53 protein-coding genes and 1 tRNA gene (2 of these 54 only partly in view) are annotated in these 57,671 nt (G+C 53.2%); 12 read left to right on the top strand and 42 right to left on the bottom strand.

Annotated features, from left to right (window positions below; all coding sequences use genetic code 11):
- From sufC to ppnN, 3 genes are all read right to left on the bottom strand, one after another.
- Positions 1-201, bottom strand: partial view of a Fe-S cluster assembly ATPase SufC gene (gene sufC / locus PS2015_RS06270; RefSeq protein ID WP_058021414.1) — the 5' end (the start) only. 549 nt of this gene lie to the left of the window's left edge; 201 of the gene's 750 nt are visible here — the first part of the coding sequence; the start codon lies at positions 199-201; its stop codon lies beyond the left edge, outside the window.
- A gap of 34 nt (positions 202-235) precedes the next feature.
- Positions 236-1,672 (bottom strand): Fe-S cluster assembly protein SufB, encoded by a 1,437-nt coding sequence (gene sufB, locus PS2015_RS06265; RefSeq protein ID WP_058021413.1) that lies wholly within the window; start codon positions 1,670-1,672, stop codon positions 236-238.
- Positions 1,673-1,774: 102 nt separating this feature from the next.
- Positions 1,775-3,205 carry a nucleotide 5'-monophosphate nucleosidase PpnN gene (gene ppnN / locus PS2015_RS06260; RefSeq protein WP_058023178.1) on the bottom strand — a complete coding sequence of 477 codons (1,431 nt, stop codon included), beginning with the start codon at positions 3,203-3,205 and terminating at the stop codon, positions 1,775-1,777.
- Between the two features lie 79 nt (positions 3,206-3,284).
- On the opposite strand from ppnN, the gene PS2015_RS06255 reads away from it, so the two are divergent.
- The gene (locus PS2015_RS06255; RefSeq protein ID WP_058021412.1) at positions 3,285-3,653 is read left to right on the top strand and encodes a DUF2750 domain-containing protein; all 369 of its coding nucleotides are present in this window, start codon (positions 3,285-3,287) and stop codon (positions 3,651-3,653) included.
- A gap of 37 nt (positions 3,654-3,690) precedes the next feature.
- On the opposite strand, the gene PS2015_RS06250 is transcribed toward PS2015_RS06255, so the two are convergent.
- Positions 3,691-4,563 carry a 3-hydroxyacyl-CoA dehydrogenase family protein gene (locus tag PS2015_RS06250; protein WP_058021411.1) on the bottom strand — a complete coding sequence of 291 codons (873 nt, stop codon included), beginning with the start codon at positions 4,561-4,563 and terminating at the stop codon, positions 3,691-3,693.
- Positions 4,564-4,647: 84 nt separating this feature from the next.
- A complete protein-coding gene (locus tag PS2015_RS06245; protein WP_058021410.1) occupies positions 4,648-6,924 on the bottom strand; it encodes a DUF6351 family protein in 2,277 nt (758 codons plus the stop codon).
- 310 nt (positions 6,925-7,234) lie between these two features.
- Here PS2015_RS06245 and PS2015_RS06240 point away from each other — a divergent pair, with 310 nt between their 5' ends.
- Complete coding sequence (locus tag PS2015_RS06240; protein ID WP_058021409.1) at positions 7,235-7,609, top strand: energy transducer TonB; 375 nt, start codon at positions 7,235-7,237, stop codon at positions 7,607-7,609.
- Between the two features lie 163 nt (positions 7,610-7,772).
- On the opposite strand, the gene PS2015_RS15440 is transcribed toward PS2015_RS06240, so the two are convergent.
- The 17 genes from PS2015_RS15440 to ffh form a co-directional block, all read right to left on the bottom strand.
- Positions 7,773-7,934: a DUF2256 domain-containing protein gene (locus PS2015_RS15440; protein WP_335338266.1), complete on the bottom strand. Its 162-nt coding sequence runs from the start codon at positions 7,932-7,934 to the stop codon at positions 7,773-7,775.
- Positions 7,934-8,653 (bottom strand): SDR family NAD(P)-dependent oxidoreductase, encoded by a 720-nt coding sequence (locus PS2015_RS06235; protein ID WP_058021408.1) that lies wholly within the window; start codon positions 8,651-8,653, stop codon positions 7,934-7,936. The genes PS2015_RS15440 and PS2015_RS06235 overlap by 1 nt, the downstream gene beginning before the upstream one ends.
- A 735-nt stretch (positions 8,654-9,388) precedes the next feature.
- Positions 9,389-9,478 (bottom strand) — tRNA-Ser (locus tag PS2015_RS06230).
- 60 nt (positions 9,479-9,538) lie between these two features.
- Complete coding sequence (csrA, locus tag PS2015_RS06225; protein WP_058021407.1) at positions 9,539-9,742, bottom strand: carbon storage regulator CsrA; 204 nt, start codon at positions 9,740-9,742, stop codon at positions 9,539-9,541.
- Positions 9,743-9,910: 168 nt separating this feature from the next.
- Positions 9,911-11,128, bottom strand: coding sequence for an aspartate kinase (locus PS2015_RS06220; protein ID WP_058021406.1), 1,218 nt, complete (start codon positions 11,126-11,128; stop codon positions 9,911-9,913).
- Between the two features lie 76 nt (positions 11,129-11,204).
- Positions 11,205-13,814: an alanine--tRNA ligase gene (gene alaS, locus PS2015_RS06215; RefSeq protein ID WP_058023177.1), complete on the bottom strand. Its 2,610-nt coding sequence runs from the start codon at positions 13,812-13,814 to the stop codon at positions 11,205-11,207.
- 93 nt (positions 13,815-13,907) lie between these two features.
- Positions 13,908-14,972: an AI-2E family transporter gene (locus PS2015_RS06210; protein WP_058021405.1), complete on the bottom strand. Its 1,065-nt coding sequence runs from the start codon at positions 14,970-14,972 to the stop codon at positions 13,908-13,910.
- 29 nt (positions 14,973-15,001) lie between these two features.
- Positions 15,002-17,155, bottom strand: a complete 2,154-nt coding sequence (locus PS2015_RS06205) for a protein-disulfide reductase DsbD family protein (protein WP_058021404.1) — start codon at positions 17,153-17,155, stop codon at positions 15,002-15,004.
- 142 nt (positions 17,156-17,297) lie between these two features.
- Positions 17,298-19,040 carry a single-stranded-DNA-specific exonuclease RecJ gene (gene recJ, locus PS2015_RS06200; protein ID WP_058021403.1) on the bottom strand — a complete coding sequence of 581 codons (1,743 nt, stop codon included), beginning with the start codon at positions 19,038-19,040 and terminating at the stop codon, positions 17,298-17,300.
- Positions 19,034-20,425, bottom strand: coding sequence for a threonine synthase (gene thrC / locus PS2015_RS06195; protein ID WP_058021402.1), 1,392 nt, complete (start codon positions 20,423-20,425; stop codon positions 19,034-19,036). The genes recJ and thrC overlap by 7 nt, the downstream gene beginning before the upstream one ends.
- Positions 20,426-20,432: 7 nt before the next feature.
- Positions 20,433-21,749: a homoserine dehydrogenase gene (locus PS2015_RS06190; protein ID WP_156412780.1), complete on the bottom strand. Its 1,317-nt coding sequence runs from the start codon at positions 21,747-21,749 to the stop codon at positions 20,433-20,435.
- 51 nt (positions 21,750-21,800) lie between these two features.
- Positions 21,801-22,574 carry a DsbC family protein gene (locus tag PS2015_RS06185; protein ID WP_058021400.1) on the bottom strand — a complete coding sequence of 258 codons (774 nt, stop codon included), beginning with the start codon at positions 22,572-22,574 and terminating at the stop codon, positions 21,801-21,803.
- A gap of 144 nt (positions 22,575-22,718) precedes the next feature.
- A complete protein-coding gene (gene rplS / locus PS2015_RS06180; RefSeq protein WP_058021399.1) occupies positions 22,719-23,084 on the bottom strand; it encodes a 50S ribosomal protein L19 in 366 nt (121 codons plus the stop codon).
- Between the two features lie 41 nt (positions 23,085-23,125).
- Positions 23,126-23,881, bottom strand: coding sequence for a tRNA (guanosine(37)-N1)-methyltransferase TrmD (trmD, locus tag PS2015_RS06175; protein ID WP_058021398.1), 756 nt, complete (start codon positions 23,879-23,881; stop codon positions 23,126-23,128).
- 22 nt (positions 23,882-23,903) lie between these two features.
- Entirely contained in the window at positions 23,904-24,431 is a 528-nt protein-coding gene (rimM, locus tag PS2015_RS06170; RefSeq protein WP_058021397.1) for a ribosome maturation factor RimM, read from the bottom strand.
- 25 nt (positions 24,432-24,456) lie between these two features.
- On the bottom strand, positions 24,457-24,717 hold the full coding sequence (gene rpsP, locus PS2015_RS06165) for a 30S ribosomal protein S16 (protein WP_058021396.1): 261 nt from the start codon (positions 24,715-24,717) through the stop codon (positions 24,457-24,459).
- Positions 24,718-24,861: 144 nt separating this feature from the next.
- A complete protein-coding gene (ffh, locus tag PS2015_RS06160; RefSeq protein ID WP_058021395.1) occupies positions 24,862-26,244 on the bottom strand; it encodes a signal recognition particle protein in 1,383 nt (460 codons plus the stop codon).
- Between the two features lie 188 nt (positions 26,245-26,432).
- Here ffh and PS2015_RS06155 point away from each other — a divergent pair, with 188 nt between their 5' ends.
- Together PS2015_RS06155 and PS2015_RS06150 are read left to right on the top strand one after the other, a co-directional pair.
- A complete protein-coding gene (locus PS2015_RS06155) occupies positions 26,433-27,239 on the top strand; it encodes a cytochrome C assembly family protein (RefSeq protein WP_058021394.1) in 807 nt (268 codons plus the stop codon).
- Between the two features lie 7 nt (positions 27,240-27,246).
- On the top strand, positions 27,247-28,536 hold the full coding sequence (locus PS2015_RS06150) for an HlyC/CorC family transporter (protein ID WP_058021393.1): 1,290 nt from the start codon (positions 27,247-27,249) through the stop codon (positions 28,534-28,536).
- 5 nt (positions 28,537-28,541) lie between these two features.
- On the opposite strand, the gene PS2015_RS06145 is transcribed toward PS2015_RS06150, so the two are convergent.
- From PS2015_RS06145 to pspF, 3 genes are read right to left on the bottom strand one after another with little or no spacing between them, the layout of a single operon-like run.
- Complete coding sequence (locus PS2015_RS06145) at positions 28,542-29,318, bottom strand: 4'-phosphopantetheinyl transferase family protein (RefSeq protein ID WP_058021392.1); 777 nt, start codon at positions 29,316-29,318, stop codon at positions 28,542-28,544.
- On the bottom strand, positions 29,315-30,448 hold the full coding sequence (locus tag PS2015_RS06140; RefSeq protein ID WP_058021391.1) for a histidine kinase N-terminal 7TM domain-containing protein: 1,134 nt from the start codon (positions 30,446-30,448) through the stop codon (positions 29,315-29,317). Before PS2015_RS06140 ends, PS2015_RS06145 begins: the two co-directional genes overlap by 4 nt.
- Positions 30,449-30,458: 10 nt before the next feature.
- Positions 30,459-31,502, bottom strand: coding sequence for a phage shock protein operon transcriptional activator (pspF, locus tag PS2015_RS06135; RefSeq protein ID WP_058021390.1), 1,044 nt, complete (start codon positions 31,500-31,502; stop codon positions 30,459-30,461).
- Positions 31,503-31,721: 219 nt separating this feature from the next.
- Between pspF and pspA the strand changes: the two genes are divergently transcribed.
- From pspA to PS2015_RS06110, 5 genes are read left to right on the top strand one after another with little or no spacing between them, the layout of a single operon-like run.
- On the top strand, positions 31,722-32,381 hold the full coding sequence (pspA, locus tag PS2015_RS06130) for a phage shock protein PspA (RefSeq protein ID WP_058021389.1): 660 nt from the start codon (positions 31,722-31,724) through the stop codon (positions 32,379-32,381).
- A 12-nt stretch (positions 32,382-32,393) separates the two neighbouring features.
- The gene (gene pspB, locus PS2015_RS06125; RefSeq protein ID WP_058021388.1) at positions 32,394-32,630 is read left to right on the top strand and encodes an envelope stress response membrane protein PspB; all 237 of its coding nucleotides are present in this window, start codon (positions 32,394-32,396) and stop codon (positions 32,628-32,630) included.
- Positions 32,614-33,324: a PspC domain-containing protein gene (locus tag PS2015_RS06120; RefSeq protein ID WP_058021387.1), complete on the top strand. Its 711-nt coding sequence runs from the start codon at positions 32,614-32,616 to the stop codon at positions 33,322-33,324. Before pspB ends, PS2015_RS06120 begins: the two co-directional genes overlap by 17 nt.
- Before the next feature lie 6 nt (positions 33,325-33,330).
- Positions 33,331-33,705: a DUF3135 domain-containing protein gene (locus PS2015_RS06115; RefSeq protein ID WP_058021386.1), complete on the top strand. Its 375-nt coding sequence runs from the start codon at positions 33,331-33,333 to the stop codon at positions 33,703-33,705.
- A gap of 37 nt (positions 33,706-33,742) precedes the next feature.
- On the top strand, positions 33,743-34,330 hold the full coding sequence (locus PS2015_RS06110; RefSeq protein WP_058021385.1) for an NUDIX hydrolase: 588 nt from the start codon (positions 33,743-33,745) through the stop codon (positions 34,328-34,330).
- 233 nt (positions 34,331-34,563) lie between these two features.
- On the opposite strand, the gene PS2015_RS06105 is transcribed toward PS2015_RS06110, so the two are convergent.
- From PS2015_RS06105 to guaB, 5 genes are all read right to left on the bottom strand, one after another.
- Positions 34,564-34,875: a YqfO family protein gene (locus PS2015_RS06105; RefSeq protein ID WP_058023176.1), complete on the bottom strand. Its 312-nt coding sequence runs from the start codon at positions 34,873-34,875 to the stop codon at positions 34,564-34,566.
- Positions 34,876-34,879: 4 nt separating this feature from the next.
- Positions 34,880-38,791, bottom strand: a complete 3,912-nt coding sequence (purL, locus tag PS2015_RS06100) for a phosphoribosylformylglycinamidine synthase (RefSeq protein WP_058021384.1) — start codon at positions 38,789-38,791, stop codon at positions 34,880-34,882.
- A gap of 43 nt (positions 38,792-38,834) precedes the next feature.
- A complete protein-coding gene (tadA, locus tag PS2015_RS06095) occupies positions 38,835-39,293 on the bottom strand; it encodes a tRNA adenosine(34) deaminase TadA (RefSeq protein ID WP_237113396.1) in 459 nt (152 codons plus the stop codon).
- A gap of 30 nt (positions 39,294-39,323) precedes the next feature.
- Complete coding sequence (gene guaA / locus PS2015_RS06090) at positions 39,324-40,904, bottom strand: glutamine-hydrolyzing GMP synthase (RefSeq protein ID WP_058021382.1); 1,581 nt, start codon at positions 40,902-40,904, stop codon at positions 39,324-39,326.
- A gap of 91 nt (positions 40,905-40,995) precedes the next feature.
- Positions 40,996-42,465: an IMP dehydrogenase gene (guaB, locus tag PS2015_RS06085; RefSeq protein WP_058021381.1), complete on the bottom strand. Its 1,470-nt coding sequence runs from the start codon at positions 42,463-42,465 to the stop codon at positions 40,996-40,998.
- A 65-nt stretch (positions 42,466-42,530) separates the two neighbouring features.
- Here guaB and xseA point away from each other — a divergent pair, with 65 nt between their 5' ends.
- Positions 42,531-43,772: an exodeoxyribonuclease VII large subunit gene (gene xseA / locus PS2015_RS06080; protein WP_058021380.1), complete on the top strand. Its 1,242-nt coding sequence runs from the start codon at positions 42,531-42,533 to the stop codon at positions 43,770-43,772.
- Entirely contained in the window at positions 43,765-44,463 is a 699-nt protein-coding gene (locus PS2015_RS06075; protein WP_058021379.1) for a DsbA family protein, read from the top strand. The genes xseA and PS2015_RS06075 overlap by 8 nt, the downstream gene beginning before the upstream one ends.
- On the opposite strand, the gene PS2015_RS06070 is transcribed toward PS2015_RS06075, so the two are convergent.
- Positions 44,458-46,122: a methyl-accepting chemotaxis protein gene (locus PS2015_RS06070; protein WP_058021378.1), complete on the bottom strand. Its 1,665-nt coding sequence runs from the start codon at positions 46,120-46,122 to the stop codon at positions 44,458-44,460. The two genes, PS2015_RS06075 and PS2015_RS06070, sit on opposite strands and share 6 nt — an antisense overlap.
- 92 nt (positions 46,123-46,214) lie before the next feature.
- A complete protein-coding gene (rodA, locus tag PS2015_RS06065) occupies positions 46,215-47,360 on the bottom strand; it encodes a rod shape-determining protein RodA (protein ID WP_082627993.1) in 1,146 nt (381 codons plus the stop codon).
- A 104-nt stretch (positions 47,361-47,464) separates the two neighbouring features.
- Between rodA and PS2015_RS06060 the strand changes: the two genes are divergently transcribed.
- Positions 47,465-47,905 (top strand): DoxX family protein, encoded by a 441-nt coding sequence (locus PS2015_RS06060; protein ID WP_058021377.1) that lies wholly within the window; start codon positions 47,465-47,467, stop codon positions 47,903-47,905.
- On the opposite strand, the gene PS2015_RS06055 is transcribed toward PS2015_RS06060, so the two are convergent.
- From PS2015_RS06055 to PS2015_RS06010, 10 genes are all read right to left on the bottom strand, one after another.
- Entirely contained in the window at positions 47,894-48,874 is a 981-nt protein-coding gene (locus PS2015_RS06055; protein ID WP_058021376.1) for an MBL fold metallo-hydrolase, read from the bottom strand. The genes PS2015_RS06060 and PS2015_RS06055 overlap by 12 nt on opposite strands.
- A 10-nt stretch (positions 48,875-48,884) precedes the next feature.
- Positions 48,885-50,288 (bottom strand): ribosome biogenesis GTPase Der, encoded by a 1,404-nt coding sequence (gene der, locus PS2015_RS06050; RefSeq protein ID WP_058021375.1) that lies wholly within the window; start codon positions 50,286-50,288, stop codon positions 48,885-48,887.
- 49 nt (positions 50,289-50,337) lie between these two features.
- Complete coding sequence (gene bamB, locus PS2015_RS06045; protein WP_169792276.1) at positions 50,338-51,453, bottom strand: outer membrane protein assembly factor BamB; 1,116 nt, start codon at positions 51,451-51,453, stop codon at positions 50,338-50,340.
- Positions 51,454-51,506: 53 nt separating this feature from the next.
- Entirely contained in the window at positions 51,507-52,175 is a 669-nt protein-coding gene (locus PS2015_RS06040; protein WP_058021373.1) for a YfgM family protein, read from the bottom strand.
- An 82-nt stretch (positions 52,176-52,257) separates the two neighbouring features.
- Positions 52,258-53,550 carry a histidine--tRNA ligase gene (hisS, locus tag PS2015_RS06035; protein WP_058023174.1) on the bottom strand — a complete coding sequence of 431 codons (1,293 nt, stop codon included), beginning with the start codon at positions 53,548-53,550 and terminating at the stop codon, positions 52,258-52,260.
- A 38-nt stretch (positions 53,551-53,588) separates the two neighbouring features.
- Positions 53,589-54,716 (bottom strand): flavodoxin-dependent (E)-4-hydroxy-3-methylbut-2-enyl-diphosphate synthase, encoded by a 1,128-nt coding sequence (gene ispG / locus PS2015_RS06030; RefSeq protein WP_058021372.1) that lies wholly within the window; start codon positions 54,714-54,716, stop codon positions 53,589-53,591.
- A gap of 3 nt (positions 54,717-54,719) precedes the next feature.
- Positions 54,720-55,559: a helix-turn-helix domain-containing protein gene (locus PS2015_RS06025; protein ID WP_058021371.1), complete on the bottom strand. Its 840-nt coding sequence runs from the start codon at positions 55,557-55,559 to the stop codon at positions 54,720-54,722.
- 11 nt (positions 55,560-55,570) lie between these two features.
- Positions 55,571-56,728, bottom strand: a complete 1,158-nt coding sequence (gene rlmN / locus PS2015_RS06020) for a dual-specificity RNA methyltransferase RlmN (protein WP_058023173.1) — start codon at positions 56,726-56,728, stop codon at positions 55,571-55,573.
- Between the two features lie 5 nt (positions 56,729-56,733).
- Positions 56,734-57,162: a nucleoside-diphosphate kinase gene (gene ndk / locus PS2015_RS06015; RefSeq protein ID WP_058021370.1), complete on the bottom strand. Its 429-nt coding sequence runs from the start codon at positions 57,160-57,162 to the stop codon at positions 56,734-56,736.
- Positions 57,163-57,213: 51 nt separating this feature from the next.
- Positions 57,214-57,671, bottom strand: the 3' portion of a protein-coding gene (locus PS2015_RS06010) for an IscS subfamily cysteine desulfurase (protein WP_058021369.1). The gene runs 709 nt beyond the window's last position; the window shows 458 of its 1,167 coding nt (coding positions 710-1,167); the start codon falls outside the window, past its right edge; the stop codon is at positions 57,214-57,216.

Genomic DNA, 57,671 nt, shown 5'->3' with positions numbered 1-57,671 from the left:
CAGGTCTTTACCGTTAAACAGCACCTGACCACTGGTCACGTCATAACCATCACGTCCGGTCAGCACATTGCCCAGCGTACTCTTGCCCGCTCCGTTGGGCCCCATGATGGCATGTACTTCGCCAGGGCCAATCGTCAGATTCAGGCCGTTGAGAATCTGTTTGCCCGCAACTTCAGCAACCAGGTCTTTGATCTGTAACATAGTCATTTTCCGTCAGATAAAATGTAAATCAGTATCAGCCGACTGAACCTTCCAGACTGACTTCCAGCAATTTGCCCGCTTCCACAGCAAACTCCATGGGCAGTTCTTTGAAAACCTCACGGCAGAATCCGTTGACGATCATGGATACGGCTTTCTCGGCGTCCAGGCCGCGCTGCTGGCACAGGAACATCTGGTCATCACTGACCTTGGAGGTGGTCGCCTCGTGTTCTATGACAGCCGAAGCGTTGCGGTTTTCAATATAGGGGAAGGTGTGCGCGCCACAGCGATCACCGATCAGCAGCGAGTCACACTGGGTGAAGTTGCGGGCACCCTCGGCTGCCGGGTTAATACGCACCAGCCCGCGGTAGGCGCTGTTGCTGCGGCCGGCTGAGATGCCTTTGGCAATGATGGTAGATCGGGTGTTTTTGCCCAGATGAATCATCTTGGTGCCAGTGTCGGCCTGCTGAAAGTTATTGGTCAGCGCCACCGAGTAAAATTCACCGACGCTGTTATCGCCCTTCAGAATGCAGCTGGGATACTTCCAGGTCACCGCGGAACCGGTCTCTACCTGTGTCCAGGAGATGTGCGCATTGGTATGTGCCACTCCACGCTTGGTCACAAAGTTGTAAATGCCACCCTTGCCGTCTTTATCGCCGGGATACCAGTTTTGCACCGTTGAATACTTGATTTTGGCGTTATCCAGTGCAACCAGCTCCACGACGGCGGCATGCAGCTGGTTCTCATCGCGCATGGGCGCTGTACAACCTTCCAAATAGCTGACATGAGAGCCTTCGTCGGCCACGATCAGGGTGCGCTCAAACTGTCCTGTATTCAGTTCGTTAATACGGAAATAGGTCGACAGCTCCATGGGGCAGCGCACACCCTTGGGGATATAGACGAACGAACCGTCGGAAAACACGGCTGAGTTCAGTGCCGCGTAAAAATTGTCTTTTTGTGGCACCACGGAGCCCAGGTATTTTTGTACCAGTTCCGGATACTCGCGGATGGCTTCACTGATGGGGCAAAAAATGACGCCCGCCTCATGCAGTTTTTCACGGAACGTGGTTACCACAGAAACGGAATCAAACACAGCATCAACCGCCACGCCCGCCAGAGCTTCCTGCTCATGCAATGGAATACCCAGCTTTTCATAGGTGGCCAGCAGTTCCGGATCAACCTCATCCAGACTCTTGGGGCGGTTTTTCATGCTTTTGGGTGAGCTGTAATAGGAAATCGACTCAAAATCGATCTTCGGGTAGTGCACGTGAGCCCAGGTTGGCTCAGTCATTTCGCGCCAGGCATGGTAGGCTTTCAGGCGCCATTCCAGCATCCACTGCGGCTCTTCTTTCTGCGCAGAGATAAAGCGCACCACATCTTCATCAAGACCCGGTGCCAGCGTATCCGACTCAATTGCCGAGTGAAATCCGGCCGCATAGTCCTTGCGGATCAGACTTTCGACTTGTTCACTCATAGTACAACCTCTGTATTGGCATCTTGGCGTCTGTCTGGGAGCGGCAAATTATCAATTATCCGAGTATTTTAGTCAACTATTACGCCGCCAGCCTGATTCGGATCATAAAGGGTGCATAGTATAACAGGGGTTGTACTGCTCTCTGAGCAACTTCATGCGCCCATCGGCGACAAAATCGCGCAATAAGGCATCCATCGCCGCCATAACCGGCCCCTCGCCGCGGATCTGAAACGGCCCGTGCTCACGCACCAGGCGGACACCGTGATCCTTGACGTTACCGGCCACAATGCCCGAAAACACCCGACGCAGATTCACAGCCAGTTCCGCAGCTGGCAGGCGGGTACTCAACTGCAGTGCTGCCATCGAATCATGGCTGACTTCAAAGGGGTACTTCATGGCTTCCGGAATACTCAGCAGCCAGTTGTAGTAATAGGCATCACGGGTCTGACGGCGGTTACGGGCCACACGATTAACACCGTCGCGCATGATGTGGGCCACTTTGGTCGGGTCATCAGTCACGATTTGATAGTACTGACGAACCTGTACACCCAATGTAGCCACCAGAAACGCATCAATTTTCTCGAAATAGCCCCGGCTGGAGGCCGGCTCGGTGAAGATCAGTGGCAGGTAAACATCCTGATTGGCAGGATCCATCAGGGTCCCCAGTAAAAAAAGAATTTCTTCCAGCGTCCCCACCCCGCCGGGGAACACAATGATGCCATGGCCAAGGCGTACAAAGGCCTCCAGTCGCTTCTCGATATCCGGCATGACAACCAGATGATTAACAATCGGGTTGGGTGATTCGGCGGCAATGATGCCGGGCTCGCTGATACCAATGTAGCGGCCGTTTTTCAGGCGTTGCTTGGCATGGCCGATGGTGGCCCCCTTCATGGGACCTTTCATGGCTCCGGGACCACAGCCAGTGCAGATATCCAGCCCCCGCAGCCCCAGCTGGTAACCCACTGCCTTGCTGTAGTCATACTCCTCGCGGCTGATTGCATGCCCGCCCCAGCAGACCACCAGGCTGGGCAGCTGTCGCGCCTGCAGCAGTCCAGCATTACGCAGCACGTGAAACACCAGATTTTTGATTAAGGCCGAAGTCTGTGGACTGTGTTCATCAAAGCGGATGGCTTCAAAACCGCCTGACACTGGCGCTGACTGCGGGTGATAGAACTCGCTGGAGACAAACACAATATCGCGCAGCACCGCAAACAGGTGCTCACGGACGCCGCTGATGATCTTGCCGTCCACGAAGGCGCAGGCCGGTGCTCCGGTCAGTTTCAGTTTAATACCGCGGGTGCGCTGCACTATCTCAATCTGAAAATCAGGATATCGTTTATAAACTTCCTCGGCACTGTCAGAGGTATCGTCACAGTTCAGCACTGCCAGCGCACAGCGACGGAACAGTTCGTAAATCTCACCGTGCCCCAGGTCTCTCAGGCGCTCGACCTCCTGCTGAGAGAGCAGCTCCAGACTGCCTGTGGGACTGACGGAGGTATTAATAGTCTGCAGCGGACAATTATTTTGTGCCATGGTATTCAATCCTTTATTCTGACCGGGTTTCCAGTACAATACGCGCCCACGCAATTGACCCGGCACCGGAGTGACCATTATGACATCTCAGTCAGCGCTGTCCGACAACGAAGAACAAAATTATGAATTGTTTCTGCAACAGGTCCAGGCCAGTGGCCAGGTCTGGGGACTGCACGGCAAGGAAGGCTGGGCACTGTGTGAGTCAATTGAGTTTGAAGATACTGAAGTCTTCCCGTTCTGGTCTCAGGAAGACTTTGCGGCGGCCATGTGCACGGAAGAATGGTCCATCTATGAACCCAAGGCCATCAGCCTTGAGGACTTTCTGACCGAATGGCTGCCCGGCATCCACGAAGATGACGCCCTGGTGGGCCCCAACTGGGATACCGAGCTGACCGGTCTGGAGATAGAGCCTGCCGATCTGGCCAAGGCTCTGGCGCCGGACGCCTGACTCAGACAAACCTGGTCAGGCTACAGTCTTCCGCGACTTACTTTTTGCTGTAGTCGTACCAGCCCTTACCGGTTTTTTCGCCATACTCGCCTTTCATGTAGTGCTCAACCAGACGAGGGTTGGGCAGATCGGCCGGGTTACCGGTCTCACGGAACTTCTCCATGCGCATTATGTAGCTCAGATCCAGTCCGGTCAGATCATTCAGGCGGAATGGCCCCATCGGATGACCCGCACCATACACGCAGGCATTATCGATATCTTCCACTTCTGCCACGCCCATTTCCAGCAGCCATGTGGCTTCTCTGGAAATCGCCGCAAAAATCCGGTTGAGCAGAAAACCGTCGACTTCCTTCTTGAGCAGTACGGGTACTTTCTGCAGTGTCTTGCTCAATTGCATGGTCAGATCAGCTGTTTCATCAGACACGTGCGGACCTTTAACCACCTCCACCAGCTTCATGACCAGCGCCGGATTAAAGAAGTGCATGTTGACCACTTTATCCTGCCGCTGTGTCGCGTCTGCTATTTTGGAGCTGACAATGGCTGAACTGTTGGTGGCAAGAATTGCATGCCTGGGCGCAATGCGATCGAGATCGGCATATATTTTACGCTTCAGCTCCAGAATTTCAGTTGCCGCTTCAATCACAAAGTCTGCGTCACCAGCCGCCAGCTCGAGATCGTTAACAAACTGAATATTGTTGCGCGCAGCCTCAGCCTGCTCTGCTGTCAGACGGCCTTTTTCAACTCGGCCGGGCAGGTAGCTGTCGACAAAAGCATCAGCCTTCTTCAGCGTCTCTTCATTGATATCAAAACACTTGACCTTGAATCCGCAGATCGCTGACTGCAGAGCAATCTGATGCCCCATGTTGCCAGCACCTACTACGCAGATATTTTTAATGTCTTCAAATTTCATTACATCATCCCGTTTATGATTGAAAAAACCAGTTCAATACGCCTGAGCGATTTTAACCTTAACATGATGCTCTTCAACATCGAATCAGGGTCTGCCCTGGTCACCCTGCTGATAATCGCACACCCCCTGCGGGAACACCGCCTGCAGTTGTGCTATTTGAGTCGGATCCGGACGCCAGTTGCCATAGGTGCCATCACTGAGCGCCACATCCAGTGGTTTCAGTGTGCACTTGAAAATACTGCCCTCAATGGGCCCGCCGGCCTGAATGCGTGAGGTCTTGTACAACGGGAGGGCCTGAGTGCAGGCGCCTGGCGCGTTATCATCCAGCACACCATCCCAGACATCAGCGCCGCTGGCAATCAGACTGCCATCGGTGGCAAAGCAGGCATCCTGAGCACTGGCCGGTCGATTGCCTGCCACACCCGCCGCCGGATTGGCCTTGATGTTCATCACCCAGTCATGCAGCACATCAAGAGCCTGCATGGTCTGGTCAAAAGCTGGCTCAGGGCGGGCATCGGTAAACCAGACCAGCTGATTTTCGCTGTGCCCCATACGATTGCGTATACGCTGACGGGCAGAAAATGACTGATGCGAGTTGTGCATATCAAGGACATGTTCCAGATAATGTCGCCAGTCGACGATCGGAATATTCAGCTGACCGTCAAATACCATGCCTGACTGGTACAACGCGCTGATGGCCTGTACATCGCCTTCGGTTCTGGGTGCCGGTTCATCGTTCTGCCCCAGATTCATATTGCGGCGACTCCATGGATCAAAGTTCTCAGGGGTCGGTTCGCCCAGATAAGGGAAACCTTCCTGCACCATTTCCGACGGATGCTTCCAGCCGCCCACCCGGGTATTGATATCCAGGAATTCTTCGGGGGTGATGGCGCCGGCTTTCATCGCTTCCAGACCGTACTGCACACCCACGTTATCCCAGGGTGTTCTGGCCCAGCCATTATCATCAACACCGTAGATGTTTTTCAGGTCGTCGTAGTGTGTCCAGACCACATCATCCATGATACCCGGCGGATGCATTTTGTCCTGCTCACGCACCTGCCCGTAGTGCGGATTCATGCTCAGCGGTGTCAGTCCGCGCCAGGCCGGAATACATTCATTGGACCCGTCAGCTGAGGCATAGCCCAGCGCGCGCTTGGCCTCGGCCAACGGATCGGGCACCGCATCTGTTGAATTAAATCCCAGCAGCAAACTGCGGTTGGCGGTCACCTGCCATTTCGGGTTGTCCCGATCAGTCACATCCATGTAGTGCTCAAGCAATTCGCAGTCACCCACATGAATCGTTTGAGTCACCATGTCCGGGTAGGAATACTGGGGCACGCCTGCATCAATCAGACCCGGATAATTCTGCTGATACACATACTGCTGAATGGCGCCGCCAGAGCCACCAATGGCCACTGTGTAGTCAGGCACGCCAAAGCGTTTGATAAACTGCTCTTTGACCATCAGTGCCGTTTCGCCACCCACCTGAAGGTTGTAGTGCTCACCGGTCCTGTTACCCGAGGAATAGGCCACGGCGTAACCCTTGCCCAGCGCCTCCGGCATCCGTGCGCGCGTTGTATTCACTCGCCCCTGGAAATGACCAACACCCACACCGCCCTCAAAATGGTACAACAGACGCCCATTCCAGTTGATATCACCGGCTTCATGGACGTCACTGACCTGATTGTCAGGATCTGCCAGAACTGCCAGGCTATACAGGAAGCGATTAATGGTGCCGCGCTCCCAGCGCACCACAAAGTCAACTTCGCGGCCATCAGTAAGCACTGTGCGCGCCAGATCGGCTGGACGCGCCCCATCCTCCGGCCAGGGTTTATACTGGCCATCCGTACTCATATAGTGGTATTCAACAAACGGTTCAATCGAGCAGTCTTTACTGTAACCAGTGACATTGCCTGCGGCATCGTAGACCGGGAACCCCCAGTCTTCGTCATGGTCGACCAGTGGCTGCACACCCCACTCCAGAACGCTGCTGCAGACAAATGGATATTGCTGTGGTCCGGATAATAAAGGCCCGCTGATCGGATGGTTGGTGACATCCAGAGTGGCCAGCACCTGATTGCCGGAACGAATCACCTCGATACTGTTTGCGCCGGGACTCAGACCCTCAACCAGCACCTGAAGCGGCGAATGCTGCTCAGCGCGGATGACATCAAGTGGCTGGCCATTGGCCCTGAAACTGACCCCGTCCAATGACTCCAGCCCCTCAAGCGACAGCAGTATACTGCCACCACTGACTTGCTCGGGCGCACTGGAGAGACTGGACATTGAAACATTCAGAGGCGGCTCGGAACACGCTCCGACACCAGCGATGGCGGCAATCAATAAGACCCTGCGCAGCATAACAAGCTCCTGTCAGCTATGGTTTTTGTGAGTTTTTATTGCGGGCAAAGCTGACATTATCATGAATGGATTCAGGATTGGAATGTCATCAACACTTCATATCATTGACACTATATTGTCATTCTTTAGTGGCAACATGCTGTCAACTTTGATGCTTAATGGTGCATGGTGCATTAATACAGCGCACCAGATTGGTCATCAAAGTGTTATCAAAACTCTATCCCATTGTATTTATTGATATTTAAATATTGGCACGACGCTTGCTTTTTCCATATTGCCAATTCACTTAACTCTCTCAAGAGGTCTTAACATGAAAGTTTCAGCCAAAATCAAATCCGCTCTTATCCTTGGTGTTGTCGGCTCAGCGATGGCTACTGGTGCCAGTGCACAGACTCCGGAAATGTCATTCAGCAGCAAAGAGCTGCGCGTTGTTGAGCAGTCTCTGCCAGAGTATCCGCGTCGTGCAGAACTGTCAGGTATCGAAGGTTACACTGTTGTAGAGTTCACTGTACTGCCAGACGGTTCAGTTGCTGCCCCGACTATCGCTGAGTCCAACTCACGTCTGTTCACTCGCGCTGCACTGGCTGCCATCGAGTCCTGGAAGTTTGAGCCTGTTGTTGCCGAAGCTGGCGAGCCGGTTCCTGTTCGCACTTCAATGAAGTTCAGCTTCGTCGGTCGCGATTAATTAAGATCGTAATCTGATAAATGTTAAAGCGTTTATTGTTTCAGACCCGTAAACAGTAAAGCGCCTATCGGCCAAAAGCCGTTGCAAGACCAATAATCAAAACAAGTAATACGGGATTTTTATGAAAACAATCAAAATAGCCACAAAAAATTGAGCCGGATCATTATTGACGATCCGGCTCATTTTCCTTCGCTCTGCCCCTGCCACGACGACACCTTTCAGAACAATATTTCACATCTTTCCAGGCCGTTTTCCATTTCTTTCGCCAACTGAATGGTCTCTGGCAGACCGGACACCTTTTGGCAGGCAGATCCGATTTTTTGATCAAGGCTCCACTTCCTTTCCATCCCAGGCGAAGATCCTGCCGCTGTGTTCACTAGTCAGCGACTCAACAACCTGCAGCATTTGCTCTACTGAATACGAGGCAGTGAATAATTTGCCATCCGGCACGTTTTTCTGGAACGGTTCTGACAAATGACTGTCTACGGTGCCCGGATGCAGGGCACAGACAATTGCATTTTTGTTACTGCGTCGCGTTTCAATGCCCAGATTCCTGATGATCATGTTCAGAGCCGCCTTTGAGGCCCGGTATGAATACCAGCCGCCTAGCCTGTTATCAGAAATACTGCCAACCCGGGCCGACAAAACTGCAAAAACAGAACGCTGCCGTTTATTCAGGATCGGGATAAAGTATTTGGCTATCAATGCAGGCACAATCGTATTCGCCTGAAACAGTTCTGCGAGTTTGTACGCTGATATGTCCCGCAGCGACTTTTCCGGCATGATGTCAGCGGTATGTAATATACCTGTCGCCACAATGACAAGATCCAGAGGCGCTGCCTGTGATACCTGCACGGCGGCATTCTTCAGTGAAGATTCGTCCAGATAGTCGATCTGCTGACAGAGCACATTGTCGGCGGGCGAGGACAGCGGATTCCGCGAAAATGCATGGATGCTCGCCTCGGGAAATTGTGAGGATAAAGTCCTCACAAATGCGCTGCCAATGGCGCCGCCACTGCCGAATATGGCGATGTTTTTGGGCATATGAGTGAGCTCCCTGGTGACAGTTGTGTCAGGTATACGCTCAGCGAGGCTGATCGGAGCTATAGGAGCAGCATGCTGCCATTCGAATGGTACTGCCAACTCTACAGACAAACCAAACGGGGTATATTATGGGTCGCGTCACAACTGATGGCGAACATATTGAGACATTGAGAGAGGGATGAATCAAAACAGCTCTGGGCTGTTTTGCCCCTGCGGGCTTCGCGCTGACGCGCTCGTTTTTGATTGCTGCGCAATCAATCGACCCTCTGATCGGGTTCGCCTCCCTCTCTCGTGTTTGAGTTTGGATATATTTCTGAGGGGAGTGGCGCGAATGAGGGCGGGAATATTATAAATGGCGGAGAGAGAGGGATGAATCAAAACAGCTCTGGGCTGTTTTGACCCTTCGGGCTTCGCGCTGACGCGCTCGTTTTTGATTGCTGCGCAATCAATCGACCCTCTGATCGGGTTCGTCTCCCTCTCTCGTGTTTGAGGCTGGGTATATTTTTTAGGGGAGTGGCGCGAACAACGGCGGGAATATTTTAAATGGCGGAGAGAGAGGGATGAATCAAAACAGCTTTGGGCTGTTTTGACCCTTCGGGCTTCGCGCTGACGCGCTCGTTTTTGATTGCTGCGCAATCAATCGACCCTCTGATCGGGTTCGTCTCCCTCTCTCGTGTTTGAGGCTGGGTATATTTTTTAGGGGAGTGGCGCGAACAACGGCGGGAATATTATAAATGGCGGAGAGAGAGGGATTCGAACCCTCGATAGGGATTAACCTATACGCCCTTAGCAGGGGCGCGCCTTCAGCCACTCGGCCATCTCTCCAAAATCGGGCGCAATCATAGCATAACTTTGAAGAAATGGCAGGGTTGACTTGCAATAAAGTTACTGATTACCGGCATCGCCATCATTACCAGCGCCGCCTTTCTCTTTCTGGATGCGCTGATAGATTTCTTCCCGGTGCACGGCCACATCTTTGGGGGCATTGACACCAATCCGTACCTGGTTGCCTTTCACCCCAAGAACGGTGACTGTCACATCATCGCCTACCATCAGCGTCTCACCAATCCGGCGAGTTAAGATCAACATGATGTATCTCCTTTCCCATTCATGATATCCATGCAACATCCCTTTCAGCGGCCTGAAAAGTATCCACGGAATTGTTTAAGCTGTCAGTACTCCTCTCCGGATGAGACCGGCTCAGGAGACATTTACAGTCATTTGCCCCAAACAAATCACTTCGGAACCGAAGTTCCTTTATCCCTCTAACCCAAAGGCAGCGTGCAAGGATCTTACAGCCAGCTCCAGGTACTTTTCTTCGATCACTACCGATATTTTTATCTCAGACGTGGTGATAATCTGAATATTAATGGACTCATCGACCAGAGTCCTGAACATCTGACTGGCGATTCCGGCGTGTGATTTCATTCCCACACCCACCAGTGACACCTTCGCGATCCTGTCATCCACTGACACCTGGCGTGCGCCCACCGAATCAGCAATTCTGGTGACAATATCACGTGTCTTCTGACTATCCTGACGCTTCACCGTAAAGGTAATGTCGGTTGTACCATCTGCAGAAACGTTCTGCACGATGACATCGACCTCAATACCTGCATCGCTGACTGGCCCCAGCACCTTGTAGGCCACTCCCGGCACGTCAGGCACGCCGGAAACAGTCACTTTTGCCTCGTCGCGTGTAAATGCGATCCCGGAAATAATCGGCGCTTCCATTTCCTTGTCATCCTCAAGCGTAATCAGTGTGCCTGGATCATCCTCAAAACTGGACAGGACCCTGAGCGGCACTTTGTACTTGCCGGCAAATTCAACTGACCGTATTTGTAGTACTTTCGCCCCCAGGCTTGCAAGCTCCAGCATTTCCTCGAATGTAATTGTTCGTAACAGCCTGGCATCATCAACCACGCGAGGATCCGTGGTATATACGCCTTTAACGTCTGTATAGATCTGACACTCATCCGCTTTTAGTGCAGCCGCCAGAGCGACCGCCGAGGTGTCGGAACCACCCCGCCCCAACGTAGTGATATTGCCGTGCTCATCGACGCCCTGAAAACCAGCGACTACAACTACTCGCCCCTGATCCAGCTCGTCGTGAATGCGCTGCGAGTCGATCTCGCGAATTCGGGCCTTGGTATGTACGCTATCGGTCAGGATGCGCACCTGAGAACCGGTAAATGATCGGGCCTCACAACCACGCTTGTGCAGGGCCATGGCCAGCAACGCTATGGTCACCTGCTCACCCGTTGACACCAGCACATCCAGCTCACGTGGTGTCGGATGGGCCTGAATTTGCTCTGCCAGGCCAATCAGCCGGTTAGTTTCCCCGCTCATGGCCGACAAAACCACCACAATGGAATCGCCTCTGGCCTGACTGGCAACGATACGATCTGCAACGGCCTCAATACGCTCCACACTACCGACTGAGGTACCACCAAACTTCTGAACTAACAGTGCCATAAATACTATTCACCACAAGGGGAGCTGATTAAAACAAATATGCCAATACCTTGGCAAGTGCAGAACCAACCTTTTGTCAAGTGATCTTCGTCACAATTTCAGAAACAGCCGCCAAGGCCCCAGGCAGCGATTCAACGTCGGTGCCCCCGGCCATGGCCATGTCAGGACGTCCGCCCCCTTTACCACCCACCATGGCGGCTATCTGATTGACGACATCACCCGCCTTTATGCGATCCGTCAGGTCCTGAGTCACACCGACAACCAGGGCCACTTTACCCCCCTCAGCGCTGCCCAGCACAACGACAGCCGATCCCAATTTGTTCTTCAGCTTGTCGACAGTCTCGCGCAAGGCCTTGTTGTCGAAACCTTCCACCTGCTCAGCCAGTACCTTGATGCCGTTGACTTCAATAGCCCTGGAAGCGATATCGCTGCCTGCCGCACTGGCCAATTTGCCTTTCATCTGACCCAGCTCTTTTTCCAGTGAACGGGCATGACCGACCAGCTGTTTAACCCGCTCCGCCACGCTGTCAGCACCCGTTTTCAGAGATTCGCAGATCTGTCGCAGAACGGCTTCTTCACGTTCCACATAAGCCAGCGCGCCGGCACCGGTGACTGCTTCGACACGCCGCACACCCGCCGCGATGCCGGTCTCAGCCACCAATTTGAACAAGCCGATATCGCCTGTACGCTCCACGTGAGTTCCACCACACAGTTCAGTTGAAAACTCTCCCATGCTGACCACTCGCACACGGTCACCGTATTTTTCACCAAACAACGCCATTGCGCCCTGATTCATCGCTTCATCCATGCTCATGACTTCCTTGCGGACCGCCACATTGCGCATGATTTCCCGATTCACCAGAGCTTCGATCCGTTTCACCTCATCCGCTGTCACCGGCGTATTATGGGAGAAATCAAAGCGCAGACGATCCGCCGTGACCAGTGATCCCTTCTGGGTGACATGCTCCCCAAGGACCTCCCGCAAGGCCGCATGCAACAAATGAGTTGCTGAGTGATTCAGCATTGTGGCACGTCGATTTTTCTCCTCGACGCTGGCTGTCAGGTTCTCTCCAACAGACAGGCGGCCCTGTCGCAGGACACCTTTATGGAGAACGTGCTCTCCCTGCTTCTGGGTATCGACCACCTCAAACAGGGCTGTCAGCTTACCGCCCCGCATGACCTTCAGCACCCCGCAATCACCCGCCTGGCCACCCGACTCGCCATAGAACGGACTGATATCCAGCAAAACCACAGCCTCGCTGTTGCCTATCAGATCTTTGACAGACTGGCCCTGCTGATAAATAGCCAGAACGGTCGCGTCCTTATTCAAAGTGTCGTATCCGACGAACTCCGTGCCATCCGCCACATCAATCGCAAGCTTTTCAACCGCGTTAAACTGACTGGCTGCTCTGGCCTGTTCGCGCTGAACATTCATGGCACGCTCAAAACCATCCATATCCAATGTCAGATGGTGTTCACGTGCCACATCAGCAGTCAGATCGACCGGAAATCCGTAAGTATCATACAGGCGGAACACTGTGTCCCCTGACAGGACATGACCGTTTAATTGTTTGATAGCCTGTTCCAGTATCTGCATACCGTTTTCGAGGGTACGGGCAAACTGCTGCTCTTCTTCTTTCAACACTTTTTCTACGCGCGACTGATCCTTTTTCAGATCCGCATAGGCGTCCCCCATCTCTTTGACCAGGGCATCCACCAGGCGATAGAAGAACAGATCCGTCACTCCCAACTGATAACCGTGGCGCACGGCACGGCGGATGATGCGACGCAGCACATAACCCCGACCTTCATTCGAAGGCGTCACGCCATCCAGCACCAGGAATGCGCAAGAGCGGATATGGTCAGCGATCACCCGCAACGAGGTATTGGCCGTATCGCTAACACCGGTAATCGTGGCAGCTGCATTCAACAAATTCTGAAACAGATCAATCTCGTAGTTGCTGTGCACGTGCTGCAAGACCGCGGCCAGGCGCTCCAGTCCCATGCCCGTGTCTACGGAAGGTTTGGGCAAAGGAACCAGTTCCCCACTGGTCTGGCGATCAAATTGCATGAAAACCAGGTTCCAGATTTCAATATACCGGTCACCATCTTCATCGGGGCTGCCCGGCGGTCCACCGGCAACTTCCGGACCGTGATCGTAAAAAATTTCTGAACAAGGGCCACATGGCCCCGTATCACCCATCTGCCAGAAGTTTGATGACTCTCCCAGCCTCACTACGCGATCGACAGGCACACCAATCTGATCGGTCCAGATAGCCGCCGCCTCATCGTCATCCCGGTAAACGGTAACCCAGAGCTTGTCCTTTGGCAGCCTCAGGACCTCAGTCAAAAACTCCCAGGCATAGCTTATAGCGTCCTCTTTGAAGTAGTCGCCGAAACTGAAATTACCCAGCATCTCGAAAAAGGTGTGATGACGGGCGGTATAACCGACATTTTCCAGATCGTTATGCTTGCCACCGGCTCGCACACAACGCTGAGAGCTAACCGCCCTCTGATAAGAACGGACCTCTGATCCAAGAAAAAGGTCTTTGAACTGCACCATGCCCGCGTTGGTAAACAACAACGTCGGATCGTTGCCCGGCACCAGTGAACTGCTGGGCACAACCTCATGCCCCCTGGACTTGAAATAGTTCAGAAATGACTGGCGAATCTCGTTACTTTTCATCAAACCTTCCATAATCAACCGGACGCTCAGGTCCGTCAGTATCATTTATGGCCGCAGATTATACTCTTCTGCCGGTATTTGTGCAGAACTGTCTCAGTCCTCAGGCAGGTCAACCTGCCCGTTACTTGACAGCAGAATAGCAACTGGCCGGGTTTTCGGGAAATGCGATAATACTATCGTGGTGATAATCAAAAATGGCACGCAGAGGAACATGCCGGCGACGCCCCAGATATATCCCCACAGGGCAAGATTAAACAGGATCACAACCGGACTCAGATTGAGAGACGTACCCATCAGACGAGGCTCAATAATGTTGCCAATTGTCACCTGCAGAGCACCGATCAGAATCAGCACTGTCAGAGATAAATAGATACCATCGGTTGACTGTGCCAGGGCGATCAATGCCGGAAATATTGTCGCAATAATTGACCCGACTGTCGGAATGAAATTCAGCAAAAATATCAATACGCCCCATACTTCCGGAAAATTGACGCCCAGCAGACGCAGAATCAGGTAACTCAGCGTACCTGTGAGTGCGCTGGTGAAAAGCTTGATGGTGATATACTTCTGAATGTCCGCTCGGACTTTTTCAATGATCCGCCTGACCCGCTTCTCGCGTTCAGGATTGCCAACCAGAGCCGATAATTTTTGATTGAAATTACCCTGTTCAAACAACAGAAATCCGACATAAATGGTGATCAGCACCCCATCAGCCGCCAAACCTGTAAAGGTCAACGCAAGCGCCGTAATCATGGCAGAAATATCCAGCCACTCAGTCAACACCTGGGAGAATCCGCCAGCCGGGAATTCCGCAGTAAACGGTAGCGACTGCCAGAAACTGCGCAGATTAGCCTCGTAAACGCGAGCCACACTGCCCAGGTCATTCAGGCTGCCACTGACAAACTGCACGATGATGCCAACAACTGCGAATAGCACCAGAACAGCGGCCAGAAAACAAAGAGGTCGCGGGATAGTCACCGAACCCAGCCTGAGGCGGACAATCAGACTGGCCAGCACATTGATCAAAAACCAGAAAACGATGGCGATAACCAGTGGTAAGAAAAGTTGCTGCCCTACCACCAGCAAATAGACACTGAGTGCCACTAATGCAGCTGTCGCAGCAAAATTAACCAGCGGAGTGTTTGACCTGATATTCAAGGGCTCACTCTCCTTTTTGGCCGGTTGACTCAGAGGCTGGCCAGCGCATCAATAACAATGCCTGGTGTCAGCAGTTGCGGCAATATGATCGGCTCATCGCTGGTATTGCCGGGATACAAGATATACAAAGGAACGCTGGGCCGGTTAAAAGCATCCAGCACGCGAGTGATCTCAGGATCCTGATTGGTCCAGTCGCCCTTCATATAGGTGATCCCATAATCCACCATGGCCTGCTGTACACGCCGTGTACTCAGCGTTGTCTGCTCGTTAGCCAGGCAGGTAATACACCAGGCAGCGGTCATATTAACCAGTACTGGCTGACCATTGGCGCGCAATTCTTCGACACGGGCACTGGAAAATGGTTCAAACTCTGCGCTGTAAGCTTCGCCGGTCATATCCACACCACCCCCCGAAGGCAACAGCAACGGGGTACGAAGCACTGAGAGTGCAGCGATAATCAATGCCAGGCTGGTAAGACGACCGGCCCATTGCAGGGCGACACTGCGTCCGTTACTTTTCTGCAACAACCACAGCGCCAGTGCCATCGCCAGCGCACCGGAAGCAACCGCTACCATGCCGTTAACGCCGACCTGCGTACCCAGCACCCACAGCAACCAGAGAGCGGCCGCGTACATCGGGAAGGCCATAAACTCCTTGAATGTCTCCATCCATGGGCCTGGCTTCGGCATATGGCGCATCAGAGCCGGACTGAATGACAGAATCAGGAACGGCAGAGCCATACCAAGTCCCAGGAAGGCAAACACAATCATGGCCACCGCCCACGACTGCGACAGGGCAAAACCAAGAGCCGCACCCATGAAAGGCGCTGTACAGGGGCTGGCAACCACCGTCGCCAGCACTCCCGTAAAGAATGAAGCCCGGTAACCATTACCGGTTGTCAGATTGCTGCCAACCCCCATAAATGAGGTTCCGAATTCGTAAATACCTGACAGACTCAAGCCAATCACAAAAAACAGGAATACCAAGGCCGCCACAAACCAGGGAGACTGCAGCTGAAATGCCCAGCCGACTGCCTCACCACCCGCCCGCAGGGCCAGCAGGATTGAGGCCAACAGCATAAACGACAAAACAATACCCAACGTGTACGCGATGCCATGAATGCGATATTGCGCGACCGACGAGCCACTTTTGGATGTCAGGTTAAGCACTTTCAAAGACAAGACGGGAAACACACACGGCATCAGGTTCAGGATCAAACCGCCGGCCAGCGCAAATACCATGATCATCAGCAGGCCGGGCGCATCGCTGGCGCCACTGCCGGTATTGCTGCTGCTTTGCTCAGCGGCAACAGTTGCCAGTGCGGCCAGCCCTTCCGGTGTTGCTGCTGTGGCGTTAATGACAAAACCGTCGAATTCACCATTGCGACGTTCAACGGCCAGCAAGCCGGCAATTTCAGTCAGATCTGTCAACTGACGACGAGCCTGACCATGGGTGATCTGAATCAATCCGGGGTAGAGAGTGACATCGCGCAGTGGGCCTGGCGAGAGAACCCGACGCCGTTCAGGGAAAAACCAGGCCTGTTCCACATCAGCAAATTCGCGGTCATTGGAGGAAACTGAAAAGCTGATGCGATCACCGGCGATGGCAAACAGTCCGTCAAGTGTGTGATCGTCCGTCGGCCAGGTATCCCGCGTCGCTGCGAAGGCATCGGCCCATTGAGGATTGGGCTCCAGCGTCCCACCAGTAGCCGGCACTGAGAGACTGATTTCCGCATCCTCAATCAGACAAATCAGGTCGCACACCTGCCATTCAACATGTGCCGTCATATCAAAGGTGTCGCCACGGAAATCCGCCGGAACCTCAATTGGCACCATCAACAAAACTTCCTCTTTGTACGAGAAAGTCACCAGATCGGTACCCGGGAACGGCAGCCAGGTGGGAACAGGCCATTGAATCTCGCCTGCTGTTGCGCCTTGTGGCAGACGCCATTCATGGATCATGGTGGCATCGCCACTGTCACCGGGCCATTTAGAATAGGTATGCCAGCCTTCAGTCGGAGTCAGCCGAATCGCGGTCCAGAGTGTTTCACCGGGCACGGCATTGGTGGTCTCGGCAATCAGCTCGACCTCAATCTCATCGCCATAATAAACCTCTGCCCTGGCTGTCAGCGACAGCAGAACCAGAAACAGGCTTGAGGCAATCAGAACCAGACTCTTAGGCATCAGGACTCTCCACAATAATCCGTAACTCTTTGTTGTATACCTGATTAATTTATTGTTTTTTTCAGATGAATATCTGCCCGATTGTAGCGCTTCATATCCAGCTTTGTCAGCGCTTATTGTGATAAAAAGTAACAACTTTCGATCAAAGAAGGTGTTCGACCAGTAGTTGAAGCTGCTGCTGACCACGAAACTCATTCACATCCAGCCGATAAACCAGCGTTACCTTGCGCTTTGATGGGTCGGGCCACACATTGGAGTCGATATTAAATGCAATTGCATCAAGCATAGTCTGCCCGCCATCCGGACTGACGATCATCTTGAGATGAAACCCACCAACCAGCCTCTGATCGATCAATGAGAATTCACCGTCAAATAATGGTGCTGGAAAGCCCTGCCCCCATGGCCCGGCCTGACGCAGCAGCTCGGCCGTTTGCAGCGAAAACGCATCGATATCAAGCTCTCCATCACTCAATACTTTCTGCTGCAGGGCAGCGTCATCAAGTTGCCCGGCTGCCGCCTGCTGAAACGCTTCTATAAAAGCCGACAAATTAGATTCAGGCAAACTCAGTCCAGCAGCCATGGCGTGGCCGCCAAACTTGCTGATGAGCCCCGGATGCCTGCTGGCGACGCTGTCCAGCAGATCCCGTATATGAAGTCCGGGAATGGATCTGGCCGACCCTTTTAATTCCCCGTTACCATCGGCATCAGCACCCGCATTCGCAAAAATGATAACCGGTCGATGGAATTGTTCCTTAACTCGCGAAGCCAGTATACCTGCCACACCCTGATGCCAATCCGGGTTGTACAGACACAGCGCGGCTGGTAACGCAGCTTGGCCGCTGAGCATTTCTGCCTGCAGGTCATTCATCGTCTGCAGAGCCTGCTCACGCATATCGGCCTCTATGCGTTTGCGTTCCGTATTGATAGTATCCAGTTGCCGGGCTACGCGGCGCGCAGAATCAGGGTCATCGGTTAGCAGACAGGCAATACCCAGCGACATGTCCTCGAGTCGTCCAGCGGCATTTAGCCTGGGAGCGACGGCAAATCCCAGATCGGATGCCTGCAGATTCGAACGATTGCGCCCGGACAACTCCAGTAGTGCCAGAATGCCTGCGCAGGCATGGCCCGCGCGTATTCGGCGCAGCCCTTCATGAACCAGAATGCGATTATTCTGATCCAGAGCCACCACGTCGGCAACTGTTCCAAGCGCTACCAGGTCAAGCAAATCGGCCAGGCGCGGTTCAGCCAATCCATTTTTCTCAAACCAACCTGTCTCACGCAAGCGCGCACGTAATGCCAGCATCAAATAAAACGCCACGCCCACCCCGGCCAGAGCCTTGCTGGCAAACTCACAATCACGCTGATTCGGGTTAACAATGGCGTCAGCGGCGGGCAAGTCTTCGGGAGGCAGATGATGATCAGTAATCAGAACTTTAATACCGGCAAGTCGGGCACGATCAACACCGTCTATGCTGGAAATACCATTATCAACAGTGATGATGAGATCAGGATGACGCTCAACCGCAAGGTCAACGATCTCAGGACTGAGACCATAACCGTAGGTAAATCTATCCGGTACGATGTAGTCCAGATGCTGAAAACCCATCTGGCTCAAAGCACGAATGACAACGGCACAACTGGTGGCTCCATCGACATCAAAGTCTGATACCACAAGCACACGCCCCTGCTGCTCCAGCATCTGGCATAACAGCTCGACGGCCTGCGATAGCCCCAATAGATCACCGGGCGGCAGTAAACGCCCAGCACTCAGCTCCAGCTCCGTCGGATCAGTGATATTCCTGGCACCGTAAAGGCGAGCCAGCAAGGGCGGCAAGCTCGCCTGCAGCGCGTCGGAAATCCTGGTTGGACGTCGCTCAATCAGCATAAATGCTGCTGCATAAACTCCGTGACAGCCACAATGTCATTATCCAGAACGGCATAACGTTCTTCGCGCTCCAGCAGATCCGCAAGATGCGGTGGCAAGGCCGGACTGTCCAATCCTGCCTTTTCTACTGCGTCGGCAAATTTAACCGGATGAGCCGTTGCCAGCGTAATCATCGGCACCGAGCGCTGCCGGCGACATTCACGGGCGGCCTTTACACCTATTGCGGTGTGCGGATCGATCAGAAAACCGGTGGTCCTATAAATGTCAGCGATAACATCACAGGTCGTCTGATCATCAACGCTCAGACTGGAAAACAATTCACGGGCACGTGTCCATTGCCCCTCATCCAGTTTCTGTGGGCTCTTGCCCAGCCCGGTCACAAACTGTGCGACCTTGTCCGCATCGCGATCAAACAGATCAAACAGATATCGCTCGAAGTTACTCGACACCATAATATCCATACTGGGAGAAAGCGTATGCTCCAGCTCACCCAGCGAGTATTCATTATCGCTGATCAGTCTGTGCAGGATGTCATTTCGATTGGTTGCAATCACCAACTGATCAATGGGCAAGCCCATCTGACGCGCCAGGTAACCCGCATAAATATCGCCGAAATTACCGGTAGGCACCGAAAAAGATACCGGACGCTGTGGTCCACCAAGCTGCAAAGATGCTGAAAAATAATAGACGATCTGCGCCATGATTCTGGCCCAGTTAATTGAATTCACAGCCACCAGTTGTCTATTTTCCGGCAAAAATTGCTGATTGCCAAAAGCGGCCTTCACAATTCGCTGGCAATCATCAAAGTTACCGCGTAAAGCGATGTTGTGCACATTGTCACCAGGGATAGTAGTCATCTGGCGACGTTGAACTTCCGAGACCCGCTGATAGGGATGCAGGATAAACAGGTCGATATTCGGGCAATGACGACACCCTTCCAGCGCCGCAGAGCCGGTGTCACCGGATGTCGCGCCCAGTACTGCCACTTTTTTATTATCGCGCATCAGCACGTAGTCTAGCAGGCGCCCCAATAATTGCAGAGCAAAATCCTTGAAAGCCAGAGTCGGTCCGCAATACAGTTCCAGCACCCATTCATTGCTGTCGAGCATCCGCAAAGGCGCTACGGCGGGATGTGTAAAACCTTCGTAGCTCTCGTCAATGATACGCTCCAGCACATCATCCGGGATTTCACCATCAATGAATGGCTGAATAATTTTGAACGCTAATTTCGGGTAACTCAGCCCACCCCAGGAAGCAATTTCTTCCTGACTGAACACTGGCAGTGTTTCCGGCACATACAAGCCACCGTCCGGTGCGAGACCAGTCAATAAAACCTGTTCGAAATTACAGACAGGCGATTTACCCCGTGTACTGATGTATCTCATGCCGACCTCAATTATCCTCGCCGTCAAACTGCTCCACCCGGATACGCATAATCGATCCGCCGACTTCATCCAGGCCTTCTATGACGCCAATCGCAACATCCATGGTGTTTTCACTGGTACGACTGGTCAGGATAACAACTGGCACAATACCTCTTTCAGCATCGTCACCGTGCGGCTCTTTCTGGATAACCGCTTCTATATTGATCCCATAATTGGTCAGCACCTGCGATATTTTAGCCATGACACCGACTTTGTCTCGCGCCGGGATCCTCAGATAGTACTCGGATTCAATCTCACTGATATCCAGAATACGCAGATCGTTGCGCAATTTGTTAAAGGCCAGTGGGGGTATCGTGGCCTGAGTTCGGGACTCGCGCCAGGTACGGGCGATATCAATAATATCCGCCACCACCGAGGAGGCTGTCGCTTCTGCTCCGGCACCAGCACCGTAGTACAAGGTACTACCAGCAGAATCACCTTTTACAACCACCGCGTTCATAACGCCATGCACATTTGCAATCAGGGTATTTTCTGAAATCAATGTCGGGTGCACGCGTAATTCAACGCCGGCATCTGTCACACGGGTAATACCCAGGTGCTTGATGCGATAACCCAATTCTTCTGCATAGCTGATATCAGCAGTGGTAATGTGACTGATGCCCTCGGTGTAAACTCGGTCAAACTCCAGTGCAATGCCAAAAGCGTTGGCGGCTAGAATGGTCAGTTTGTGAGCCGCATCGATGCCTTCAACATCAAAGGTTGGATCGGCCTCGGCGTAACCCAGTTCTTGCGCCTCTTTAAGAACCTCGGGAAAGTCGCGTTTACGCTCACCCATTTCTGTCAGGATAAAGTTGCTGGTGCCGTTAATTATGCCAGCCAGCCACTGTATTGAGTTGGCCGCCAGACCTTCGCGTAAGGCTTTGATGATTGGTATTCCGCCGGCCACGGCACTTTCATAGGCGACCACTACGCCTTTCTTTCGGGCGGCCTCGAAAATGGTGTTGCCGTGCACAGCAATCAAGGCCTTGTTGGCCGTCACTACGTGTTTGCCGTTCTCAATAGCATACAACACCAGTTCCAGGGCTGGCTCAAATCCGCCAATCAGTTCTACAACCAGATCGACTTCCGGATTCCTTGCCACTTCAAAAACATCAGTGCTGTAATGCACACCACTGGCTTTCAGCTCGGCAGACGGGCGACGAGTTGCCACGTGCACCACTTCCAGATCCATCCCCACTCGACGTTTAATCTCGGATGCCTTGCTGCGTAACAGATTGAACGTCCCGCCGCCCACTGTACCGTGACCACAAATACCAATCCGCAGGCCTTGTTTCTCGCTGTCCTGACTCACAATTTCCTCACTTAAATTCAATAATTACTGGCCCAACACCAGTGCGCTGAGCCGGTCCACTTCCATATAGCCTGGAACCAGCGTGCCATCTTGCAGCAGAATAGCCGGCGTACCGGTAATGCCAATGCGATTACCCAAAGCGTGATGATTCAGCACCGGGTTAGTGCAATCCCGCGAAGGCAGGTTTTGACCGTTCTTGGCCTGATTAAGGGCCTGTTTACGGTCCTCTGCACACCACACCGACACCATTTTAGGATAGGCTTCGGACTGCATGCCGCCCCTTGGATAGGCCACATAACGGACAGTAATGCCGCGCTCATTGATGGCAGCCATATCACCATGCAGTCGACGACAATATCCACAATCCACATCGGTAAATACTGTGATCTGCGCTCTCGGATTCTCCGCCGCAAAAATGATCATCTGGTCTTCCGGCAAACCTGCTATAAGATCTGCAGTCTGACCCTTGCGGGTTTCTGCTGTCAGGTTCACCAGACCTTCCGGCCGCGTCATATATAATTCACCGGAAAGCAGAAACTGTCCGCTTCGATCCGTATGCAGAATCTCTCCGGAACTCATGATGACCTGATAAATACCAGACATGGGCGTCTCGTTGACTGTCTCCACCCTGAGCTGGCCCTGACTGACCGCGCCCAGACTGGTATTGAGCGCCGTGCGGATATCGACCATCCAGTCCGGCTCTTCAGCAGCCGAGACTGCGCCCGGCATTAGTGCTGTTGAAACAACCATACCGCTGACCAGGGCGAGCGTACGGGCTGCTGACTTAATTCTATTCATGCTGTTTCTCCACATACAGAGACAGAGGCTTTCAGGTCACTGACTTTACCATGTAGTTCACGACGCACCCAAAGCGTAACTAAAAAAAAGGGGCAATTAAGCCCCTTTTTCTTTGCCGGCTCAACAAGCCGGTAGTCGTCTCGATCAGCTGACTTTCTTGTCCAGCTTTTCGGCGATACGCGCAGCACGACCAGACAGGTCACGCAAGTAGTAGAGTTTGGCCTGACGCACATCGCCACGACGCTTGACGGCGATGCTGTCAACCAGTGGGCTGTAAGTCTGGAAAGTACGCTCAACACCTACGCCGTGAGAGATTTTACGGACAGTGAAAGCAGAGTTCAGGCCGCGGTTACGAATACCGATCACCACACCTTCAAAAGCCTGCAGACGCTCACGGTCGCCTTCCTTGATTTTTACCTGAACAACAACGGTATCACCCGGGCTGAATGCCGGGATTTCCTTGTTCATCTGCTCTTTTTCGATCATTTCAATGTATTTGCTGTTGCTCATCGCCGTACTCCCATTATTGACGTCTCCTGCCCTCTCGGCAGTCAGGCGCCATATTCACTGATAAATTCTCTCAATAATGTCTGCTGCTCATCAGACAATGTCTGCTGTTCAATCAAATCCGGCCGTTTAAGCCAGGTTTTACCGAGTTGCTGCTTTAACTGCCAGCGCCGGATCTGTTCATGGTTGCCACTGGTCAATACCTCGGGCACCGACATACCGGCAAACGTCTGTGGTCGCGTATAACGCGGGCAATCCAGCAATGACTGCCCTTCACCGACTGGTGCAAATGAATCCTGCCCTGCAGAATCTTCATTGCCCAAAGCCCCCGGCAAATACCTTATGACAGCATCCAGCATGACCATCGCCGGCAACTCACCGCCACTTAAAACGTAGTCGCCAACTGACCACTCTTCATCTATCTCTGTCTGCAGCACCCGCTCATCAATACCCTGATAGCGACCACAAACCAAAACCAGATTGGTACGCTCTGCCAGCTCGATAACACCGGACTGATCGAGACGACGCCCCTGTGGCGACAGGTAAATCACTGTCGGCATAGCAGACTGCGCCTCACGCGCCGCACCAATGGCCGCACACAGCGGCTCGGTCTTCATCAACATGCCGGCAGCCCCGCCAAAAGGCTTGTCATCGACCGTTCGGTGCCTGTCGGTGGTGAAATCACGTGGATTCCAGCACTTTAAATCCAGCAAACCATTACGACAGGCCCTGCCGGTGATGCCATGATCGCGAATTGCCGCGAACATTTCCGGGAACAAGCTGACAATACCGACCTGCATGCCTGACACTCGTCTGTATGGGTCAAATCAGGTAATCAACGTCCCAATCTACCTCGATAGTACCTGCTGTCAGATCAACCCCGGTGACAACACGCTCTGGCAGCCACGGGATCAATCGCTGATTCTTATCAACGCTACCCGTATCCGGGTCTACCACCATGACATCATTTGCACCGGTTTCCAGCATCTTGCTGATTCGGCCGAGCAACTCACCCTGCACCGTATATACCTTCAAGCCAACTAACTGGTGCCAGTAATAGTCGCTCTCACCCAGAACCGGCAACTCAGTCGAATCGACGTAGAGTTCCAGATTGGTCAACTCTCGCACCGCCTCAGGTGTATCGTAGGTCACAAAATGACCTATCAACCCCTTGCCATGCGGCTTTGCGGCGTCAAGCTCCAGCATCTGCTCGCGCCCCTGCAGCATCACCTGAAGATGCCGATAATCCAACAGATTCTCACGCGGCTCGGTAAAAGAAATCAATTTCACCCAGCCCTTGATGCCATAAGGAGCGCCAACGCGCCCCAGGCAGACTCGACTGTCAGACATATCCGGAGATGCCACCAACAGACAATCAGGCTTCGGTTGTCGCTGCCTTACTTGCCTGCTTGATCAGCTCGGCAACGCGCTCGCTTGGCTGTGCACCCTGACCTGCCCAGTAATTAACACGATCCAGATCGATGCGCAGACGCTCATCGTTACCGCGCGCAACCGGGTTAAAGAAACCCACACGCTCGATAAAACGGCCATCGCGAGAATTACGCGAATCGGTAACCGTGATGTGATAAAAAGGCTTTTTCTTGGCGCCGCCGCGTGCAAGACGAATAGTGACCATAAACTACATTCCTAGTGTTAGCTTCGTACGAAAACCGAGTATTCCAGGACGCAGTCCCGGAAAAAGTGCGGTATTCTAAGCGAAATGGACGCAAGAGGGAAGAAATCTTTAGGTTTTTTTCCTCTTGCGAGTCCTCAGCAAACCTTAGAATCTTGGCGGCCCACCTGCGCCAGGAAAACCACCCGGACCGCGCATACCACCCATACCACGCATCATATTGGCCAGCGCGCCGCCCTTCATTTTCTTCATCATTTTCTGCATCTGCTTGTGCTGTTTCAGCAAGCGGTTCAGATCCTGAATCTGGGTACCCGACCCCAGGCATATTCTGCGCTTGCGCGATCCGTTCAGGTTATCGGGATTGCGCCGCTCTTTCGGGGTCATGGAATTGATGATGGCTTCCATACGACGAAACTGGCTATCATCCACCTTGGCGGCCGCGCCGGGTGGCAACATGCCCATACCGGGCATCTTATCGAGAATACTGGCCATACCGCCCATATTCTGCATCTGCTGCAGTTGTTCGCGGAAATCTTCAAGGTCAAAAGCCTTGCCCTTCTGAAACTTGCCCGCCAGTCGCTCAGCCTTACTTCTGTCGACCTTCTTTTCAGCTTCTTCGATCAGGGACAGAATGTCCCCCATGCCAAGAATTCGGGACGCAATACGATCCGGGTAAAACGGCTCCAGCGCATCAATCTTTTCACCCATACCGATAAACTTGATCGGTTTACCGGTAATCTGCCTGACTGACAGTGCCGCACCGCCGCGCGCATCACCATCAGCCTTGGTCAGCACAACACCTGTCAGCGGCAGCGCATCGTTAAATGCACGCGCCGTATTGGCGGCGTCCTGACCTGTCATGGCGTCAACCACAAACAGGGTTTCAACAGGGTTCAGTGTTTTATGCAGATCGCTGATTTCCGCCATCATATCGGCGTCGATACTCAGACGACCCGCCGTATCCACCAGCAGGACATCAATAAAGGCTTTTTTGGCCTCTTTTACGGCGGCAAGGGCAATATCGCGTGGCTTCTGACTGATATCAGAGGGGAAAAACCGGACATCAACCTCTTTTGCAAGCGTTTCAAGCTGGGCAATTGCGGCCGGTCTGTAGACGTCGGCGCTGACTACCATGACAGACTTCTTTTGCGCGGTTTTCAGCAGGCGGGCCAGCTTGGCAACCGTGGTTGTTTTACCAGCACCCTGCAGACCGGCCATCAAAACAACTGCAGGCGGCTGAGCGTTCAGGTTGAGCTGCTCATTGGCGCTCCCCATGACCGCTTCAAGTTCAGCCTGAACAATCTTGATAAATGCCTGGCCGGGACTCAGGCTTTGTGAGACTTCAGTTCCGACAGCCCGCATTTTCACCCGGTCAATGAAGTCCTTGACTACCGGCAGCGCAACATCAGCTTCCAGCAAAGCACGACGAACCTCGCGCAGGGCTTCCTCTATATTGTTTTCTGTAAGAGTGGCCTTGCCGCTGATTTTTCGAAGTGCGCCGGAGAGCCGTTCGGTTAAGTTGTCAAACATAGACTATCGACCTCTGAAGGGGTACTGCCAAACAAAGGCTGCTATTATCCCCCCGATGCGCGCCACCTACAATAGCTGGCGGGGCGCCCATTATGGCAAAGGCAGAAAACACTTCAACGCATCAGGCAGTTGTGCGACACTTTGCAGTCTTCACGAATCACCATCGATAAAGGATATCGACCCCAGCTATGCCAATCACGACACTGTCAGGCATCGTGGCCATTTTTCTCTACCTGGTAAGCCTGAACCTGCATGGTCGCGCCATCAGGGATCGGTCTGCCCGCATCAAGGCCGGCCCGATTGTCACCATGACAGGCATCGGAGCAGCGCTGTTACATCTTCTGAGCGCCTGGACTCTGGTAGCACGGGATAGCAGCTATCACTTTGGCATTATCGAAATCAGCACCCTTATTCTGGCAGTGATTGCCCTGCTGGCAATTATCACCAATACACGAAAGTCGCTGGCCATCCTGGTGATGGGCGTCTTTCCGGTTGCGATAGTGACTCTACTGCTGTCCATGTTCATAAGCAGCAACTATCCGCCCCAACAGTTAAGCGGCGGACTTGCTGCGCATGTCATATTATCAATTCTTGCCTACAGCCTCTTTGCCCTTGCTTCGGTTCAGGCGGCCTTCCTGGCTTTTCAGAATTACCAGCTGCGTCACAAACACGCCAGCGCTGTCATACACCGTTTTCCTCCGCTGCAGGACATGGAGAAACTGCTTTTTGAACTACTGTGGGTCGCGCAGATTCTGCTGAGCGGCGCCATTCTGGCGGGCTTTGTATTCGTTGACGACCTGGCAACCCGGGGGCTGGCACACAAAATAGTGTTCTCCATCCTGGCGTGGGTAGTCTTTGCGATCCTGCTATGGGGCCGCCATCAACTCGGCTGGCGTGGCAATACAGCCATCCGCGGCACGCTGGGCGGTTTTCTGCTGTTGCTGCTGGGTTTTTACGGCTCAAAATTTGTCATCGAATATTTACTAGGAGGTTAACGTCCTGATGGACGCAGACTCGACGGTTCCCTTCCTTACCGGCTTACTGATTTTTCTTGTGTTTGCCTCCGCTTATTTTTCCAGCTCTGAAACCAGCATGATGTCGCTCAACCGCTACCGGCTGAAACATCTGGTCAGACAAAAGCACCACGGCGCCATGCGCGTCAGCCGACTGCTTGAGGCACCGGACAAACTGCTGGGTGTCATACTGATCGGCAATAACTTTGTTAATCTGCTGTCGGCATCCATTGCCACCTCTATTGCCATTCAGGTGTTTGGAAACCCGGAAACTGTCCTGACGACAGTGGTACTGACTCTGGTCATTCTCATTTTTGCTGAAATCACCCCCAAGACCATTGCGGCCTTGCATCCCGAACGTATCGCCTATCCGTCCAGCCTGCTCCTGGTGGTTCTTCTTAAAGTACTCTATCCACTGGTATGGATGGCTAACCGTGTCTCACACCTGCTGATTCGCGCTTTTGGCATCAACTCCGTGGCGGGCAATGACCATCAGCTAAGCCCGGAAGAGCTGCGCACGGTTGTTCATGAATCCGCGCAGATGATTCCGGCTCAGGGTCAGGGCATGTTGCTGAATGTACTGGATCTGGAGAAAGTGACGGTGAACGACATTCTGGTACCCAGAAGCGAGATAACCGGTATCGATCTGGAAGATGACGTCAATGATATTCTGACTCAAATAGGCAATACGCAACACACTCGCCTGCCTGTTTACAAGAAAGACATCGACCACGTCGTTGGAGTCTTGCATATGCGCAGCGTGGGCAAGCTCGTGCAAAGCAGCGATATAAACCGAGAAGATATTACCCGCGAGCTGGATCCACCTTACTTTATTCCTGAAAGCACGCCGCTTCACACACAATTGTTTAATTTTCAAAGCAATCGCAAGCGTCTGGCCTTTGTGGTCGATGAGTATGGCGACATAAAGGGCATTATTACGCTGGAAGATATTCTGGAAGAAATTGTCGGCGAATTCACAACTGATATCGCGGACAGCAGTCTGGATGTGCATCCTCAAGCCGACGGCACCTACCTTATTGACGGCACAGCAACGCTGCGCGAAATCAACCGTGCGCTGGACTGGGAGCTGGATTCAGATACTGCAAAAACCCTGAATGGCTTGATAGTGGAGAATCTTGAGTCCATTCCGGACTCCCCTGTTGGGTTGCAGATGGGTGAGTATTTCGCAGAAATCGTCCAGGTGAAGGACAATCTGATCAAAACCGCGCGAATGTGGCGACAGCCTGCTGCCGAACCTGACCATGAAAGCGATGGATAGAGCAATCAATCACTGAGTTTTGCAGTATAGAACATATCGACTTCGCGGCAATCAATGCGGTCTGGCCATCTGAACCACCTGACTGTCAAATCTGAATGCAGACTTGTGTCATCAGTGGGGCTCATTGCCAGCGCCACATGATAATCTCCCGACATTGCTGCGCAAACCTCCCAGCGTGGTCCGCCCTGTTCTGAAATCCGTCCGTGTGACTGCCGAAAATCTAAATGGCCGGTAGCCTCGTCAATGATGAACTCGTAGTCCCTTAGTGCTTTTGCGAGCCCCAGCCCGCTCGCCTTAACCACGGCTTCTTTCATGGTCCACAAGGTCAGAAATCGCTGTTGGCGAGCAGGCACGGGCAAGCTCATCAGTAACTTGTGCTCCGCTTCAGAAAAAAATCGGCCAGACAAGCCATCAACGTCAACCTCGCGCTCACAATGTTCAATGTCAACGCCAATGCTGACATTCTCAGCGAATGCCAGAGCAATCATGGATCCGGCGTGCGACAGATTGAAACTGATGTTCAGATTCGGATTACCGACGATGGGCTTTCCATTTGCTGAACGACTGAAAATCCACTGAGTCGGCTGGATATCAGGGTAATGATGACTCAGCAACTCTCGCAACACGATTCTGGTCAGCAAAAATACGCGCTGCCCCTTAGGAAGGCGATGACTCTGGCAACGTGTTAACTCCTCGCTACTCAAAACAGATTCGGCATGCTCTGCCAGCACTGTGGTTGCAATAGACGGATCGGGCACCAGCCACAAATGCACGCCTTTCACTTATTATCAATCTCAGGCAGATCCAGCTGAAGCTCCGAACGTTGCCATTTGTCACGCAGCAGTTCCCCACCGGCCAGCCTGTCAATTTCATCAAGCGCTTTCTGTATGAGAGTCACATCATTCAGCAGCACCAGGTATCCCAGTTTTTCTCTGCGCGGTCCGATTACCGGCATACTGCTGATGTCAAACAGACAGCCATCGCGCCTTGAAATCAAACGCCCCTGCCATCTACTTGCTTCCCTGGCCAGATCCTGCCCATCAAAACGTTCCTTGAACACATCCAGCAGAGGCAGGCCAATCAATTGACCGGCGCTCTCACCGGTGATATCCACAAAAGCGGGATTGACGTCGCTGATTTTGTCATCACTGGTCGCGATTACAACTGCAATATTGACGTTTTCGAACACCAGGTCCCGGGCAATTGGTGCCAGTGTCAGAAAATGATATTGCTGAGTAGCCAGAGTGACCAGGACTGCACTGATCACAAAAAACAACGAGGTCGGATCAAATCCGCCGGCCACATTCACGCCGGCAACATACAGCATATTCGGAATCACCGGCATTAGCGCCGCCAATCCCACCAGAACGGATTGTACCCGATAGATACGCGGCCGGCGCAAACTGGTGTAAAGCAACAATGCAGAACCAACCAGCGTATACAGATAACTACAGGCAATAATCTGCAGCCAAAAGCCCACGCCATAATCAAGATCCAGCACGTAATAGCCATCACGCATTATCAGCTCAGCACGCGTATACAACAGTGAGTGCATATCCAGGGTCGTTGTCATGACCAGCGAACTGAGCGGCACAACCATGATCAGCGCCATAACCGGACGACTGAGCCAACGATCATATCCCGCGTAATGAACCGCAAACAGTAACCAGGCAGTAACGGCACAGATCACTCCCAGGTAAACCAGACGCTGAAAACCTAACTGCCAGGCCAGCGTAGTACCGGAATTAGCCACCAACTCGCCCAGTGTCCAGACAGCAAAACTGAACATAACCGCCAACCACAGGCGGCCACCGTAGTTTTTGGAATGACTGACAGAAAAAACAGTCAGTGAAGCAGCGGTCAGAAACGCAACCAGATACAGATAATTGATAGCAGGAAACTGAAATTCCATAACGATTTCCTTACGGGAGCAGGTCGTATTTACGCAAATATCCGCGCAATTGATGATAACTCAGACTCAGGAGTTCAGCCGTTTTGCGCTGATTGAACTGGCAGTGTTCCATGGCCTTTTTAAGCATGTCGATTTCATAGTCCTGCATATGCTGTCGAAAATCCAGCTGCTCACCAGTCCATGATGAAACATTCTCTTTTTCAGCAGTTGTCGATACAGCCGCTTGCTCGTCCCGCCTTTCAACAGATTGATCGCGAACGGGAGACAGCGACGGCCGAAATGGTGACTCAAACGGGTTAAAGACCAGGGATGTCACAGTCTTTTCCGGATGCTGATAAACGGCACGTTCAATCACATTCTTGAGCTCACGTATATTGCCCGGCCAGCTGTATTCGATAAGCTGTTGTTGCACTGAATCGGAAAAACCAGCGAAGTACTCCAGCTCCAGCTCTTTCACCATCGCGACCGCAAAGTGCTCGGCCAGCACCAGGATATCTTCGGAACGTGCCCTCAAGGGCGGCAAGGTGATCACATCAAAGGACAGGCGGTCGATCAGGTCTTCCCTGAACCTGCCAGTTCGGCCCAGTGCAGGCAGGTCCTCATTGGTGGCCGCCACGATCCGGACATCAACCTGCAAGGTCTGATTGCCGCCTAATCGCTCGAACTCACCATATTCAATAACCCGCAGAATCTTCTCTTGCACCATCATGGAGGTATTGGCCAGCTCATCCAGAAACAATGTACCACCGTCAGCGCGCTCGAAATAACCCTTGCGTTGCCCGGATGCACCAGTAAACGCGCCACTCTCATGCCCAAACAATTGCGCTTCCAACAAGGATTCCGAAAGGGCTGCACAATTAATCTTGAGAAAGTTGTTCTGCCAGCGACGGGACAGATAATGCAGACGTGCCGCAATCAATTCCTTGCCGGTGCCTCGCTCACCCACAATCAATACCGGCTTACTCAGCGGCGCCACCCGTGAAACATGCTCCTGCATCTCCAGGAAACAGGCCGATTCACCTATCATTCTGGGTAAGGTAATGTCATCAGACATTGAAACTCTCCTGTCTCTTTTTATAACCGGCTAATATGTTGCGAAAAATACCATTTGTTGACTGGCGGCACCAACTAAAACATCAGGCACCACCATGACAATTTAGAATAAAAATATTATATTTCAATATCTTATATTGTTTTTTTATTTTTGGCACAAAACCTGCTGCACTCTACGTGGCACAGAGTCCATATCAACCAATATCTGAGGTAAAGAATTATGGGTATCTTCTCAAGACTGAGCGACATCATTAACTCCAATATCAGCGCCATTCTGGACAAAGCTGAGAATCCGGAAAAAATGATTCGCATGATGATCCAGGAGATGGAAGAGACCTTGGTGGAGGTCCGCAGCAACACCGCCAAAGTGATCGCGGAGAAAAAAACCGTAAACCGTCGCATTGAACAACTACGTCGACAGGGAGCCGACTGGGAGGCCAAAGCAGAACTGGCGCTCAACAAAGAGCGGGAAGATCTGGCGCGTGCGGCTCTGGTGGAAAAGTCTGCTGTCCAGCGAACCATCAGCATGCTGGAAGACGAGTTGGGCAAGCTGGATGACACGCTGGACAAACTCAGTTCAGAAATTGAACAACTGCAGGCAAAATTGACCGATGCACGGGCTCGCCAGAAAACCTTACTGATGCGGACTTCCGCTGCCCAGTCTCGTCTTGACGTCAATCAGAAGCTGCACAATGTCAGTATTGACAGTGCCATGAACAAGTTTGAGTATTACGAGCGAAAGATTGATCAGATGGAAGGTCAGGTAGACAGCCTGAACATCAAACAGCGCGGACTGGCAGATGAGTTTGAAGAGCTGGCCAATCAGGAGCAGATCGATCAGGAACTGGAAAGCATCAAAGCCAAACTCAACAAGCAATAAAAGGACCCGGTCATGGAATTCTTCGAATTTGTCATTGCGCTGGTAGCCGTAGGCGGTACGTTCGTGACGATCTGGGTCGTACTACTGTACCAGCGCAAGGAGAAAAAGATCCCGGCAGAGGCGCAGGCTCACTCGCTGAGCGAGCTGAGCCAGATGGCCGACAGCATGAATCAGCGAATCGACACTCTGGAGTCGATTCTTGATGCCGAAGTACCAGGCTGGAGGGAGCAACATGAGCAATCCAAATGAGCGACCAAAGCTCCGCCTTGACCGGCAGAATCGAAAACTGTTGGGCGTTTGCGGCGGTTTCGCCAACTATCTGGACGTGCCTGCTGCTCTGGTCAGGGTTATATACTGCATAGCATGCCTGGTCTCTCCGGTTCTGCTGATTGTGTACTTTGTGCTGTATTGGCTGCTGGAAGACGAAGATCGTCCGGCGCGCATCAAAGATGCAATCAATGGTAAACGCAGGGAAGACACTGCACAGGCGTCGCCATTTGCCTCAGAGGAAACAGACAATGTCGCCTCTGCAAATCAGACCAGGGAGCCAGGTCGATTTGATATCCGGCGCCCGCTGCATCGCAGCCGCCGCAATGTCAGAGTAGCTGGTGTCTGCGCCGGCGTAGCCAACTACCTGGGGGTCAGCACATTTCTGGTACGTCTGATTACCCTGCTGTCATTGTTTATTCTGGGCGGTATTACTATCTGGGGTTATGTAATACTGTGGATAGTGCTTGACAAGGAACCGAAAGTCAGTAAAAAAGGTAGTCAGGCTGCCGCAGGACCATCTGGTGCTCACGATACCTTTGCAGAAGCAAGCGTTGAGCAAAATATCGAAGACTGCGCGCAAAAGTTGCGAACCACGGCCACCCGACTGCAGGAAGTCGAGGCATTTATCACTTCCAAGCAGTTCAGGTTGCATTGTGAAATCAACAGGATCTGAGTGCTTATGGCAAAACAGTTGCCGGACTTCGACACCTTGCTGGCCATGCACCGCGAGGACCCGGCTGCCCTGGACAAACTTCGCGAGGAATTGACTGGCGAGATTGTCGAGGCGGCTCCGTCAGAGACCAAACGGCGACTTGCCGGCCTGCAGTTCAGAATCAATATGGAACTGCAAAGGGCCGGCAACCCCACCGCAGCCTTCCTCAAATTATCCGGCATGATGCAGGAATCTTTTTCCGAGCTGAACTTCTGTCTCAACAATCCCGTTGATGCCGTTAAAGCCCGCCATCAGGCAAGACAGAATACCCCCAAAGCTGATATCCTCAGGTTCGTTCCGCGTAATAAAAACACCAGTAATAATACGCCGACCCAACACTGATTATCCCTACTCAGCAACGATTCAAAGCCAATCATTAATGAAATTCTGTCCACAATGTGCCGAACCGATCACACACCATATTCCGCCTGGTGACGACAAACTGCGCTATTGCTGCCTGAGCTGCGATCAGGTCTATTATCAGAACCCTAACAATATCGTTGGCACCCTGCCCTGCTGGCAAGACAAGGTGCTGCTATGCCGACGGGCGATCGAGCCGCGTAAAGGACTCTGGACACTGCCGGCCGGCTTTCTTGAAAATGGTGAAACAACTCTGGAAGGGGCCGTTCGCGAAACACGTGAGGAAGCGGGTGCTGAGCTGAGCATGGACGAAAACAGCCTCTACGCGCTTTACAACCTGCCCAACATCAATCAGGTGTACCTGTTTTTCCGGGCGGAACTGGCAAATCTTGATTTCAGCGCGGGTATAGAGAGCCTGGAGGTTCAGCTATTTGCGGAAGACGAAATCCCCTGGGACGAGATCGCCTTTGCAGTTGTACGTAAAACCCTGGAACTTTATTTCGAAGACAGACGCGCTCGTCAATTCCCGGTACGTATGTATGATGTGCGCTACTCGGCAGACCGGCGGGCTGATATCCGGCTGATCTGTCAAGGCAGGCAGGGATAAACGGAAAATGGCCGGTGCATCCTTGCCTGGCCGATTGCATCCTGCATGCATCCTGCGTCCGTATCCCTGTGGCCGACGTGACATACTCACGTCCGGAAATCCTTTAGCTCCCTGCATGTTCCCTTGATAGTAGTCTTAACGCTACTGGGGCCATGATACGCCACACTTTTTAACATTTGCAACAATTTGTAACTTATTCAGGACGAGCTGAAACAATCTGGCGTTGAATGTATTCAGTAATTCAGCGTAGCCATCACATCATAGGCAGGCTCTTCATAAGGATGTGCTTTTTTCAGAGCCTGGACTACATCCTTGATACATGCCTCATCACACACCAGCTCCACCCGAAATTCGGTCACCGATTCCAGAACGCCCACCTTGCCTGTAAACGGGTCAGCACCATCCAGTGGACGAAACTGTCCCTGGCCAACACACTGCCAGCAACAGCTGTCGTAATCTCCGATCCTGCCGCCTCCGGCAGCAAACACCGCTGTTTTCACGTCTTCCAGATGCGACTCGGGCACATAGAACGTCAGTTTGAACATCGTTTTATCCCAGCCAGACTCTTGCATTGCGGAACATGCGCATAGTTGGCGCATCTTCCTTCCACGCCGCATCACGCCAGGAGTTCTGCACAGCCCGGAACACCCGTTCCGGATGCGGCATCATGATCGTCACCCGTCCGTCACGACTGCATACCCCGGCCACCCCGGCAGGCGATCCATTGGGATTCTGCGGGTATGACTCTGTTATGACACCATAGTTATCAACGTACTGAGCAGCAATACCGGATGCCGCCTTGAGGCTTGAAAGACCTTCAGAATTCATAAAACTGGCACGCCCTTCGCCATGAGCCACAGCAACCGGAATGACTGAACCGCGCATCCCGGCGAAAAAAGCCGACGGTGATTCGGGAATTTTTAAAAGACTGACCCGAGCCTCAAACTGCTCGGAACGGTTGCGTTCAAAACGCGGCCAATTCTCTGCGCCAGGAATCAGTTCATGGAGCAGCGAAACCATCTGACACCCATTACATACACCCAGTGTGAGAGTTGATTCACGACGGAAGAAGGCTTCGAACTGCGCTCTCAATGCCTCATTGAAGAGAATGGACTTGGCCCAACCCCCTCCGGCACCCAACACGTCTCCATAGGAAAATCCACCACAGGCCGCCAGCACATCAAAGCGCTCCAGATTGACACGCCCTGATATCAAGTCACTCATATGCACATCGCTTGCGCGAAATCCGGCCCGATCAAACGCAGCCGCCATTTCCACCTGACCGTTGACGCCCTGCTCGCGCAGGATCGCCACGGCCGGTTTGACACCCGTATTGATAAATGGCGCTGCGACATCTTCCGCCACATCAAAACTCAGGTGACTGGACAGGCCCGGGTCCTGTGTGTCCTTGATACGATCATATTCCTGGCGGGCGCAGTCGGGGTTATCACGCAGAGATTGTAGCTCGTAACTGGTGCGTGCCCAGGTCAGCTGGGATGCTGTACGGCTGATATCTATCAGTAATCGGCCACCATTCAGAAAGCGCATCTGATCTCCGGACACCGGCCGACCTATCACGCTCGCGCAATCAGACAATGCATAGTCTTCAATAAGGCTCAGGACCTTGTTAAGGCTGGCACCGGCCACCTGCAATACAGCGCCGGGCTCTTCGTTAAACAGCACATCCACAACGCCGACGTCAGACTGCATCAACTCCGCGAGCTGGATGTCCAGACCACAATGCCCGGCAAACGCCATCTCCATCAGAGTCACCGCCAGGCCACCATCGGAACGATCATGATAGGCCAGCAGCAGATCTTCTGAGTTCAGGAGTTGAATAAGCGCAAAAAAGTTTTTCAGGTCCTCGGCATTATCCAGATCGGCGGGGGTATCACCCAGTTCGCGGTACACTTGCGCCAGTGCAGAGCCACCCATGCGGTTTTTGCCCCGCCCCAGATCCAGCAGAATCAATTGGCTGTCTGTGACATCCATGCGCAGTTGCGGTGTCACTGTTCGACGCACATCAAGCACCGGTGCAAATGCAGAAATGATCAATGACAAAGGCGCTGTGTTGCTTTTTGCGCCATCATCATCATTCCAGACCGTACGCATCGACATGGAATCTTTGCCGACCGGAATACAAATACCCAGCGCCGGACACAGCTCCATGCCAACAGCTTTGACAGTCTCATACAGGCGCGCATCTTCACCGGGATGGCCCGCCGCCACCATCCAGTTAGCGGACAATTTAATTTCGCGAATATCCGCTATACGGGCGCTGGCGATATTGGTGATAGCCTCGGCGACTGCCATGCGGCCGGAAGCCGGAGCATCGAGCAGTGCAACCGGCGTACGCTCCCCCATGGACATGGCCTCACCCGCATAAGTATCGAATGACGCGGTGGTAACAGCTGCATTAGCCACAGGTATCTGCCAGGGGCCAACCATCTGATCACGACTGACCATACCGGTAATAGAGCGATCACCAATGGTAATAAGGAAACTCTTGCTGCCAACCGCAGGCAGACTGAGCACTCGCTCAAAGGCCTCGGTCAGCTCTATCTGCGAGGTATCGAGGCTCACTGCATTAACGCCTGCGCTGCTCACATCGCGGTGCATACGTGGCGGTTTACCAAACAGCACCGACATGGGCAGATCTATCGGCAAATTATCAAAATGGCTGTCGGCCAACTGAATATGATGTTCTTCAGTCGCTTCACCAACAACGGCAAACGGGCAGCGCTCACGTTTGCAAATCGCCTCGAACACGTCCAGATTCTCCGGCATGACAGCCAGCACATAACGCTCTTGCGCTTCATTACACCAGATTTCCAGTGGCGACATGCCAGGTTCTGCATTGGGTACATCACGCAGAGAGAATCGACCGCCCCGCTCCCCGTCTTTCACCAGCTCCGGTAATGCGTTGGACAGACCGCCGGCACCAACATCATGGATAAAGGCAATCGGATTTTGATCACCCATCTGCCAGCAACGGTCAATGACTTCCTGGCATCGACGCTCTATCTCCGGGTTTTCCCGCTGCACAGACGCAAAGTCCAGATCAGCACTGCCTGATCCGGCTGTCATGGATGATGCCGCGCCGCCTCCCAGGCCAATCAGCATGGCCGGGCCGCCAAGCACAATCAGTCTGGCTCCCGGAGCAAAAGACTGCTTCTGCACATGGTTCTCGCGTATATTGCCAATACCGCCTGCAATCATGATGGGCTTGTGATAACCACGCACCTCGTAACCACCCACTGAGGGAACAGATTCCTCATAGGTTCTGAAGTAGCCGCACAGATTGGGTCGGCCGAACTCATTGTTAAAGGCTGCCGCACCGATCGGCCCTTCCAGCATGATATCCAGCGCTGACACGATATGTGCCGGGCGGCCAAAATCCTCTTCCCATGGCTGAGGTAATTCCGGCAAACGGAGGTTAGAAACGCTGAAACCACACAGGCCGGCTTTTGGTTTCGCCCCTGTGCCGGTCGCCCCTTCATCTCTGATTTCACCGCCACTGCCGGTAGCCGCCCCGGGAAACGGTGCAATAGCCGTTGGGTGATTATGTGTTTCCACCTTCATTAGAATATGTATGGGCTCTTTTGAGTATGCATATTCATGATTATGTGGCTGCGGAAAAAAGCGACCCGCAACACTACCTGTCATGACTGCCGCATTATCTTTGTACGCGGAAAGCACATTGTCGGGAGATTTTTTGTGTGTGTTGCGGATCATAGCAAACAGTGACAAGTCCTGATCAATGCCGTCAAGCGTCCAACTGGCGTTGAAAATTTTATGACGACAGTGCTCCGAGTTTGCCTGCGCAAACATCATCAGCTCTACATCATTCGGGTTACGTCCAAGCCCGGTGAACGCATCCAGCAGATAATCGATTTCATCATCTGCCAGTGCCAGACCCAGACTCCGGTTTGCACTTTCCAGCGCCGGGCGACCGGCACCCAGCACATCAACCTGGGTCATAGCCGCTGGTTCAGCATGGGAGAATAACTGAGCCGCCTCCTCCACATCATTCAGCACGGCCTGTGTCATCTTGTCGTGCAAATGCGCGTCCAGCCTCTGCAGGTCCTTATCACTCAAGGGACTGCTGAACTGTACCTGCCATTCAATACCACGCTCCAGACGTTGCACCGCGCTCAAACCGCAGTTGTGAACAATATCGGTAGCCTTGCTTGACCATGGTGAAATAGTGCCCGGGCGGGGCACGATCAGGCGATACAGGCCCTGCGCTTCACCCTGCTCCTCAATGCCAGCGTCGTCGCCATACGCCAGCAACTGTTCAAGTACTGTCTGCTGCTCAGTATTCAGGGGAGCCTGACAATCGGCTATGTGGACGAAGCGCGACTGCAGAGCTGTTACCGCAGGGACATCCTGCTGAATCACTCTGAGAAGTTTACGGATGCGAAAATCTGAATGCGCGGCGCTGCCGGGGAGAACTAGCATAGTCTGTGTAAGCCCTGTTCTGTTAAATTAAAAAACATCTGCGTCATGGTCTGGTGACTGTCTGCCTGCCCTGTAGCCGTCGTTGTGCAAAGAAATCACGCATCATTTGTCCACACGGCCCGGCCAAAATACCTGACGAAATCTGCGGCTGATGATTGAAGCGACCGCTCTGCGCCAATTGCTGGCCACTGACAACTGCGCCATATTTGGGTTCAGTAGCACCAAACACAAGGCGTTGAACCCGCGCATGCACAATGGCACCGTAGCACATGGTGCAGGGTTCAATGGTGACATAGAGCGTCGTGCCGGGCAGTCGGTAATTACCCAGATGCTGACCGGCATCACGCAAGGCCTGAATTTCGGCATGCGCCGTCACATCGTGCGCTCTGACCGGCTGGTTGAAACCCTGCCCAATGACCTGCCCGTCTTTCACCAGCACTGCACCGACGGGCACTTCGCCCAGCTCAGCGGCGCGAGCCGCAAGCGCCAGTGCTTGCTGCATAAAAAAATCGTCCTGCTCCTGACCGCTCATTTATTCCCATTCAATTGTGGCTGGCGGTTTGGAAGAAATATCATAAGTCACCCTGGAAACATCGGTAATCTCATTGATAATACGATTTGATACAGTTTCGAGCAGCTCATAAGGCAGCCGAGCCCAGCGGGCAGTCATAAAATCGATGGTTTCCACGGCCCGAACTGCAATCACCCAGGAGTAACGTCGACCATCGCCCACAACACCGACTGAGCGAACCGGCAGAAACACAGCAAACGCCTGACTCACCTTATGGTAGTAATCAGCCTTATGCAGTTCTTCTATGAATATGGCATCGGCGCGGCGCAGAACTTCGCAGTATTCTTTTTTAACTTCACCCAGAATACGAACCCCGAGACCCGGTCCGGGAAATGGATGTCGATAAACCATATCGTAAGGCAGCCCCAACTCGACACCAATTCGTCGCACTTCATCTTTGAAAAGCTCACGCAGGGGCTCAACCAGTTTCAGTGTCATGTGCTCCGGCAGACCACCAACGTTATGATGCGACTTGATAACGTGTGCCTTGCCAGTGCGGGATCCGGCTGACTCAATGACATCCGGATAAATCGTTCCCTGGGCAAGCCATTTCACGTTAGGAATTTTAGCTGCCTCAGTGTCAAACACTTCAATAAATGTATTGCCAATAATCTTGCGCTTTTGCTCAGGATCTTCGACACCTGCCAAACGGCTGAGGAACAGCTCTTCAGCATCCACGCGGATAACCTTCACCCCCATGTTGCGGGCAAAAGTCGCCATGACTTGATCACCTTCGTTCAAACGCAGCAATCCATTGTCCACAAACACACAAGTCAACTGCTTGCCGATCGCTCGATGTAATAATGCTGCGACCACCGAAGAATCAACTCCCCCTGACAGTCCCAACAAAACATGATCATCACCTACCTGTTCACGTACAGTATTGATGGCATCCTCAATGATATTGGCAGATGTCCACAACGCTTCGCAGCCACAAATATCTCTGACAAAGCGTTCCAATATGCGCTGCCCCTGCAGGGTGTGAGTAACTTCCGGGTGAAACTGCACTCCGTAGAAACGACGCTGCTCATCAGCCATGGCCGCTATCGGCGCACTATCGGTTTCCGCACTGATCACAAACCCGGGTGGCACTCTGACTACTTTGTCACCGTGGCTCATCCAGACGTCCAGCTGTGCGACTCCTTCTGAGTTGACATGATCTTCTATGCCAGCAAACAGAGCGCCTGGCGCGCACAGATTTACTTTGGCATAGCCAAATTCGGATTTATCGGAGGCTTCAACCTTACCGCCCAACTGTTCCGCCATAGTCTGCATGCCATAGCAGATTCCCAGCAATGGTACATCCAATTCAAACAGGTAGGCCGCTGCCTGTGGTGAGTCCGCCAGAGTTGCCGTTTCGGGACCTCCGGAAAACACAATGCCATCCGCCGCAAAATCCCGCACTTCCTGCTCAGTGCACTGGTAGTCCCAGATCTCACAATACACACCCAGTTCCCTGATACGGCGAGCAATCAACTGGGTGTATTGAGATCCAAAATCAAGAATCAGGATTTTCTGGCTGTGGATATTGGTCTGGGTCATTGTTCAGGGCTTCCGTGGTAATAAAAACACCGCTATCAGATTGCTTACTGACAGCGGTGTATTCAAGACATGCTAAAAAATAAGATCTGCATCAGCTGACGCGGTAATTAGGCGCTTCTTTGGTTATGCTGACATCATGGACATGACTTTCCTGCATTCCGGAGGCGGTAATTTTCACAAACTCCGGTTTGGTTCGCATGGTGTCGATATCTTCGCAACCCGTGTACCCCATGCTTGAGCGAAGACCGCCCATCAGCTGATGCACAATTCCGGACATCGGGCCCTTGTAAGGCACGCGGCCTTCAATACCTTCCGGAACCAGTTTCTCTACACCGGAGGCGGCATCCTGGAAATACCGGTCACTGGACCCCTGGCTCTGCGACATGGCGCCCAGGGAACCCATACCGCGATACGCCTTGTAGCTTCTGCCCTGATAGAGTTCCACTTCGCCCGGCGCCTCTTCAGTACCGGCCAGCAAGCTGCCAATCATGACGACATGAGCGCCTGCAGCGACAACCTTCGCAATATCACCGGAAAACCGGATACCACCATCGGATATAACACAAACGTCAGTATCCTTCAGCGCATCAATCACGTTGGAAACAGCTGAGATCTGGGGTACGCCGACACCAGTTACAATCCTTGTGGTGCAGATTGAGCCAGGGCCGATTCCCACTTTTACAGCATCCGCACCGGCCGCAGCCAAATCCCGCGCTGCCTGAGCTGTTGCAATATTGCCGCCTATCACACCGACTTCCGGATACAGCCCCTTGATACGGCGAACCATGTCGATCACGCCTTTCGAGTGACCGTGCGCGGTATCGACAACAATCACATCAACTCCCGCTTCAACCAGAGCATGAACCCGATCTTCTGTGTCAGCACTGGTACCAACGGCAGCCGCTACGCGCAACCGACCCTGTTGATCCTTGGAGGCATTGGGAAAATCTTCTGATTTGCGAATATCCTTGAGTGTTATCAGACCGCGCAGTTCAAATTCATCATTAACGACCAGAATCTTCTCGATACGATGCTGATGCAGCAGCTCTTTGATGTGCTCATGACTGGCATCTTCTTTCACAGTTACCAGGCTTTGCTTGGGCGTCATGATGGTGTCAACACGCGCCTCAAGATTCGCCTCAAATCGGACATCACGGCTGGTGACAATGCCAACCAGCTGACGACCTGTCACCACCGGCATACCGGAGATGTCGTTCTCCCGCATCAACGCGATCAAGTCGCTGATTGAGGCGTCAGGTGTAATGGTAATCGGATCTTTGACAACGCCACTTTCAAACTTTTTGACCTGTTTGACTTCACGGGCCTGCTGCTCAATAGTCATATTTTTGTGTATGACGCCAATACCCCCTTCCTGCGCCATGGCAATGGCCAGGCGCGCCTCGGTCACAGTATCCATGGCGGCGGACATCAGGGGTATATTCAGAGCGATGTCCCGGGTCAATCGAGTCCTCAGACTGACTGTCTTGGGCAACACAGAGGAGTGGGCGGGCAGAAGCAGAACATCGTCAAATGTCAGCGCTTCTTCAGCAATGCGTAACATAAGTTTTCACCTATCCACAAAAACGCGATTATACAGATCTGGGATGCTGAGGTAAACTGCGGTCCATGATAAAACCGTCAGCAACACCGTCTCCGGAACAAAGCGTCCTTAGCGTCAGCACTCTCAACCGGCTGGCCCGCAGCCTGCTTGAAGACTGTTTTCCAGCCGTCACAGTCGAAGGTGAAATATCCAACCTGGCCATGCCAGGATCCGGTCACTGGTACCTGACCCTGAAAGATGAGCAGGCGCAGATCCGTTGCGCCATGTTCCGCAACCGCAATGCGACAGTCCGCCTGCGACCAACTAACGGTATGCAGGTCCTGGTGAAAGGAAAATTAAGTCTGTATGAGGGCCGCGGCGACTATCAACTGATTCTGGAGTCCATGCAGGATGCCGGCGCCGGAGCACTGCAACGCGCCTTTGAGGCACTCAAGCAAAAACTGGCTGACGAAGGTTTGTTTGACCCACAAGGCAAACAGGCACTGCCGCGAAAAACCCGACATATTGCCGTGATCACCTCACCTGCTGGCGCAGTGCTGCATGACATCATCAGCGTATTGAGTCGTCGCGACCCTACCTTGAAAGTCACTGTGATCCCGGTTCCGGTGCAGGGTGCAGATTCCCCGGATGCCATCACAAAAGCTTTGCAATCGGCTAATGCTCTCAGAGATCGACTGGCCATTGATGTCGTGCTGCTCGCAAGAGGCGGTGGTTCGCTCGAAGATCTGCAGGCGTTTAACAGCGAGACTGTGGCGCGCGCCATCGCCATAAGCAGCTTACCGGTTGTCAGCGCAGTCGGTCATGAAACAGATGTCAGCATTGCCGATTTTGTTGCAGATGTACGCGCACCCACTCCCTCGGCTGCCGCTGAGTTACTGAGCGCCGATCAATCAATCCTGTTGCGCCAGCTTGAACAATTCAGCCAGCGTCTGCTGCGTCAGATGACAGCCTTGCTCAACCAGCGCCAGCAGCAGCTGGATTGGCTTCGACGTCGGCTCCAGCATCCTGGTCGACGTCTGCAGGACCAGTCACAACAACTTGGGCAGCTGGAACAACGACTGATCAGAGCGGTTCGCAGGATGATTGAGCAAAGGCAACTGAAACTGCAGATGTTGGCCCGAAACCTTGATAACATCAGCCCTCTGCAGACATTGCAGCGGGGTTACAGCATTACCCGCAATGAGCCGAATGGCGTTCTGACTTCCGTCACACAGGCCAGTGAGGGCGACACAATATTGACACGATTGTCTGACGGAGAAATCGTCAGCACAGTTACCCAGGTGATTCGTGGAGGAACACATGAATAAACGCGAACAGCAACGATTGATTCGTGAACAGAAACAACAGGCCGCGGAGCGCAAGCAGAAGTTACAGAAAAACCTCACCCGCGCTGCGCTGGTCATCCTGGTTCCGCTGGTGCTTATCGGTGTGCTTTATGGATTCCTCGGGCAGGGTGAAGTGTATGCGCCCGATCAGGTCGGCGCTGCAGACCATGTAAAAGGCAACCCTGACGCACCAATAACGATGGTTGTCTATGCAGACTTTCAGTGTCCGGCCTGCGCGACCGAACACCGCGTCATGGCGCAAGCCTGGCCACGCATTGCTGAGCGCGTACAGCTTGTGTTCCGACATTACCCGCTGACAAGTACCCACCAGCACGCCTGGTCAGCGGCGCTGTATGCTGAAGCCGCTGGCGCGCAGGGAAAATTCTGGGAGATGTATGACCTGCTGTTTCTGAACCAGGCCTATTGGTCAACGCTGATCGATGTAGAAAGTGAATTCGATGGTTACCTTGAGCAACTGGATCTGGACGTCGAACAGGCTCATCAGGACATGGCATCCGATGTATTGGCGCAAAAGGTGAGAAACGATCAGCGCGGCGGAACCCGCGCAGGTGTGCGATCCACACCCGCTCTGTTTGTTAATGGTCGCCAGAACCCCGTACCGCAAAACCCCATCGACATGATTGCTCTGGTCAACCGTCACAGCGAATCATAAGCCCAGACGGGCCGCCGGCAGGCCGAGAAACAGGCCGCCCCAATAATTTCCGTTAATATGAATTGGCACGGAGAGGTTAAACATAACCTCTCCGGTATCACGCAAATAACTCTGCAACCTGAAACGCCCCATGTAAGGGATATCACGGTTCTGGAAGAAACGCATATGACGACTTCTGGCCAGATCAATTTCGGGATCACCCGTCGGTTCCTGTGATAACTCGCTACGATGAATGGCCACATATCCTTTGTTGTCCAAAGGCAAACAGTAGAGCGCGCCGTCATCTTCTGCTGCCCACTGATCGATAAACTGCTGGCAGGCTTGTTGAAAGGCTCTGGCATAGGAGACGTCGAATTTTACCGGGTTAGTGCCAGGAATCGCCTGATGATTCCGGTCAAACATATCCACACCATCTGCAAGCAGACGAGCAAGCTCAGGTTCTATCTGGTCGCGCCGGTGCTCCAGTCTCTCCAGTACCTCCTCAAGCTCTCCCCGTCCAATCCGGAATTGGCAAAGCTTATGCAGGGCCTTGTCGGTGGAATCGAGCAGCTCCTGGGTCTGCTCGTTGTTCTTTTCCATATCCTGACGAATCCGCACGCCCAGTTCACGAATTTCATGACTGCGGGAACGAATATCCTGGTTACTGACTGACAGTTGCTCTGCCGCCGAGCTGACCTGCAGCAGATCTGTATGAGTAGACTGAAAGCCGGTAACCATGTGTTCGAACTCTGAGGCTGATTTATCGATGGAGCTGCGAGCGAAATCCGTTTCAGTGATCATTTTTTCTGTCCCGCTTGATGTTTCAGAAACGACGTTTATCATCTCTTCCAGCAGCGAGCCAATTTCGTCCGCCGAGCCGCGCACCTTGACCGCCAGATCCCGCACTTCATCCGCCACCACGGCAAAACCGCGTCCTTGTTCGCCTGCCCGGGCAGCCTCAATCGCCGCGTTCAGTGCCAACATATTGGTCTGTGCGGCAAAGCCCTGCACTGTGCCCAAAATTGCCCTGATACTTTCAGAGGTTTTCTCCAACTGCGACACAGTACCGTGAAACTGTTGCATCATGGTGCCAATCTCGCGTATCTGGCTGTTGGCCGTAACCAGATCCTGTACTGCATCCTGAGCGGTCGACAAGTGCCGGGAATTGAGATCGGCAATATTACTGGTCCAGCGTGAAAGCTGTTCAATAGCCGTCGCTGTCTCCTCACTGGCGTTGTAAATAACCTCGGAGTAGTCTTCCTGCTTGCCAGCGTCACGACTGGCCTCTTCAGCGACTTTACGTCCCTGGGCTGACGTCAACGTCACACGGATACTGTGGCTCCGAAGATCCTCCAGTGCCACCCGCAATCGATCCATGAATTGATTAAACAGCCGGGCAGTCTCAATCTGCTGACTATCGCCGCTCTCTGCCATACGGGACGACAGATCTCCCTGCGCTTCATTGACAGTTCGCAGCACCTGCAACAGCTCGGCGCTGGCACCACGCTGATTGCTGCGCAGCCAGATCAGGACTGTGCAGGCCAGCGTACCCGCCAGAAATGCCAGTGCAACCAGCAAATTGACACCACTGAGTGCGATCCAGGACTGGCCGGCGAGGCCGAGTTGCGCAAGAAATAACAGAGTTACAGGGAGGTCTGGAGCAGAGACTCTGGAGAACATAGCTGAGGCACCCGATCACTATAGTTATTGTTTGTCCAACAACTATAACGGCCGCTCGGCAAAAAAACTTGAATCAATGCTGACTAGCCTGATCAGGGAGGCAGCAGTCGACGATGTGTGTGAATTGACATTAATATGCCAAAACCAGCCAGTAGCGTTACGGCAGAGGTACCACCATAACTGACCAGCGGCAGCGGTACACCAACCACTGGCAACAGGCCGGAGACCATGCCCATATTAACAATCACGTAGATACAGAAGGTCAAGGACAGACTGATGCCAAGCAATCTGGAGAAGGTCTCGCGAGCCTGCCAGCTGATTATCATGCCTCGGGCAATAATGAACATATAAAGTGCCAGCAGGATCACAATACCGATAAAACCGAACTCCTCACCAATCACAGCAAGGATGAAGTCTGTGGAAGACTCGGGAAGAAAATCCAGTCTTGATTGCGTGCCGTTCAGCCAGCCTTTACCAAACAGGCCGCCAGAGCCAATTGCAATCTTGGATTGAATAATATTCCAGCCAGCGCCCAGTGGATCCGCCTCTGGATTAAACAAGGTATCAACCCGCCGACGCTGATAGGGCTCCAGCACAAACAGATACATTAATGGCGCGGCTATCACTGCAGAAATGCCAGCAAAGGAGACAATTCGCCATGAAATGCCAGCAAAAAACAACACAATAATACCGGCCATGCCCACCAGGATTGAAGTACCAAGATCCGGCTGATTGGCAATCAGAAAACTGGGAACAGCAATAATCACAAGCGCTACGGCGATGTCCAGCAGCGATGGTGGCAGACTGCGTTTACTGAAATACCAGGCAACTGTGATCGGCAATGACAGCTTCATAATTTCAGATGGCTGAAACAGCCCCAGACCGGGTATCCGCAGCCAGCGCTGAGCTCCATTGGAGACCGAACCAAAAAACAGCACCAGTACCAGAAGCAGCAAACCCACCACAAACAGAGGAATTGCCCAATACCTGAATGTTCTGGGCGGCAACTGGGCAAACACCAGCAGTACCGCAAATCCCACTCCCAGCCGTATCGCCTGCCGCACCACCGTAGGCCCATGTTCACCACTGGCGCTGTACAACACAAACATGCCCAGACAACTCAACAACAACAATGCGGCCAGCAGTGGCAAATCCAGATGCAGACGCCAGGCAAGTGTACGCTCCTGTGGACTCAGGTCGAAGCGCGGAGCGTATAATCGTCGCAATAGTTCTGCCATGAATGTTTTTCCGGACTCCAGGAAGTAGCGACAAAAGGGTAGCCCAAGGTCGTTTTTAAGTCTATTCTCAATGCATATTCACAAACAATAAAGAGGGGACACTCATGTCAGTTATCCGTTCGCTGGGCAAATTGGTTAACGCCATCGGCGAAAATACCCAGACACTGTCATGGACCATTATGCGCGTATTGGGCAGTGCCATGTTCATGACCCACGGTTGGCCAAAAATCTTTGGTGAGCGGGCTCAGCCGCTGACCGGCGGAATGGATTTTTTTGGCATTGATGTCGGGCTCAATATGCTCTGGGTTGCAGGTGTTATAGAATTGTTTGGCGGTGCTTTGCTGGTGCTGGGGCTGTTCACCCGCTACGCCGCTGCACTGGCCGCCATACTGATGGTCATGGCATACCTGACTGCGCACCCTGCCTGGTTCCCGACCTTGAACAATGGTGAGCTGGCGGCTATGTACTTTGTAATGTACTTCGTACTGTTTTCCTTTGGCCCCGGCAAACTGAGCATCGATGCCCTGCTGATGTCACGTCGGTGACGACTTGAACAACCAGTCGACAAGTCCCTGAGCATTGAGGTCCATATCTCCCGCCAGGGCCTGTCGAATGAGAGCCGGCGGTTGTGGGCAGCGCCGTGCCGCCAGTTCATCCAGACTGTTCTGCATGAGCTTGGCGGATAACACCGGGTGCAGTTCGTCGGCTGACCAGTCTGAGCGGGACTTGCCTGCCACAACCTGGCGCGCCAGATTGACGTAACGATCGATCTGTTCGTGTAACTGCTGAGCCAGCGACTGAGGTTGTTCGTGCATGCCAAAATGTGTGAGAAAGACTCGCTCCACCGGTAACGTCAACAGGCGATCCAGGGAGGCATGCCATGCCTGCGGGTCAAACTGAACAGGTGTTGTCGGCGGAAATATAAAAGGCTGTCGACCCGTGTTCAGCTCTGGGTAACTGACTCCAAAGGTATCTCCGGTAAACAAGCCATTGCTTTCAGCATCCCAGACCACGTAATGATGCCGGGCATGCCCCGGCGTATCGAGTATCTGCAATCGGCGGGTGCCGACACAGAATTCATCGCCCTCGACCACACTGATAACACGATCAGCATCAGCCGCCACCAGCTCACCAAAAGCCGCCTTATAACGCTTCTCGCCATACACGGCCAGCGATCCCGCCTGCAACTTCGCGGGTTCAATCATGTGTCGGGCGCCGCGCTCATGGACAAGCATGTCGGCATTGGGGAATTCCGCAAGCAAAGCCCCGGCACCGCCGGCATGATCAAGATGGACGTGGGTAGGCATAACCCAGCGAACCTGATCTGGAGTAAGACCATGATCGGCAATGGTCTGAAGTATTCTTGGCACACTATTGCGCGGCCCGGTATCGATCAGGGCGACTTCATCTCCTGAACGCAGCAGATAACAGGCCGCCAGACCGTCACGAAACAACCCGGTATCAATGCAGGTAATGCCAAATCCGCAATCCTGCCAAACCGTTGCTGTTTTCATAACCAAACCTCTATTTATCTCTGGCAGACGATGCCTTTCTGTTTTTTGCTATGCGACGTTTTTGTGCGACCTGCTGCCCGGTCAAACCTTGTTCGTGCTCAGTATAGGGGTTGGCATCAGCGCGCATTTCTATCCGGACAGGCGTCCCCTCCAGCTTGAGCACGTGCCGGAAGGTTTTCTCCAGATAGCGTTTATAGTGATCAGGTAATTTATCTGTCTGCTTGCCGTGAATAACGATTACAGGCGGGTTCTGACCGCCAGCATGGGCGTATTTCATTTTGATGCGCCGCCCGTTAATCATCGGTGGTGCGTGATCCAGCACCGCGTCCTGCAAAATGCGTGTCAATTGATTGGTACTGAGCTTGCGTTTTGCAGATTCGTAGGCTTTTTCAATAGACTGATACAGGTCGCCTACGCCTGTGCCGTGCAATGCAGAAATAAAATGAATCGCGGCAAAATCAACGAATGAGAAACGACGCCGGATATCACTTTTGATCTTTTTTTTCTGCTCAAGATCCATCCCGTCCCATTTATTGAGCGCAATGACCAACGCCCGTCCGGCGTCCAGCACATATCCAAGCAAGTGCAGATCCTGTTCAACAATGCCGTCACGCGCATCGACAACCAGCACCACAACGTTAGCATCCTGAATTGCAGTCAAAGACTTGACCACCGAGAACTTTTCAACCGTCTGAGTTGTTTTGCCACGCCGACGAATACCCGCCGTGTCGATCAGCGTATAGCGTTTACCATGCCGTTCGAAAGGAATGTATACGCTGTCACGGGTAGTGCCCGGCATATCAAATACCACCACTCGTTCTTCACCCAGCATGCGATTGACCAGCGTGGACTTTCCGACATTGGGCCGCCCGGCGATGGCAATACGGATACCTTCTTCATGCCGTTCTTCTTCGGCCAGCGGCTCTGGATATCCAGCAAGCACGGCTTCTATCATTTTACTGACACCGCGTCCCTGAGACGCTGTGATAGCAAAAATATCGGCAATGCCCAGACCGTAGAAATCGCCAACCGCGACATTTTCGTCAATGCCGTCAACCTTGTTGACAATCAAAAAGGCCGGCTTGCCCAACTTGCGCAGGTGCTCGACTATCTGTTCATCGGCCGGATTGAGACCGGCCCGACCGTCGACCAGCAACAACACAATATCCGCTTCTTCAATCGCCAGCAGGGATTGTGAAGCCATCTCGAAATCGATGCCCTCTTCGCCGCCTTCCAGTCCGCCGGTATCGATAACGATAAAAGGTTTGCTGGCACCGCGACCTTCACCGTACTTCCGGTCACGGGTCAGACCCGGGAAATCAGCTACCAGCGCATCACGGCTGCGTGTCAGACGATTGAACAGTGTCGATTTACCAACATTAGGACGTCCGACCAATGCAATTACGGGCTTCATATGAGTTCCAAGTGTTGCGTGCCCGCCCTGTCTGGCAGGCAGCGCTGATTCAGGGCAGGCGCAGTGCGGTCAGGCGCCCGCTGTTACCGAATACGTAGAGTGTGCGGCCTTCTGCAAGGATGTTGCCGCGAATACCGGCACGATCCAGACGCTGTCGACCCACGATGCGACCGTCGACTTGAGACAGGATGTGGAGATATCCTTCAAAATCGCCTACCGCCAGAAAGTTGTTAAATGTCACGGGGCTGCTGATTTTACGCAATCGCAGATCGTCATTTTCCCAGACTGTGCGCTCAGTGTTGTTCTGTACGGCTTTGATGTGGCTGAACCCGTCAGTCCAGTAAATGTTTCCCAGCCCCATCGCCAGAGTATTGTAGCTGGAACCTGGCATGCCCCAGACGATCTGTCCGTTCTGCAGGTTCAGACCCAGCAGGTTTCCCTGATAGCTACTGACATACACAACGCCGCCTGACAAGATCGGATCACCATCAACGTCAATTATGCGCTCGATGTCATAGCGACCCTGCGGAATGGCCACCCGCTCTTCCCAAAGCAAAAAACCGTTACTGGCGTCAACCGCCGCAATCAATCCATTGGCAAAGCCGGCTACGACGGTATTGCCCGCCAACAGTGGCTTGCTGGTACCACGCAGGGACAAAGCGGGCACAGTGTTTTCGTAAATCCACAGGCGCTCACCGCTCTGAGCGTCGAGACCAATCAGACGACCATCAATAGTCTGCACAACCACGCGCCGACCATCGGTCTGTGGCGCCGATAAAACTTCGCTGCTGACCCGCGAACTCCATAACTGCTCGCCGCTGCTCTGGTCAAACGCAACAACCCGGGCATCAAGTGTCCCGACCAGAACCATACCTGCTGCAGCGCCGACCCCACCCGCGATAGGCAGGCGGGTTCGCTGGCGCCAGCGGACAGTACCACTTTCCTTATTAAACGCGGCCAACGACCCATCGGCCGCCGCGGCGTAAATAAAATCACCATCAATTGCCGGCACAAGGCGGTTGTAATGCTCACCCTGGCCGTTGCCAACGCTGGCCGACCAGACCCGCTGCAGTCGAACCTGCTCGTCAATTGATTGCAGCTCACGAGGCTGCTCTGTGTCGTCACTGGAAAACAGACTACAGGCCGTGAACACCGTCATCAGCATGAACAAACTCGTGATTTTTACTGCCTGAATCATAACTAACTGGCCTGCCTGGTTCAGATACTGCCTTGCAGTTCCGAAATTTTCATTTGTAACACCGGACTCGCGTTACCCGACTCTGCTGCTGACTGATAGGCTGCCACGGCTTGCTCGTGCTGGCCCTGGGCAAGATAAATATCTCCCCTCAGCTCATCAAACTCAGCTTGCAGACTACCACCATCGACACTGCTCACAAGGCTTAATGCCGCAGAAGCCTGGTCGCTTGCCAGCAGCACCTGTGCCAGTCGTAACTGAGCAAGACTAATCAGTGTCGGCTCGGTGCTACCAAACAGACCACTGCGGGTATTATCAAGCAGCCATTCGAGCTCCTGCTGAGCAAGTGCCAGATCGTCAGCCTCAACTGCCAGGCGGGCTGCAAACAGAGCACCATACAAGGCGTAAACAGAATCTGTATGATCAGTCTTGAGCGTATTAATCAAAGCCAGTGCCTGCGCGCGATCGCTCTCGGCGATCTGCTGCCCCGGTGCAGTCACGGCCACGGCAGACAACTGGTCATAAACAGCAGACGCCGCTGCCGCCGAGCTGCGCTGGGCCCCCTGCCAGAACTGCCAGCCAAAATAGCCGGCCGCCACCACTGCAATTCCCAATGCCAGCATTTTTCCGCTTTCATGCCACCAACGCTTGATCGCTTCCAGGGTTTCTTCTTCGTCTGCACTTAAGGCCACAAAACCTCTCCTGTTGGGTCTTATCAATACCGCTATGTTAATTCTGCAAAGTCAGGCATCGTGTCCTACCGACTTCGGCCTGTCAAGGACAGCCAGCCGTGCCAAACTCACTGCGAAGTGTTTCGATCAATTCTGCCAGGCTCACCGACTGGGTCTCACCTTCATCATCCAGCTTCCGGTATCTGAGCTCATAGTCGTCACTTTCCGCTGCATCGACAATCACTGCCGCAGCAGCGCCGCTATTATAGGCTTTCTTTAACTGATTGTTGAACTTACCGCCTCCACAATGCAGTGCACAGCGCAATCCGGGCAAGGTGTTGCGGAGCTGCTCTGTCAGTTGCAGTGCGGCTGCTCCCAGCTCTTTATCTGAGCCGATAACATAAATGTCCAGGGGGCTGCGCACGTATTCAGGCACCTGACTGGTACTTTCCAGCAACAGAATAAGACGTTCCATGCCAAAAGCCAGGCCTACCGCAGGCGTGCCGCGACCTCCCAGTTGAGCCACCAGAGAATCATACCGGCCACCAGCACAAACTGTGCCCTGGGCACCCAGCTCATCGGTCACCCATTCGAACACCATATTGTTATAGTAATCCAGCCCGCGAACCAGATTGGCGTTTTCAATGAACTGCACTTTGTTATCCCGCAGCAGTGACTTCAAGGCCTCATAGTGATCCCGCGTATCCTGACTGACAAAGTCTGTCAGGCGAGGCGCCCCCTGCAATATACTTCGCGTTTCTGGCACCTTGGAATCCAGCACACGCAGCGGATTGCTGTGCAGGCGACGGCGACTGTCTTCATCCAGTGCGTCCTCATGCTGTAACAGGAACGTCGTCAGGGCTTTGCCAAATGCCTGCCGGTCTGCGGAAGTACCAATGTTGTTTATTTCCAGTCGCACGTGCTCAGTCAGGCCCAGCGCTCGCCAGAGCGCCACTGACACCAGAATGATCTCGGCATCAATATCCGGGCCGGCCATGCCAAAGCTTTCCACACCCACCTGGTGGAACTGCCGATAGCGCCCCTTCTGCGGACGCTCATGCCGGAACATGGGGCCGCGGTACCAAAGACGCTGCTGCTGGTTATAAAGCAACCCATGCTGCTCGGCAGCACGCACACAGCCGGCCGTGCCTTCCGGACGCAGACTGAGCTCATCACCGTTGCGATCGGTGAAGCAATACATCTCCTTCTCGACGATGTCGGTTACTTCCCCGATAGAGCGCTTGAACAGTTGCGTCTGCTCCAGCAAAGGAAAACGGATCTCACGATAGCCATAAGACTGAACGACCTGTTCGGTTACCTTTTCCAGATACTGCCAGACGGCAGAGTCGGCCGGCAGAATGTCGTTCATTCCGCGGATAGCCTGGATCTTGCTCATAATCTGTGTGCTTCCATTGCCTGTCGAATAATCATCGTTCAACCGCGCGCAATAATCGCGCCTGACGCCTGTTCCTGCTCTGCTTTAAGTTTTGCCGCCACCCTGGCTCTAACCATGGCCTCCAGCTCGTCTACCAGCTTGCTGTTGTCCACTTTGTGATCGGGCTTGCCGTCCACATAAGCCAGATTGCTGGGGCTGGCTCCGGTCAGTCCGATCTCAGCCACTTTCGCCTCACCTGGTCCATTCACGATACAGCCAATAACCGCCACATCGACCGGGGTAATGATATCTTCCAGACGCGCTTCCAGTTGATTAACCACCCCGATCACATCAAAATTCTGTCGGGAGCAGCTTGGACAGGCGACCAGATTCACGCCTTTACTGCGCAGACCCAGGCTTTTGAGAATATCAAACCCGACACGGATCTCTTCAACCGGATCGGCGGCCAGGGAAATTCTGATGGTATCTCCAATGCCGTCCATCAACAGCGCCCCCAGTCCAATCGCTGACTTTACGGTACCAGAGCGCAGACCGCCGGCTTCCGTAATGCCCAGATGCAGAGGTTGTTCAATCTGGCTGGCCAGTGTGCGATAAGCGTCCAGGGTCATAAAAATTTCGGACGCTTTCAGGCTGATCTTGAAATCCTGAAAATCCAGCTTGTCCAATATATCTATTTGCGTCAGTGCCGACTCCACCATCGCCTCGGCTGTCGGTTCCTTGTACTTGCGAAGCAGCGTTTTACCCAATGAACCCGCGTTAACACCTATACGCAGCGGAATGCCTTTATCGCGGGCCGCATCAATCACGGCCCGAATTCGTTTTTCGCTGCCAATATTACCCGGGTTGATACGCAGACAATCGACGCCATACTCAGCCACTTTCAGCGCAATCTTGTAATCGAAGTGGATATCTGCCACCAGTGGCAAAGAGACCTGTCGACGAATCTCCCGGAAGGCTTCCGCCGCCTCCATTGACGGCACCGAGACCCGCACGATGTCCGCACCAACAGCGGCCAGACGCTGAATCTGTGCGACCGTGGCCGGCACATCGCAAGTTTCTGTATTGGTCATACTTTGCACAGATATCGGCGCATTGCCACCGACCGGCACATTGCCCACCATGATCTGTCGGCTCTTGCGACGTTTTATGGGTGACTCTTTCATCATTGCTTACATCCCGACATTCAGTCGTGCACTATTATCACTGCGGATATTGTTGCTGATATCCAGGGAGCGACCATTGTAAATCACTGTGGCGGCTGTGGCATTATCCAGTGACACCAGAAACGGCGCCGAGCCGGATACTCTCAGATGATCGCCGGATTGTTGTGCCTGCTGATAGGTGTCGTCACTGCCCTCATGAGCCACTTCAACCCAGCTCTGTTCGGCAAAAATGATCTCCAATCTATCGTCGCCTGGCCAGTTAATCTGAAGATTGTTCTCTGCAACCGGCCCGGTATCGCTCTCAAATACCGCTATCTCGCTTATCGCCTGGTCAGTGGAATTGACTACAGCCTGCTCCGCCGTCGCAGCAGGACTGCCGGAAGACAAAGGCTCGGGACTCTGCGGAGCCCGATTAAAAAACCACAGAGCCAGCGCTACCAGCACAAAGGCCAGACCGGAGACAATGACCCAGGGACGGTTTTTATCGCGACGCCGACGGGTGTAGCGCTTGATCGCTTCCTGCTTGCGGGCCTGTTTCTTATCCCCGAAAGCATTGTAGATCTCTATTAGTTGATCCGGATCCAGTCGCAGCAAGCGCGCATAACTTCGAATATAGCCACGCACAAACACATCACCCGGCAGTTTTTCATAGCTGTCGGATTCAAGAGAGCGTATAAAATGCATGGTCAGGTTTAGCGTGTCAGCCACCTGCTTCACTGAAAGCTCAAGCGTCTCACGTTGTGAACGTAACAGCTCACCAGGCGTCAAATTCGCTTGTTCAAGATCTGCATCCCCGGAGCCAATATCTGATGATTCGGCGTCCGACGGCGATTGTTGTGTGCTCATCCGGGCTCTTTCTAGATTATATTCTGTACGTTCAGACCTTTACCCGCTGCTTCAGCAGCGTCACGGTAACGAGCGCTACGACGTGTCTGATCTGCCACATTGCCAACCAGTTGACCACAGGCGGCACCAATGTCATCCCCCCGGGTTGTCCTGACTGTGACTGTATAACCGGCCTTTTGCAGAATTTCCCTGAAATTATTAACAGACGAATTACTGGGGCGCCGATAATCAGACTGCGCAAATGGATTAAAGGGAATCAGATTTATCTTGCAAGGAAAATCTTCCAGCAAGGCGGCCAGCTCCCGTGCGTGCTGGCGATGATCGTTTACGCCGGCAATGAGCGTGTATTCAATCACCGGCACACGTTTATCGGGCAGGCTGGACATATAGTCTTTAACGCTGCGTAAAAGTTCCCGTATCGGATACTTTTTATTGATCGGCACAATCTCGTTACGCAGCGCATCGTTGGGCGCATGCAGCGAGACGGCCAGGGATGCATCAGTGTAATCTTTCAGCCGGTCAATGGCAGGCACTACGCCGGCGGTGCTGATGGTCACGCGACGCTTGGACAGGCCGTAAGCATTGTCTTCCATCATCAGGCTCAAAGCATCCATGACATTGTCAAAGTTCAGCAGGGGCTCACCCATGCCCATCATGACAATATTGCTGACAGCGCGATTGGCTTTACCCACACCGGCCCGCGGTTCGGCAAATCCATTAAGGCGATGATTGGCCCACCAGAGCTGACCAATGATTTCGGCCGTCGTCAGATTGCTGTTGAAGCCCTGCTTGCCTGTTGCGCAGAAACTACAGTCCAGGGTGCAGCCAGCCTGGGAAGAAATGCACAAGGTTGCGCGGCCGGCTTCAGGTATATAAACCGTTTCAACTTTACTTCCACTGGCGACCTGCACAATCCATTTGTAACATCCATCGCTGGCGAGATACTCCTCAACAATCTCCGGCAACCGGATCTCGGCTGTGGCCCGCAGTTTTTCCCGCAGCCCTTTGCCAATATCAGTCATAGCGTCAAAGTCAGTCACACCACGTCGATGAATCCACTTCATTAACTGCACAGCACGGAATGGTTTTTCGTCAATAGAGACGAAATAAGCCTGCATTTTGGGCAGGCTCATTCCCAGGAGATTGACCTTGGTCGGCTCGCTCATCACGGCACTCAAGCGCGAGGGCAGATTTCTTCATCCTTGAAGAAGTAGGCAATTTCACGGGCAGCCGACTGAGCGGAATCTGAACCGTGAACTGCATTGGCATCGATAGAATTAGCGAAATCCGCACGGATAGTGCCGGGCGCCGCGTCCGCAGGGTTAGTTGCACCCATCAGCTCACGATTCAAGGCAACTGCACCCTCACCTTCCAGCACCTGCACCATGACCGGACCAGAGGTCATGAACGCGATCAGATCCTTGAAAAAGCCGCGCTCTTTATGCTCGGCATAAAAGCCACCGGCTGACTCATCGGTCAATTGCAGCATTTTGGCGGCCACAACACGCAAACCGGCTTTTTCAAAACGGGAATAGATTTCGCCGATGACATTTTTGCCAACCGCATCAGGTTTAATGATGGATAAAGTACGTTCAATTGCCATTGCCTTAGCTCCAAAGCGTGTCACAAGTATAAAAGGCGCGCATTATACTGGTTATCGCCCTTGTAATTCTACAGTCCTGAGCGTCTGAACAGTTTCTGTAACAGCCCTGGCGGCGGCATCAATGTCACTTTCTGTACTGAATCGTCCGAACGAAAAGCGCACGGCCGCCTGGGCCAGATCATCATCAAGACCTATCCCGCGCAACACATAGGACGGCTCCATGGTCGCCGACATACACGCCGAACCAGAAGACACTGCAATAGATCGAAGAGCCATCAGCAATGACTCGCCATCTACGCCAGCGAAGGCGATATTGAGGATACCCGGCGCGCAATGCTCCGGGTGCCCGTTGAGCACCCAGTCATCCAGCTTCGACAGGGCGTCCAGAAACCGGCTGCGCAGTTTCTTTAATTGATCGTACTCCGTGGTCAGAGATTCGCGTGCATAACGGAAGGCATCACCCATACCAGCCAGTTGGTGAGTTGCCAGAGTTCCCGAACGCATCCCCC

Origin of the sequence: Pseudohongiella spirulinae (genome assembly GCF_001444425.1) — a bacterium.
Lineage (GTDB): Bacteria > Pseudomonadota > Gammaproteobacteria > Pseudomonadales > Pseudohongiellaceae > Pseudohongiella > Pseudohongiella spirulinae.
This window is presented reverse-complemented; position numbering and strand designations above follow the sequence as displayed.

Bases quoted from the DNA above. Each gene is read 5' to 3' on its own strand.
- sufB (WP_058021413.1), bottom strand. From the start codon at position 1,672: ATGAGTGAACAAGTCGAAAGTCTGATCCGCAAGGACTATGCGGCCGGA.
- ppnN (WP_058023178.1), bottom strand. From the start codon at position 3,205: ATGGCACAAAATAATTGTCCGCTGCAGACTATTAATACCTCCGTCAGT.
- PS2015_RS06255 (WP_058021412.1), top strand. From the start codon at position 3,285: ATGACATCTCAGTCAGCGCTGTCCGACAACGAAGAACAAAATTATGAA.
- PS2015_RS06250 (WP_058021411.1), bottom strand. From the start codon at position 4,563: ATGAAATTTGAAGACATTAAAAATATCTGCGTAGTAGGTGCTGGCAAC.
- PS2015_RS06245 (WP_058021410.1), bottom strand. From the start codon at position 6,924: ATGCTGCGCAGGGTCTTATTGATTGCCGCCATCGCTGGTGTCGGAGCG.
- PS2015_RS06240 (WP_058021409.1), top strand. From the start codon at position 7,235: ATGAAAGTTTCAGCCAAAATCAAATCCGCTCTTATCCTTGGTGTTGTC.
- PS2015_RS06235 (WP_058021408.1), bottom strand. From the start codon at position 8,653: ATGCCCAAAAACATCGCCATATTCGGCAGTGGCGGCGCCATTGGCAGC.
- csrA (WP_058021407.1), bottom strand. From the start codon at position 9,742: ATGTTGATCTTAACTCGCCGGATTGGTGAGACGCTGATGGTAGGCGAT.
- PS2015_RS06220 (WP_058021406.1), bottom strand. From the start codon at position 11,128: ATGGCACTGTTAGTTCAGAAGTTTGGTGGTACCTCAGTCGGTAGTGTG.
- alaS (WP_058023177.1), bottom strand. From the start codon at position 13,814: ATGAAAAGTAACGAGATTCGCCAGTCATTTCTGAACTATTTCAAGTCC.
- PS2015_RS06205 (WP_058021404.1), bottom strand. From the start codon at position 17,155: ATGCCTAAGAGTCTGGTTCTGATTGCCTCAAGCCTGTTTCTGGTTCTG.
- recJ (WP_058021403.1), bottom strand. From the start codon at position 19,040: ATGCTGATTGAGCGACGTCCAACCAGGATTTCCGACGCGCTGCAGGCG.
- thrC (WP_058021402.1), bottom strand. From the start codon at position 20,425: ATGAGATACATCAGTACACGGGGTAAATCGCCTGTCTGTAATTTCGAA.
- PS2015_RS06185 (WP_058021400.1), bottom strand. From the start codon at position 22,574: ATGAATAGAATTAAGTCAGCAGCCCGTACGCTCGCCCTGGTCAGCGGT.
- rplS (WP_058021399.1), bottom strand. From the start codon at position 23,084: ATGAGCAACAGCAAATACATTGAAATGATCGAAAAAGAGCAGATGAAC.
- trmD (WP_058021398.1), bottom strand. From the start codon at position 23,881: ATGCAGGTCGGTATTGTCAGCTTGTTCCCGGAAATGTTCGCGGCAATT.
- rimM (WP_058021397.1), bottom strand. From the start codon at position 24,431: ATGTCTGACAGTCGAGTCTGCCTGGGGCGCGTTGGCGCTCCTTATGGC.
- rpsP (WP_058021396.1), bottom strand. From the start codon at position 24,717: ATGGTCACTATTCGTCTTGCACGCGGCGGCGCCAAGAAAAAGCCTTTT.
- ffh (WP_058021395.1), bottom strand. From the start codon at position 26,244: ATGTTTGACAACTTAACCGAACGGCTCTCCGGCGCACTTCGAAAAATC.
- PS2015_RS06155 (WP_058021394.1), top strand. From the start codon at position 26,433: ATGCCAATCACGACACTGTCAGGCATCGTGGCCATTTTTCTCTACCTG.
- PS2015_RS06150 (WP_058021393.1), top strand. From the start codon at position 27,247: ATGGACGCAGACTCGACGGTTCCCTTCCTTACCGGCTTACTGATTTTT.
- PS2015_RS06140 (WP_058021391.1), bottom strand. From the start codon at position 30,448: ATGGAATTTCAGTTTCCTGCTATCAATTATCTGTATCTGGTTGCGTTT.
- pspF (WP_058021390.1), bottom strand. From the start codon at position 31,502: ATGTCTGATGACATTACCTTACCCAGAATGATAGGTGAATCGGCCTGT.
- pspA (WP_058021389.1), top strand. From the start codon at position 31,722: ATGGGTATCTTCTCAAGACTGAGCGACATCATTAACTCCAATATCAGC.
- pspB (WP_058021388.1), top strand. From the start codon at position 32,394: ATGGAATTCTTCGAATTTGTCATTGCGCTGGTAGCCGTAGGCGGTACG.
- PS2015_RS06120 (WP_058021387.1), top strand. From the start codon at position 32,614: ATGAGCAATCCAAATGAGCGACCAAAGCTCCGCCTTGACCGGCAGAAT.
- PS2015_RS06115 (WP_058021386.1), top strand. From the start codon at position 33,331: ATGGCAAAACAGTTGCCGGACTTCGACACCTTGCTGGCCATGCACCGC.
- PS2015_RS06110 (WP_058021385.1), top strand. From the start codon at position 33,743: ATGAAATTCTGTCCACAATGTGCCGAACCGATCACACACCATATTCCG.
- PS2015_RS06105 (WP_058023176.1), bottom strand. From the start codon at position 34,875: ATGTTCAAACTGACGTTCTATGTGCCCGAGTCGCATCTGGAAGACGTG.
- purL (WP_058021384.1), bottom strand. From the start codon at position 38,791: ATGCTAGTTCTCCCCGGCAGCGCCGCGCATTCAGATTTTCGCATCCGT.
- tadA (WP_237113396.1), bottom strand. From the start codon at position 39,293: ATGCAGCAAGCACTGGCGCTTGCGGCTCGCGCCGCTGAGCTGGGCGAA.
- guaA (WP_058021382.1), bottom strand. From the start codon at position 40,904: ATGACCCAGACCAATATCCACAGCCAGAAAATCCTGATTCTTGATTTT.
- guaB (WP_058021381.1), bottom strand. From the start codon at position 42,465: ATGTTACGCATTGCTGAAGAAGCGCTGACATTTGACGATGTTCTGCTT.
- xseA (WP_058021380.1), top strand. From the start codon at position 42,531: ATGATAAAACCGTCAGCAACACCGTCTCCGGAACAAAGCGTCCTTAGC.
- PS2015_RS06075 (WP_058021379.1), top strand. From the start codon at position 43,765: ATGAATAAACGCGAACAGCAACGATTGATTCGTGAACAGAAACAACAG.
- PS2015_RS06070 (WP_058021378.1), bottom strand. From the start codon at position 46,122: ATGTTCTCCAGAGTCTCTGCTCCAGACCTCCCTGTAACTCTGTTATTT.
- rodA (WP_082627993.1), bottom strand. From the start codon at position 47,360: ATGGCAGAACTATTGCGACGATTATACGCTCCGCGCTTCGACCTGAGT.
- PS2015_RS06060 (WP_058021377.1), top strand. From the start codon at position 47,465: ATGTCAGTTATCCGTTCGCTGGGCAAATTGGTTAACGCCATCGGCGAA.
- PS2015_RS06055 (WP_058021376.1), bottom strand. From the start codon at position 48,874: ATGAAAACAGCAACGGTTTGGCAGGATTGCGGATTTGGCATTACCTGC.
- der (WP_058021375.1), bottom strand. From the start codon at position 50,288: ATGAAGCCCGTAATTGCATTGGTCGGACGTCCTAATGTTGGTAAATCG.
- bamB (WP_169792276.1), bottom strand. From the start codon at position 51,453: ATGCTGATGACGGTGTTCACGGCCTGTAGTCTGTTTTCCAGTGACGAC.
- hisS (WP_058023174.1), bottom strand. From the start codon at position 53,550: ATGAGCAAGATCCAGGCTATCCGCGGAATGAACGACATTCTGCCGGCC.
- ispG (WP_058021372.1), bottom strand. From the start codon at position 54,716: ATGATGAAAGAGTCACCCATAAAACGTCGCAAGAGCCGACAGATCATG.
- PS2015_RS06025 (WP_058021371.1), bottom strand. From the start codon at position 55,559: ATGAGCACACAACAATCGCCGTCGGACGCCGAATCATCAGATATTGGC.
- ndk (WP_058021370.1), bottom strand. From the start codon at position 57,162: ATGGCAATTGAACGTACTTTATCCATCATTAAACCTGATGCGGTTGGC.